Source organism: Sphingomonas sp. R647 (assembly GCF_020177055.1).
Lineage (GTDB): Bacteria > Pseudomonadota > Alphaproteobacteria > Sphingomonadales > Sphingomonadaceae > Sphingomonas.
This window is the reverse complement of the sequence record NZ_JAIQXT010000001.1, coordinates 230,687-288,357: the sequence shown is the minus strand read 5'-3', so window position 1 is coordinate 288,357 and position 57,671 is coordinate 230,687. Positions and strand designations below refer to the sequence as shown.

General features: G+C 65.4%; 48 protein-coding genes and 1 pseudogene (2 of these 49 running past the window's edge). 28 read left to right on the top strand and 21 right to left on the bottom strand.

All coding sequences use genetic code 11. The features are described from left to right. The 4 genes from K9B35_RS01200 to K9B35_RS01185 all read left to right on the top strand — a co-directional run. Positions 1-401, top strand: partial view of a vWA domain-containing protein gene (locus tag K9B35_RS01200; protein ID WP_224919983.1) — the final stretch only. It extends 778 nt beyond the left edge of the window; the window shows 401 of its 1,179 coding nt (coding positions 779-1,179); the start codon falls outside the window, past its left edge; its stop codon occupies positions 399-401. A gap of 251 nt (positions 402-652) precedes the next feature. Next, positions 653-3,151: a TonB-dependent receptor domain-containing protein gene (locus K9B35_RS01195; protein ID WP_224919982.1), complete on the top strand. Its 2,499-nt coding sequence runs from the start codon at positions 653-655 to the stop codon at positions 3,149-3,151. Positions 3,152-3,264: 113 nt separating this feature from the next. Further along, on the top strand, positions 3,265-4,140 hold the full coding sequence (locus tag K9B35_RS01190; RefSeq protein ID WP_224919981.1) for an SMP-30/gluconolactonase/LRE family protein: 876 nt from the start codon (positions 3,265-3,267) through the stop codon (positions 4,138-4,140). A gap of 39 nt (positions 4,141-4,179) precedes the next feature. Then, positions 4,180-5,244 (top strand): glycoside hydrolase family 43 protein, encoded by a 1,065-nt coding sequence (locus tag K9B35_RS01185; protein ID WP_224919980.1) that lies wholly within the window; start codon positions 4,180-4,182, stop codon positions 5,242-5,244. Here the strand turns inward: K9B35_RS01185 and K9B35_RS01180 are convergent. Continuing rightward, on the bottom strand, positions 5,241-6,632 hold the full coding sequence (locus K9B35_RS01180; protein ID WP_224919979.1) for a family 43 glycosylhydrolase: 1,392 nt from the start codon (positions 6,630-6,632) through the stop codon (positions 5,241-5,243). The two genes, K9B35_RS01185 and K9B35_RS01180, sit on opposite strands and share 4 nt — an antisense overlap. A 181-nt stretch (positions 6,633-6,813) precedes the next feature. Between K9B35_RS01180 and K9B35_RS01175 the strand changes: the two genes are divergently transcribed. The 4 genes from K9B35_RS01175 to K9B35_RS01160 are packed head-to-tail and all read left to right on the top strand — an operon-like array spanning position 6,814 to position 10,985. Beyond that, the gene (locus tag K9B35_RS01175) at positions 6,814-7,911 is read left to right on the top strand and encodes an ABC transporter ATP-binding protein (RefSeq protein WP_224919978.1); all 1,098 of its coding nucleotides are present in this window, start codon (positions 6,814-6,816) and stop codon (positions 7,909-7,911) included. Continuing rightward, entirely contained in the window at positions 7,908-8,786 is an 879-nt protein-coding gene (locus K9B35_RS01170) for a carbohydrate ABC transporter permease (protein ID WP_224919977.1), read from the top strand. Before K9B35_RS01175 ends, K9B35_RS01170 begins: the two co-directional genes overlap by 4 nt. Next, positions 8,776-9,630, top strand: coding sequence for a carbohydrate ABC transporter permease (locus tag K9B35_RS01165; protein ID WP_224919976.1), 855 nt, complete (start codon positions 8,776-8,778; stop codon positions 9,628-9,630). Before K9B35_RS01170 ends, K9B35_RS01165 begins: the two co-directional genes overlap by 11 nt. Continuing rightward, the gene (locus K9B35_RS01160) at positions 9,627-10,985 is read left to right on the top strand and encodes an extracellular solute-binding protein (RefSeq protein ID WP_224919975.1); all 1,359 of its coding nucleotides are present in this window, start codon (positions 9,627-9,629) and stop codon (positions 10,983-10,985) included. Before K9B35_RS01165 ends, K9B35_RS01160 begins: the two co-directional genes overlap by 4 nt. On the opposite strand, the gene K9B35_RS01155 is transcribed toward K9B35_RS01160, so the two are convergent. The 4 genes from K9B35_RS01155 to K9B35_RS01140 form a co-directional block, all read right to left on the bottom strand. Next, positions 10,939-11,649 carry a FadR/GntR family transcriptional regulator gene (locus K9B35_RS01155; protein ID WP_224919974.1) on the bottom strand — a complete coding sequence of 237 codons (711 nt, stop codon included), beginning with the start codon at positions 11,647-11,649 and terminating at the stop codon, positions 10,939-10,941. The two genes, K9B35_RS01160 and K9B35_RS01155, sit on opposite strands and share 47 nt — an antisense overlap. Before the next feature lie 103 nt (positions 11,650-11,752). Next, on the bottom strand, positions 11,753-12,670 hold the full coding sequence (locus K9B35_RS01150; protein WP_224919973.1) for a Gfo/Idh/MocA family protein: 918 nt from the start codon (positions 12,668-12,670) through the stop codon (positions 11,753-11,755). 1 nt (position 12,671) lies between these two features. Continuing rightward, positions 12,672-13,307 (bottom strand): 2-dehydro-3-deoxy-6-phosphogalactonate aldolase, encoded by a 636-nt coding sequence (locus K9B35_RS01145; RefSeq protein WP_224919972.1) that lies wholly within the window; start codon positions 13,305-13,307, stop codon positions 12,672-12,674. Further along, positions 13,304-14,224, bottom strand: a complete 921-nt coding sequence (locus K9B35_RS01140; RefSeq protein ID WP_224919971.1) for a 2-dehydro-3-deoxygalactonokinase — start codon at positions 14,222-14,224, stop codon at positions 13,304-13,306. The genes K9B35_RS01145 and K9B35_RS01140 overlap by 4 nt, the downstream gene beginning before the upstream one ends. A gap of 78 nt (positions 14,225-14,302) precedes the next feature. Between K9B35_RS01140 and dgoD the strand changes: the two genes are divergently transcribed. The 4 genes from dgoD to K9B35_RS01120 all read left to right on the top strand — a co-directional run bounded on the left by dgoD (position 14,303) and on the right by K9B35_RS01120 (position 21,299). Beyond that, the gene (gene dgoD, locus K9B35_RS01135; RefSeq protein WP_224919970.1) at positions 14,303-15,439 is read left to right on the top strand and encodes a galactonate dehydratase; all 1,137 of its coding nucleotides are present in this window, start codon (positions 14,303-14,305) and stop codon (positions 15,437-15,439) included. A 137-nt stretch (positions 15,440-15,576) separates the two neighbouring features. Beyond that, positions 15,577-18,327, top strand: coding sequence for a TonB-dependent receptor (locus K9B35_RS01130; protein WP_224919969.1), 2,751 nt, complete (start codon positions 15,577-15,579; stop codon positions 18,325-18,327). A 72-nt stretch (positions 18,328-18,399) separates the two neighbouring features. After that, positions 18,400-19,917 carry a tryptophan halogenase family protein gene (locus tag K9B35_RS01125; RefSeq protein WP_224919968.1) on the top strand — a complete coding sequence of 506 codons (1,518 nt, stop codon included), beginning with the start codon at positions 18,400-18,402 and terminating at the stop codon, positions 19,915-19,917. Beyond that, complete coding sequence (locus K9B35_RS01120; RefSeq protein WP_224919967.1) at positions 19,914-21,299, top strand: tryptophan 7-halogenase; 1,386 nt, start codon at positions 19,914-19,916, stop codon at positions 21,297-21,299. Before K9B35_RS01125 ends, K9B35_RS01120 begins: the two co-directional genes overlap by 4 nt. A 6-nt stretch (positions 21,300-21,305) precedes the next feature. Here K9B35_RS01120 and K9B35_RS01115 read toward each other — a convergent pair whose 3' ends face one another. Continuing rightward, positions 21,306-22,337, bottom strand: coding sequence for a glycoside hydrolase family 43 protein (locus K9B35_RS01115; protein WP_224919966.1), 1,032 nt, complete (start codon positions 22,335-22,337; stop codon positions 21,306-21,308). A 124-nt stretch (positions 22,338-22,461) separates the two neighbouring features. Between K9B35_RS01115 and K9B35_RS01110 the strand changes: the two genes are divergently transcribed. Together K9B35_RS01110 and K9B35_RS01105 are read left to right on the top strand one after the other, a co-directional pair. Then, positions 22,462-23,574, top strand: a complete 1,113-nt coding sequence (locus K9B35_RS01110) for an aldose epimerase family protein (protein WP_224919965.1) — start codon at positions 22,462-22,464, stop codon at positions 23,572-23,574. Further along, positions 23,571-26,219: a glycoside hydrolase family 31 protein gene (locus K9B35_RS01105; RefSeq protein ID WP_224919964.1), complete on the top strand. Its 2,649-nt coding sequence runs from the start codon at positions 23,571-23,573 to the stop codon at positions 26,217-26,219. Before K9B35_RS01110 ends, K9B35_RS01105 begins: the two co-directional genes overlap by 4 nt. A 19-nt stretch (positions 26,220-26,238) precedes the next feature. Here the strand turns inward: K9B35_RS01105 and K9B35_RS01100 are convergent. Beyond that, positions 26,239-26,556 (bottom strand): annotated as a pseudogene (locus K9B35_RS01100) (cytochrome P450); the annotation flags it as partial. Positions 26,557-27,062: 506 nt separating this feature from the next. Between K9B35_RS01100 and K9B35_RS01095 the strand changes: the two are divergent. The 5 genes from K9B35_RS01095 to K9B35_RS01075 all read left to right on the top strand — a co-directional run bounded on the left by K9B35_RS01095 (position 27,063) and on the right by K9B35_RS01075 (position 34,412). After that, positions 27,063-28,421, top strand: a complete 1,359-nt coding sequence (locus K9B35_RS01095) for an AAA family ATPase (RefSeq protein ID WP_224919962.1) — start codon at positions 27,063-27,065, stop codon at positions 28,419-28,421. Continuing rightward, positions 28,421-28,867, top strand: coding sequence for a hypothetical protein (locus K9B35_RS01090; RefSeq protein WP_224919961.1), 447 nt, complete (start codon positions 28,421-28,423; stop codon positions 28,865-28,867). The genes K9B35_RS01095 and K9B35_RS01090 overlap by 1 nt, the downstream gene beginning before the upstream one ends. Next, positions 28,864-30,849 (top strand): hypothetical protein, encoded by a 1,986-nt coding sequence (locus tag K9B35_RS01085; protein WP_224919960.1) that lies wholly within the window; start codon positions 28,864-28,866, stop codon positions 30,847-30,849. Before K9B35_RS01090 ends, K9B35_RS01085 begins: the two co-directional genes overlap by 4 nt. Beyond that, positions 30,842-33,775: a tetratricopeptide repeat protein gene (locus tag K9B35_RS01080; protein ID WP_224919959.1), complete on the top strand. Its 2,934-nt coding sequence runs from the start codon at positions 30,842-30,844 to the stop codon at positions 33,773-33,775. Before K9B35_RS01085 ends, K9B35_RS01080 begins: the two co-directional genes overlap by 8 nt. Positions 33,776-33,863: 88 nt before the next feature. Next, positions 33,864-34,412 carry an RNA 2'-phosphotransferase gene (locus K9B35_RS01075; RefSeq protein ID WP_224919958.1) on the top strand — a complete coding sequence of 183 codons (549 nt, stop codon included), beginning with the start codon at positions 33,864-33,866 and terminating at the stop codon, positions 34,410-34,412. Between the two features lie 247 nt (positions 34,413-34,659). Here K9B35_RS01075 and K9B35_RS01070 read toward each other — a convergent pair whose 3' ends face one another. From K9B35_RS01070 to K9B35_RS20245, 5 genes are all read right to left on the bottom strand, one after another. Next, the gene (locus K9B35_RS01070) at positions 34,660-36,120 is read right to left on the bottom strand and encodes an efflux transporter outer membrane subunit (RefSeq protein ID WP_224919957.1); all 1,461 of its coding nucleotides are present in this window, start codon (positions 36,118-36,120) and stop codon (positions 34,660-34,662) included. Then, positions 36,117-37,094 carry an efflux RND transporter periplasmic adaptor subunit gene (locus K9B35_RS01065; protein WP_224919956.1) on the bottom strand — a complete coding sequence of 326 codons (978 nt, stop codon included), beginning with the start codon at positions 37,092-37,094 and terminating at the stop codon, positions 36,117-36,119. The genes K9B35_RS01070 and K9B35_RS01065 overlap by 4 nt, the downstream gene beginning before the upstream one ends. Further along, positions 37,094-37,813: an ABC transporter ATP-binding protein gene (locus K9B35_RS01060; protein ID WP_224919955.1), complete on the bottom strand. Its 720-nt coding sequence runs from the start codon at positions 37,811-37,813 to the stop codon at positions 37,094-37,096. The genes K9B35_RS01065 and K9B35_RS01060 overlap by 1 nt, the downstream gene beginning before the upstream one ends. Next, positions 37,810-38,946 carry an ABC transporter permease gene (locus tag K9B35_RS01055; RefSeq protein WP_224919954.1) on the bottom strand — a complete coding sequence of 379 codons (1,137 nt, stop codon included), beginning with the start codon at positions 38,944-38,946 and terminating at the stop codon, positions 37,810-37,812. The genes K9B35_RS01060 and K9B35_RS01055 overlap by 4 nt, the downstream gene beginning before the upstream one ends. A gap of 86 nt (positions 38,947-39,032) precedes the next feature. Then, positions 39,033-39,170 carry a hypothetical protein gene (locus tag K9B35_RS20245; RefSeq protein WP_224919953.1) on the bottom strand — a complete coding sequence of 46 codons (138 nt, stop codon included), beginning with the start codon at positions 39,168-39,170 and terminating at the stop codon, positions 39,033-39,035. Between K9B35_RS20245 and K9B35_RS01045 the strand changes: the two genes are divergently transcribed. From K9B35_RS01045 to K9B35_RS01015, 7 genes are all read left to right on the top strand, one after another. Beyond that, positions 39,144-39,665 (top strand): TetR/AcrR family transcriptional regulator, encoded by a 522-nt coding sequence (locus K9B35_RS01045; protein WP_224920486.1) that lies wholly within the window; start codon positions 39,144-39,146, stop codon positions 39,663-39,665. The genes K9B35_RS20245 and K9B35_RS01045 overlap by 27 nt on opposite strands. A gap of 525 nt (positions 39,666-40,190) precedes the next feature. Then, entirely contained in the window at positions 40,191-41,411 is a 1,221-nt protein-coding gene (locus K9B35_RS01040) for a nucleotidyltransferase family protein (protein ID WP_318245944.1), read from the top strand. Positions 41,412-41,427: 16 nt separating this feature from the next. Next, complete coding sequence (locus K9B35_RS01035; protein WP_224919951.1) at positions 41,428-42,390, top strand: hypothetical protein; 963 nt, start codon at positions 41,428-41,430, stop codon at positions 42,388-42,390. A gap of 9 nt (positions 42,391-42,399) precedes the next feature. Next, positions 42,400-43,455, top strand: a complete 1,056-nt coding sequence (locus tag K9B35_RS01030; RefSeq protein WP_224919950.1) for a 50S ribosomal protein L11 methyltransferase — start codon at positions 42,400-42,402, stop codon at positions 43,453-43,455. A 52-nt stretch (positions 43,456-43,507) separates the two neighbouring features. After that, entirely contained in the window at positions 43,508-43,657 is a 150-nt protein-coding gene (locus tag K9B35_RS01025; RefSeq protein WP_224919949.1) for a hypothetical protein, read from the top strand. A gap of 62 nt (positions 43,658-43,719) precedes the next feature. Beyond that, the gene (locus K9B35_RS01020; RefSeq protein WP_224919948.1) at positions 43,720-44,571 is read left to right on the top strand and encodes a Stf0 family sulfotransferase; all 852 of its coding nucleotides are present in this window, start codon (positions 43,720-43,722) and stop codon (positions 44,569-44,571) included. Further along, on the top strand, positions 44,568-45,167 hold the full coding sequence (locus tag K9B35_RS01015; RefSeq protein ID WP_224919947.1) for a 2OG-Fe(II) oxygenase: 600 nt from the start codon (positions 44,568-44,570) through the stop codon (positions 45,165-45,167). Before K9B35_RS01020 ends, K9B35_RS01015 begins: the two co-directional genes overlap by 4 nt. A gap of 9 nt (positions 45,168-45,176) precedes the next feature. Here K9B35_RS01015 and K9B35_RS01010 read toward each other — a convergent pair whose 3' ends face one another. Genes K9B35_RS01010 through K9B35_RS01000 form a run of 3 tightly spaced genes read right to left on the bottom strand, consistent with a single transcriptional unit; the run spans position 45,177 to position 47,645 of the window. Beyond that, the gene (locus K9B35_RS01010; protein ID WP_224919946.1) at positions 45,177-45,467 is read right to left on the bottom strand and encodes a PqqD family protein; all 291 of its coding nucleotides are present in this window, start codon (positions 45,465-45,467) and stop codon (positions 45,177-45,179) included. A gap of 6 nt (positions 45,468-45,473) precedes the next feature. Then, on the bottom strand, positions 45,474-47,378 hold the full coding sequence (locus K9B35_RS01005) for an asparagine synthetase B family protein (protein ID WP_224919945.1): 1,905 nt from the start codon (positions 47,376-47,378) through the stop codon (positions 45,474-45,476). Positions 47,379-47,387: 9 nt separating this feature from the next. Continuing rightward, positions 47,388-47,645, bottom strand: a complete 258-nt coding sequence (locus K9B35_RS01000; RefSeq protein WP_224919944.1) for an HPr-rel-A system PqqD family peptide chaperone — start codon at positions 47,643-47,645, stop codon at positions 47,388-47,390. Between the two features lie 69 nt (positions 47,646-47,714). On the opposite strand from K9B35_RS01000, the gene K9B35_RS00995 reads away from it, so the two are divergent. Next, positions 47,715-48,053, top strand: coding sequence for a hypothetical protein (locus tag K9B35_RS00995; protein WP_224919943.1), 339 nt, complete (start codon positions 47,715-47,717; stop codon positions 48,051-48,053). Positions 48,054-48,509: 456 nt separating this feature from the next. Here K9B35_RS00995 and K9B35_RS00990 read toward each other — a convergent pair whose 3' ends face one another. Genes K9B35_RS00990 through K9B35_RS00970 form a run of 5 tightly spaced genes read right to left on the bottom strand, consistent with a single transcriptional unit; the run spans position 48,510 to position 53,680 of the window. Then, positions 48,510-49,205: a response regulator gene (locus K9B35_RS00990; RefSeq protein ID WP_224919942.1), complete on the bottom strand. Its 696-nt coding sequence runs from the start codon at positions 49,203-49,205 to the stop codon at positions 48,510-48,512. Positions 49,206-49,213: 8 nt separating this feature from the next. Further along, positions 49,214-49,825 carry a potassium-transporting ATPase subunit KdpC gene (kdpC, locus tag K9B35_RS00985; RefSeq protein WP_224919941.1) on the bottom strand — a complete coding sequence of 204 codons (612 nt, stop codon included), beginning with the start codon at positions 49,823-49,825 and terminating at the stop codon, positions 49,214-49,216. A gap of 10 nt (positions 49,826-49,835) precedes the next feature. Beyond that, positions 49,836-51,863 carry a potassium-transporting ATPase subunit KdpB gene (kdpB, locus tag K9B35_RS00980; RefSeq protein WP_224919940.1) on the bottom strand — a complete coding sequence of 676 codons (2,028 nt, stop codon included), beginning with the start codon at positions 51,861-51,863 and terminating at the stop codon, positions 49,836-49,838. Between the two features lie 10 nt (positions 51,864-51,873). Continuing rightward, complete coding sequence (kdpA, locus tag K9B35_RS00975; RefSeq protein WP_224919939.1) at positions 51,874-53,577, bottom strand: potassium-transporting ATPase subunit KdpA; 1,704 nt, start codon at positions 53,575-53,577, stop codon at positions 51,874-51,876. A 13-nt stretch (positions 53,578-53,590) separates the two neighbouring features. Next, on the bottom strand, positions 53,591-53,680 hold the full coding sequence (locus K9B35_RS00970; protein ID WP_224919938.1) for a potassium-transporting ATPase subunit F: 90 nt from the start codon (positions 53,678-53,680) through the stop codon (positions 53,591-53,593). 316 nt (positions 53,681-53,996) lie between these two features. Here K9B35_RS00970 and K9B35_RS00965 point away from each other — a divergent pair, with 316 nt between their 5' ends. Then, complete coding sequence (locus K9B35_RS00965; RefSeq protein ID WP_224919937.1) at positions 53,997-56,663, top strand: sensor histidine kinase; 2,667 nt, start codon at positions 53,997-53,999, stop codon at positions 56,661-56,663. Between the two features lie 349 nt (positions 56,664-57,012). On the opposite strand, the gene K9B35_RS00960 is transcribed toward K9B35_RS00965, so the two are convergent. Continuing rightward, positions 57,013-57,671: the end of an efflux transporter outer membrane subunit gene (locus tag K9B35_RS00960; RefSeq protein ID WP_224919936.1), read on the bottom strand. Its footprint extends 706 nt past the window's final position; only the last 659 of its 1,365 coding nucleotides appear in the window; the start codon falls outside the window, past its right edge — the gene reads right to left on this strand; its stop codon occupies positions 57,013-57,015.

Genomic DNA, 57,671 nt, shown 5'->3' with positions numbered 1-57,671 from the left:
TCAAGAATCTCGAATTCTTCTACTTCCACAATTGCCTCTACGAGGGCGTGTGGAAGGACAATCGCCGGCGCTTTCAGGAACGCACTCCGACCTGGGACGTGCTCCACAAGTTCGGGCACGACTATAAGGTGATCTTCGTCGGCGACGCCTCAATGTCGCCCTATGAAATCAGCCACCCCGGCGGATCGGTCGAGCATTTCAATGAGGAGTCAGGCGCAGCGTGGATGCAGCGGGTGACCAACACCTACCCCGCGACCATCTGGCTCAACCCGATCCCCGAAGAACAATGGGGCTATTCGCAGTCGGTGCGGATCATGCGCGAACTGATGAACGACCGCATGTACCCGCTAACACTCGCAGGGCTGGACGATGCGATGCGCGAGTTGAGCCGAAAGACGTGAAGTGATCGTCCCGGGTCCAACGCGAACGGGGTGGCACCGTATTTCCACAGTAAAACAGTATAATCCGCGACTTCCACTATAAAGAAGTCGCGGCCTATTCGTCGCCGAGAAATCCGGCCGCTGCACATAAATGCGTGTGGCAACCGGCTATGCCACGCCCTTCCTATAGAAGTGCATTGACGGGAGGCCGTGAGAACATCGCTCACGGTAATCCCAAACTTGCAAACTGGGTAGGGTGAGGACAATCGACCATGGCTAAGACGGCATTCCTCTTGTTCGCTTCGTATCTGGCACTGTCCAGCCCGGCCCTAGCCGCGACGGATGCGCCTGTGGCGGATGACAGTTCTATCGAGACGGAAGATCAGGCCAAGGACAAGCCTGCGCCGCAAGCGCAGGAAGTCTTCTCCACCGGCGTCGCCAAGGGGCGTGATCGCCTCGACAGCGCCACCTCGACCAGCGCGTTGCGCGGCAACGACGTCCAGAAACTCGGGCCGCGTCCGCTCGGCGAAGTCCTGCGCACCATGGCGGGCCTGCGCGTTGCCACCGGCATTGGTGAGGGCAACAACAACTACACCGTGCGCGGCCTTCCGCTCGCTGCCGGTGGGTCGAAATACATGCAGATCCAGGAAGACGGCCTGCCGGTGCTGGAGTTTGCCGATCTGTTCAACGTCGGCGCCGATGTTTACTTGCGCAACGATCTGAGCGTAGCAGCGATTGAATCGATCCGCGGCGGCTCAGCCTCTACCTTCGCGTCCAACTCGCCCGGTGGCCTGATCAACATCCTGTCGCGCACCGGCGATGTCGAAGGCGGCGCGATTCAGCTCTCGACTGGCCTCGATTACGGCGAAAAGCGTGTCGATTTCAGCTATGGGGCCAAGCTCGGCGAGAACACCCGGTTCCACATCGGCGGCTTTTATCGTTCCGGCGAAGGCCCGCGCAACATCGGCTTTGACGGGTGGAAGGGTGGCCAGATCAAGGCCAATATTACCCACCAGTTCACTGGCGGCTATGTGCGGATGTACCTGAAGGTCCTCGACGATCGCTCGCCGACCTTCGCGCCGTACTTCGCCAACATCACCGGCACCAACGATAATCCTAACATCCGCAGCTTTCCGGGCTTTGACCTGCGGCGGGATTCAGTGCTCTCCTCGTACCTCGGGCCGGTCGTGACGCTGGATGAGAACAACCAGGCGGCAGCCCTGCCCATCGCCACCGGGCAGAGCGCGGAGTCGCGCTCGATCGGCTTTGAAGGTCAGTTCGAGATTGCCGGTTGGACGATCACCGAGCGCATGCGCTACTCGGTCAATCGCGGTGATTTCAGCCGCGCCTTCCCCAACGTCGCCAATACCGTATCGGCCTTTGCCGCAGGGCAAGGCGGCGTCGGCGCAACCGCGCGGTATGCAAGCGGTCCGCTCGCCGGACAGCCGATCAGCCCGACGGCCAATATCAACGGCAACGGCCTGCTCTCGCTCTACTTCGTCTCGTTCGTCCGCGCACGCTCGCTCGACAACTTCACCAACGACATTCGCGGGTCGAAGGTGTGGGACCTGTCCGGCGGCAAGCTGACCACGACCCTTGGCGCCTATTTCGCGTCGCAGGATCTCAACACCACCTGGCTGCACACTGCGATGAACGTTGACGTCAACGGCGACAACGGCACCGCGATGGTCGACATTTTCAATGCGGGCGGTGCTCCGCAGACGTTGAACGGCTATTATGCTTTCGCCCGCGCCAGCAGCCTGTTCCGCCGCGCGTTCGACGTGAACTACAAGGTGTTCGCGCCCTATGGCTCGGTCAACTTCCATGTCGGCAAACTCGCGATCGGCGGCAGCCTGCGCTATGACAGGGGCAAGGTGCGCGGCACGCTGGTCGGTGCGGACCTCAACAACGGCAGCGTCGGCCTGATCACCCAGGACATCAACCGTGACGGCCTGATCAACCCGGCCGAAAATCGCGTGGCCTTCCTGCCGTTCACCCAGCCCGGGGTGGTCAACTATGATTACGGCTATGTCAGCTATTCGGCGGGTGTGAACTATCGCGTCGCCGAGCCCTTCTCGGTCTTTGCCCGCTACAGCAAGGGCGCGCGTGCCAACGCCGACAAGGTGCTGTTCACCCCACTGATTAACAATGCCACCGGCGACATCCGCAGCGAGCGCGATAAGCAGGATGACGTCAAGCAGCTGGAGGGTGGCTTCAAGTTCCGCAAGGATGGCTTCACGCTCAACGGGACGGCGTTCCGCGTCACCGCGGCGGACCACAATGTCCTCAACGGCGCCGCCAACCGCACCGACCGCACCTATCGCGCCAGCGGCGTCGAGCTGGAAGCCGGGATTCATCGCGGTCCGTTCAACCTGACGGCCGGCGCAACCTATACCAAGGCCAAGATCACGCAGGATCTGCTCGAGCCGACCCTGACCGGCAAGGTACCGCGCCACCAGCCCGACTGGACGCTGACCGCCACGTCCTATGTCGATCTGGGGCGAGCAACCGTGGGTGCCAGTGTCGTGACCATTACCAAGAGCTTTGCGCAGGATTCGAACCTGTTGGTCATGCCCGGTTTCACCACGGTCGACCTGTTCGCGCAGGTGAAGCTGTTCAAGGGCGGGAGCGTGGCTCTGAACGTCAACAATGCGTTCGATCAGCTTGGAATCTTTGAGGTGAACCAGGCCAGCGTGCCGGCCAACGGCATCGGCTTCGCCCGGACCGCCAATGGTCGCACCATCTCGGGATCGCTCCGCTTCGACTTTTAAGAGTGGGTTCGAAAATCCGTCGCTAACGCGAGGGCCTGCGGGCCTTCCGGAGCGATCCAAAGCGCCCTATAGGCCCCATCGCCACGCACTCTCGCGCGGCTATGGGGCCACCGATGAGCCGGAACGATTACCGCATCATTCCACGTGACCGCTGCGACCAGCTTGGCGAAGGGCCGCTCGCGGCGCGCGACGGGTCGGTTTATTGGGTCGATATCATCGAGCAGCGGATCAATCGCCTGTCGCTCACCGATGGCGCGGTGGCGAGTTGGGTGATGCCCGAGATGGTCGGCTGGGTGATCGAGCGGCGCGACGCACCGGGCCTGGTCGCCGGGTTCCGCAGCGGGGTGAAGGCGGTAGTCCTCGACCCCGCATCGCCGGTGCCGGTTTCGATCGAAGCGCTGGTTGACCTTCCCGCCGACGAACCGGCGATCAACCGGATGAACGATGCCAAGGCCGATCGCGACGGGCGGATCTGGGCCGGGACCATGCCGGTCACCTGTGACGTCCCGACCGGGTCCTTCTACCGCATCGAAGCCGATCGATCGATCACGCGGATGGATGACGGCTATCACGTCGCCAACGGCCCAGCGATCAGCCCCGACGGACGCTGGCTGTTCCACACCAACACGGTGCTGGGCCAGATCTACCGCTTCCCACTCGACGGCGCGACGCTCGGCCCGCGCGAATTGTGGCTGCAGTTCGAGCCCGACTGGGGCCATCCCGACGGCATGACCTTCGATGCCGAAGGCGGGCTGTGGATTGCGCATTGGGGCGGGTCGCGGGTCAGCCGGTTCGATCCGCAGGGTAAGATCGAGCGCGCCATCCACGTGCCCGCGAGCCAGATCACCAGCATGACCTTTGCCGGGGACTCGTTCGACCGGATGTTCATCACCTCCGCCGCCGACGGCATTGACGAGCCGAATGGCGGTTGCCTGTTCGAGGTCGATCCTGGCGTCAAAGGCCTGTCCCCTCAACGCTTTGCGGGCTAGCCGCTGTCATCGTTGAAGCCGGTGCGCTACACTGGCGCGATGCGAACCCCATCCCTGCTCGCCGCGCTGCTGGCCCTCTCCGCCTGCGCGACCACCCCGCGCGAGGCGCCGTCGACCTATGCCAATCCGGTGTTAGATCGCGAGTTCGCCGATCCCGCCGCGCTGCTTGCCCCGGACGGCTATTACTATGTCTATGCGACGCAGGGCGGCGAACCCGGGCGGATGCATAATATCCAGGTCGCCCGCTCGCGCGATCTGGTGGGCTGGGAGCATCTCGGCGACGCGCTGCCGCAAAAGCCGGGCTGGGCGAGCGCGACGCAGGATTTTTGGGCGCCACACGTCGCGCAGCACGACGGCCGCTACTACCTCTATTATTCCGCCAAGCCCGACGCCGCGCTGAAGGATACGACGCGCGGCCTGTGCCTCGCGGTGGCGGTCGCCGAGCGGCCGGAGGGCCCATTTGCCGACAGCGGCCGCCCGCTCGAATGTGGCGAGGGCTTCGTCAATATCGACCCGATGTCGTTCGACGATCCGGCAACCGGCAAGCGGCTGCTCTATTGGGGATCGGGGTTCGGCCCGATCAAGGTGCGCGAACTCGCCGCCGACCGCATCTCCTTCGCGCCCGGAAGCGCGGCAGTGCCGCTGGTCGAGGTCGACAAGACCGACGATCCCGCAAACTATCAGCGCCTGATCGAGGGCGCCTGGGTGCTGCGGCGCGAAGGCTGGTATTATCTCTTTTACTCAGGCGACAATTGCTGCGGGCCAAAGGCGCATTATGCGGTGATGGTCGCGCGGTCGCGCAGCGCAACCGGGCCGTTCGAGACGCTGCGCGACGCGACCGGAGCGCCCGCCAGCGTTATCCTCGCCCAGCGCGACCAGTGGGTCGCACCGGGCCATAATGCCGTCGTCGCCGACGCACGCGGCGATCACTGGATGCTTTACCACGCGGTCGACGCAAAGCGCCCGCGCGCCAAGCCCGGCGACGACGTCAATACGCGCCGTATCATGCTGCTCGACCGGATCATCTGGCAGGACGGCTGGCCACGCATCGCGGGCGACGGCCCATCGACCGGCGCGCAAGCAGCCCCCGCAGTCCGACCCTAGCCGGTCGTCACCCCGTCCGGGCCGAAGCCAAGCCGGGTCGTCAGCAGCGCGCGGAATTCGTTATAGCCGCCGGTGCCCGGAAAGAAGGCGTGGAAGAACAGCTGCGGCTCATCATCCAGCCCCGGCGCGACCGAAGCATGGCCCGGCGCCCACCACGTCGTCGTCGACTTGAGCAACGGATCGCCCTGTTTGACGTACGGCCCGAAAATATGGTCGGCGACCGCGACGCCGATGCCATAGGCGGGCGTTCCGAAATCATTGCCGGCATAGAACATCCAGTAGCGGCCCTGCTGCTTGGTGACCCACGGCCCCTCGATCAGATGCCCCTCCCATTCAAGGTCGTTGGTGAGAACCAGATGCTCGTCGCCCACCCGCTCGCCGGTTTCGGTCAGCCGCTGTGCGTAAATCGGCGTGCTCATCGCCTCGAGGATCGCTTCAGCCTCCGGGATGTCCGCCAGCGCGGCCTTCACCTGCTGCCAATTGTCGAGCACCGCCTCGATCAGCGGCTGCATCAGGAAAAAGCGTTCCATCGGCCGCTGTGAGTTGGCCCAGGGCTGGAGTGCGGCGGCGAGCGATGCGGTGCGGCGATCGGCTTCGACCGTGAAGACCTGATCGATCAACTCGGGCCGCTGGCGGAACAGGCCGGCGAGCGGGCGCGGCCACACGCCGTTGGTGTCGCGCTTCCACAACAGATAGCGCTCGCCATCGTCGTCGATGAAGATGTGCGAATCGATCACCCCGCCGCTCATCACCGGCTGGGCCGGATCGCCCGCAATCCCGGTCGTGTTGACCGCATGCGCGGTGACCAGCGGATGACCCAGGTCGCGCCACGGGCCGAACGGGCTGTCGCTCTTGGCCAGCCCGATGGCGAGCGCGTTCGATTTCTGGCGTGCGGTATAGACCAGCCAATATTCATCGCCGACCCGCGCCATTTCCGGGGCCCAGAAATCGCCGACATGCCGGCCATGCGCGGTCCACTCCGGCGCCTCCCCCTCGGCGAAGACGAAGCCTTTGTGCGTCCAGGTCTCAAGATCGTCCGAGTGCAGGATCGGAAACGCGTCCGGAGCATCGTTGGACGTCGCGACGAGGACGTAGCCCTGATCGGTCTTCAGCACCGCGGGATCGCCATAGCCGCAAGTGATTCGCGGGCTGGCGTTGGTGGTAAGCAGCGGCTGCCAGTCCGGCGCGGGCAGGTCGCTGGGTGCGGGACCGCTCAGCACATGCGGGCGGCGCGACCCGAAATCATCGGCGACCCGGTTGAAGAAATCGACATAGGCCGGATGCTCGCCCGACGCGAGTTGGTAGGTGCGTTCGGCGTCGCCGCGGCGGACGGTGATCTGGCTGTGCGGCGCTTGAGCGGCGGCGATGGCTTCGAACTGAATGGTCATGGTCGGTTACGGGTCCCACAGGCGGTTCGCGACCGCTAAACCACAATTATAAGATAAATGCGAGTGTGGTTTCAGCGACCGATTTTGGGCATGCTCTCCACCGCGATCTGCGCAGCGCGGATTGACGTCCGGCCCGCTTTTGTTAACAAGTGCGATAAATAAGATAATATGGGATGCCGCAGTGAGCCTCGAGCTTCGTAACGTCCGTAAGGCCTATGGAGAAACGCCGGTCCTCGACGATGTGTCGTTGAGCATGGCCGACCGTGAGTTCATCGCATTTCTGGGGCCGTCGGGCAGCGGCAAGTCGACGCTGCTCCGCATTATTGCCGGGCTCGAGACCGCCGACGCGGGCGAGGTGGTGCTCGATGGCAAGCGCATCGACCAGCTGCACCCCGGCGCGCGCGACGTGGCAATGGTGTTCCAGGCCTATGCGCTCTACCCGCACATGACGGTGCGGGAGAATATGGCATTCGGCCTGCGGAATGCGCGGGTACCGCAAGCCGAGATCGACGCCCGCATCGCCCAAGCGGCAGCGGTGCTCGAGATCGAGAGCCAGCTCGACAAGAAACCGGCGCAGATGTCGGGCGGCCAGCGCCAGCGCGTTGCGATCGGCCGGGCGATCGTCAAGCATCCTAGGCTGTTCCTGTTCGACGAGCCGCTGTCCAACCTCGACGCCGCGCTGCGCACGCGGACGCGGGTCGAACTCGCCCAGCTGCGCCGGCGCGTCGATGCGGCGATCATCATGGTGACGCATGATCAGGCCGAGGCGATGACGCTGGCGGACCGGATCGTGGTGATGAACGACCGCCGCATCCAGCAGATCGGCGCGCCGATGGACATCTATACCCGCCCGGCGAACAGCTTCGTCGCGCGCTTTGTCGGCTCGCCCGCGATGACCCTGCTCCCCGCATCGCTGGTGCCGGGCGACGGCCCCGCGCGCGTGCGCCTCGGCGACGGGACCGAGGTGACGACCCGGATCGATCGCGCCGCCCTGCCCTCCGGTTCGGTCGAACTCGGCCTGCGCCCCGAACATGTCCGGGTTGCCTCGTCGGGCGAAGGTGCGTGCGACGCTGAAGTGCTGCTGGTCGAACGGCTCGGCGATCGCACGCTCGTCTATGCCAAGCTGAGCGACGGGCAGGAGATTACCGCGGAGGATGCCGGGCTGAGCGTCGTCAAGCTGGGCGACCGGGTTCGCCTGCGCATCGATGGCGCGGCAGCGCATCTGTTCGACTGCAACGGCAACGGTCACCATGCGCAGGTCACGGACTCCGCGGCATGAGGCGCGGTGATCGTCTCGCCAGTTTCGGCTTCGTCGCGCCGTTCCTCGCGATCTATCTGCTCATCCTGATCTATCCGCTGCTGGCGGGCATCGGGCTCAGCATGACCCGCGTCGATCTGTTCGGCGGGGGCAGCTTCGTCGGGTTCGATAACTATGTGCGGCTGGCGGGTGATCCGGTCTTCCACGCTGCGATCTTCCAGACCTTGCTGCTCGCGGCAATGATCGTCCCGATCCTGACGGTGCTGTCGCTGATGCTCGCGCTCGCGCTGAACCGCCCGACCCGCGACGCGGCGGTGTTTCGCGGCATCTTCTTTTCCTCTTCGGTTCTGTCGGTCACGATCGTGACGCTGATCTGGCGCTTCGTGCTCGCCCCCGACGCCGGGCTGCTTGGTGAAGTGGCGCAGGGGCTGGGAACGCCGCCGCTGCCGTTTTTGAGCGATCCGACGCTGGCGCTATGGGCGCTGGCAATCACCACAATCTGGTGGTCGATCGGTCTGCCGATGATGCTGTTCCTTGCCGGGCTGCAGCAAATTCCGGGCGACATCTATGAGGCCGCCGCACTGGACCGGGCGAGCCGCTGGACGATCCTGTGGCGGATCACCCTGCCCTCGCTCCGCCGCACATTGGTGCTGGTCGTGATGCTCCAGACCGCAGCTCAGCTCCAGCTGTTCGGCCAGTCGCAGCTGCTCACCGCCGGCGGCCCCAATGGTGCGACGCGGACGATGGTCCTGTTCATTTTCGAAACCGCCTTCTGGCGCTGGGAGCTCGGCTATGCCGCTGCTGCGGCGGAGATCCTGTTCCTGCTGATCGTGGCGCTGACGCTGGCGCAATATTGGTTCACGATGCGAACGTCGGAGGCTGGCAATGGCCGCTGATCGCACCACACCCGCGTTCCGACCGGGCGAGGGCCGGGTCCGTCCCGCGACGCTGATCGCGCTGCTGCTCGCGGCGGCGGTGATGCTGGCGCCGCTGATCTGGACGATCCTGTTGTCGCTCAAGTCCAACCAGGCGCTGGTCGGTAACAGCGGCGCGGCGCTCGAATTTCCCTACACGCTCGAAAATTACTGGGCGATCCTGTCGGGTGATCAGGTGTTTCGCTGGCTGTTCAACAGCCTGATCGTGTCAGTCGGGACCACGATCGGCGTGCTCGTGCTGTGCAGCCTCGCCGGATACGGCTTTGCGCGGCTCGAATTCCCCTTCCGCCGGACGCTGTTCGTCTTTGTCCTGCTCGGCCTTGCGATCCCCGAACAGGCGGTGATCCTGCCCCAGCATCAGCTGTTCGCCGCGCTCCACCTTCACAACAGCTATCCCGGGCTGATCCTGCCCGGGCTGGCCGGACCCTTTGGCGTGTTTTTCATGACCCAGTATTTTCGTGCGATCCCGCGGGATCTGGATGAGGCGGCGATGCTCGACGGCGCGTCGCGGCTGCGCATCTTCTGGAGCGTGCTCTTGCCGCTCACCCTGCCCGCTCAGGCGACGCTCGGCGTGTTTACCTTCCTCGCCAGCTGGAACAGCTATTGGTGGCCGCTGATCTCGGCGACGCGCAGCGACATGTACACGCTGACCGTCGGCCTCGCCTCGGCCCAGATGAACTATGCGCAGACCAGCGGCCTCGGCTTCCTGATGGCGCAGGCGGTGTTCGCGTCGGTGCCGATCTTCATCGTCTATGTCCTGTTCCAGAAGCACATTGTCCAGTCGATGGCGGGGACGGCGCGATGAGGATCGCCCTAGCACTCGGCCTCGCCCTGCTCGCCACCGGCTGCGGTAGCAGCGGCGGCGCGGACGATGGCAAAATCTATCTGCAGCGCTTCTTCGGCGAATGCGGCGCGGCCTATGGCACCGCGACCGATGTCGCCGCGGCGAAGGGCGAATGCGGGATCATCACGTCGATGATCAACAAGTTCAACGCCGAGAACGCCGGCGCGCCGGTCAGCAGCAACGTCGTCGCCTGGCCCGGCTATCCGCAGCTTAGCGCACAGTTCGCGGCGGGCGATCCGCCTGACATCGTCAGCATGCATGGCGGGGTGATCTCAGACTATGCCGCGCGCGGGTTGCTCGAGCCGGTCGAGCCCTATCTGGAAGCCGCCGGGCTGAAGCCCGACCAGTTCACCGATGCCAGCCGCATGGCTGCGACGGTCGACAACCGGCTCTATGGCCTGCCCTGGGACACGCATGGCGGCCTGTATCACATCAACACCAAGCTGTTTGCGCAGGCGGGATTGATGCGCGACGGCAAGCCGATGCTGCCGCGATCGGCGGAGGAACTCCTCGCCCATGCCCGCCAGTTCAAGGCGCGCACCGGCAAGCCCTACCTCCTCCAAAGCCTGGTCGCCGACACCGCGGCGCAGACGCGGACGCTCTACACCTATCTGATGGCGCAGGACGCGGTGATCTTCCCCGATCCGCTGCACATCAAGCTGCAGACGCCAGAGGCAAGGCGCGTCGTCAATTATTTCAAGGCGCTGACGCAGGAAGGGCTGGGCACGCTCGATCAGGACACCCCCGCGGCGATCGCGGCGTTCCTGAGCGGCGAAGGCGGCATCTATCCGACGGGCACCTGGATGATCGATCAGTTTCAGCAGGATGCGATAACGCCGGGCCGTCCGCTGCACGGAAGTTACGCGGTCTATCCCTATCCGCGCCTGTGGGGGAAGCATGCCGAGTTCGTCAGCGGCCATGTCTGGGTCGTCCCGAAGCGCGAGCGGACCCCGGCGCAACGGGCGATGATCGCGCGCTTCTTCAAGTTCATGACCGCGCATAATCTCGACTGGGCGCGCACCGGGCATCTTCCGGCGGTGCGCAGCGTCATCGAATCGGCCGCGTTCAAGGCGATGCCGCATCGCGCCGAGATCGCGCCGCTGGCGACCATCGGCCATCCGCTGCCCGGCTATGTGCAGCGGCAGTCGGCGATCGAACGGCTGGTCGGCGAAGAGGTCGGTGCCGCAATCACGGGGCAGAAGACCGTCGATCAGGCGCTGGCCGACGGCGAACGTCGCGTCAACGAACTGCTCGCCGAGCTTCCCGTGGTCAGCCCGTCTTCCCCGCCTCGTCGATCAGCGTCATCACGTCCGTAATCAGCGCGATCATCCCGTCGCGCGCCGCGTCGGGATCGCGCGCCTCGATCGCGCTCAGCACTTCGCGGTGCTGCGGCAGGCTGGCGGTGCGTCCCTTGAACCGATTGGTAAAGCGGATCGAGGTGCGCAGCGCGGTTTCGACGACGTCGCGGAACTGCGCGTAAAAGGGGTTGGCCGACGCCGCGAGGATCGCGACGTGAAACGCGATGTCGGCCTCGAGCGGATCGTCCTCGCCAACCTCGGCCGCTTCCATGCGGCGATAGCCGGCCTGGATCAGCGCGAGGCCGGCCGCATCGGCGGCGCGGGCGGCGAGCGCGGCCGCAGCCGGCTCGATCGCAATGCGCAGCTCGGTGAACTGGCGCAGCAGCTCGAGCGAGAAGGTGCGTTCCAACAGCCAGCGCAGCACATCGGCATCGAACAGATTCCAGTGCGCCGGACGCTGCACCGTCGTGCCCTTGCGCGGGCGGGCGGTGAGCAGCCCCTTGGCGGTCAGCATCTTGACCGCTTCGCGCGTCACCGAGCGGCTGACGCCATGCTGCTTGGCCAGATCCGCCTCGGTCGGGAAGACGCGCGCGTCATAATGGCCGGTGACGATCGCGCGGCCGAGCGAATCGAGCAGTCCGTAGGTCAGGTTCCGCCCGCCGGTTGCGGGGGAACTCAGCATCGGCGAGTCAGCCTCCATGCGGTCAGGCTCCGTTCCGGGCGCGGCGCGGGCGCGCCGATCGAACAATGGCAGTCATGAGCATCATTGACGCTAGTAACGCGGGTCAGTCGAATGCTGCAACGCTTTCGCGGCGCGCAACCATGAAAGCGTCGGCGGCAATGCGCAGCGGTTCGCGATCAACTTCGCTCGCCCGTGCGCCGATCAGCGTCGCGAACCGGTCGTAGATCTGCGGATATTCGCTGTCCTCGTCCAGCGCCTCATCGACCCCGTCAACCGTAAGCCGCGCGCCACCATCGCGCAATTCGATCCGCCGCCCGTCGCGCGTGACGATATGGATGATCCATTCCTCGCCCGCATCGAACCGCCAGTCGAACTCCGCCCGCCAGTCACCGCCGATGAAATCGATCGTCGCGGCAATCGGGGCCTGTCGGTTCTCAGGAACCGACAGCGTGGCCTCGCGGACCAGCAGCGGCATTGGCGCGATCCGCGACAGGATCGACAGCGCGTTGATCCCGGTATCGAAGACCCCGAACCCGCCAGCATTCCAGATCCACTCCTGCCCCGGATGCCACTTCCGTACGTCTTCGCGCCACGAAATGTGCAGCGAGTCGATCGCAGCGTCCGCCAGAAGCGCGGCAGCCGGGGCAACCCCCGGCGCGAATTGCGAGTGCCATGCGGTGTAGAGCACCCGGCCCCGCTCCCGCGCCAGCGCTTCGAGCGCGTCGAGTTCGCCCAACGTCGTCGTCGGTGGCTTTTCGAGCAGCACGTCGAACCCGGCAAGCAACGCATCGCGCGCGAAATCATGGCGGGCGCTGGGCGGCGTGCAGATCGCGATCGCGTCCGCCACCCCGTCCATCGCCGCCAGCAGTTCCGCAGCGTCGCTGTACCAGGGCACGCCGATGTCCGGATCGCCCGCTGGCGTGGCAATCGCGACCAGCTCGAAGCGTGGATCGGCGGCGATGGCGGGCAAATGCTGGTCTGCGGCGATCTTGCCGAACCCGATAATGGCGACGCGGATCACCTCACGGTGCTCCGATCGCGGCGACGAACGCGCGCGCCTGCGCTGCGACCTCGGCGCTGGTCTGTCCCGGCCGATACAGCGCGCCGCCCAGCCCGAACCCGTCGGCACCGGCCGCGAAATAGGGCGCCATTGCATCGGGGGTAATCCCGCCCACGACAACGAGCGGCACGTCGAGCGGAAGCACCGCACGGTGCGCCTTCACAACCGCGGGCGATGCCGCCTCGGCGGGAAACAGCTTGAGCGCATGCGCCCCGGCATCGAGCGCCGCGAAGGCTTCGCTGGGGGTGAAATAGCCGGGTGCAGAGACCAGCCCCGCCGCAGCGGTGGCGGCGACTACCTGCGGATTGACGCAGGGCGATACGATGATACGTCCACCCGCATTCGCAACCTGCGTCACTTGCTCGACCGTCAGCACGGTACCCGCGCCGATCAGCGTGGCATCGCCCAGACGGCGCGCCAGCCGTTCGATGCTCACCAGCGGATCGGGGGAATTCAACGGCACCTCGATGATGCGGATGCCGGCCTCGACCAGTGCGTCGCCCACCGCCTCGACCGCGTCAGGCGTGACGCCGCGGATGATCGCGATCAGCGGGCAGGCGGCGAAGTGGGTGGTGAAGGCGTCAAGCGAACCAGTCATAGAAACTCCGTGATGCGACGAATGCCGGCCAGAAACGCCGCCTCGCCATCGATTACTTTGCCAACCGTCCCAGCCTGGCCGAGCGCGGCGGAATAGAGCGCGCACAGCGCGGGCGCGCCGACGAGCGCGACCGTCTCGCCCGGTGCCCGACCCGCGAGCGCGGTCCGCACATCGCTTCCGATCAGCAGGCCGCTGGCATAGCCAGCGTCGCTCCGCCCGCCTCCCAGCAAGTGCCGCGCACGAATTCCGAACAGCGAAGCGAGCAGGTCGGCGCCGCCCAACGCATCGGCAACCCCCGCTGCAAAGGCTTCGTCCGGACCGACATCGCCGCTCAGTTGCGCCGACAGGATCGAATGATCGCGCAGCACGGCAAACAGTTCGCCGGTCATCATCGTGCGAAACGCGTCGATCCGCCCGCCGCGCATCGCGATCCATTTCGCATGGGTGCCCGGATGGCAGATCAGCCCGTCGCCCGGCACCAGCCCGGCGGCAACCGCGCCCAGCGCCTGCACTTCCTCACCGCGCATCACGTCTGCGCCCGGCCCGCGCTGGCACACGCCCGGTACGATGCCGACCCGCCCAGCTTCGATCCAGCAGATCGCCTGTGCGAGCGCCTGCGCATCTGCGGGGCAGTCGACATAAGCCGCCTCGCGCCAGCCGCGGTTCGACCCGGCCATCCCGGCGATCAGCACCGCGCGGTCGCCCAGCGCTTCCCGGATTTCGGCAGCGGCGCGATCGAATCCGCCCGGCCCGACCGCCAGGACGCCCTTGGCATCCTCCAGCTTTGCGACCACCCGGCCCTCAGCATCCACCGAGTAAGCCCGGCGATTGGTCGAGCCCCAATCGACCGCGATATACCCCTCGCGCCAGCTCATCGGCGGCTCGCTTTGCGTCTCTTTCCCATCGCTGCGGATCATACAGGCGCGTCCCGGCCTTGCTAGATATAAATTATCAGATAAATAGGTTTAATGCCCGGGTGGGGTTTTGAGGTGACCATGAAGATTGCGCGTATCGAGACGTTTCACGTTCCGCCCCGTTGGCTGTTCGTCCGCGTTGAGGCGGAGGATGGCTGTTTCGGCTGGGGCGAAGCGAGCCTGGAAGGGCATAGCGAAGCAGTCGATGGCGCGTTCGAATCGCTGCGTGATCGCTTCATCGGCAGCGACCCGCGCCGGATCGAGGATGTCTGGCAGGTCGCCTATCGCGGCGGTTTTTATCGCGGCGGCGCGGTGCTGATGTCGGCGCTTGCCGGGCTCGATCAGGCGCTGTGGGATCTCAAGGGGCGGCATTACGGCCTTCCTGCGTGGGAGATGATGGGCGGGCAGGTCCGCGACAAAGTCCGCGCCTATGCCTGGATCGGCGGCGACCGCCCCGACGATGTCGGCGAAGCTGCTGCGGCGCGCAAGGCGCAGGGCTTCTCCGCGGTCAAGATGAACGCGACCTCCGAACTCGACTATCTCACCGCGCCCCGCTTCGACGATGTGATCGAGCGCGTTCTCGCCGCACAGGCCGTCGGCATGGATGTCGGGCTCGACTTCCACGGCCGCGCCCACCGCGCGATGGCCAAGCAGCTTGCCAAGCAGCTCGAACCGCTGGGGCTGCTGTTCATCGAAGAGCCGATCCTGTCGGAAAACCCGGAAGTCCTCGCCCAGATTTCGAGCCAGATCAGCACCCCGATCGCGCTCGGCGAGCGGCTCTATTCGCGGTGGGATTTCAAGCCGTTCCTTGCGAGTGGCGCAGTCGACATCATCCAGCCCGATCTCAGCCATGCCGGGGGCCTCAGCGAATGCCGCCGGATCGCCGCAATGGCCGAGGCCTATGACGTAGCGGTTGCCCCGCATTGCCCGCTCGGCCCGCTCGCGCTCGCCGCTTGCCTGCAGCTCGCCGGGTGCACGCCAAACGTCGTGCTGCAGGAGATGTCACTCGGCATCCATTACAATGAGGGCCACGACTTGCTGCATTTCTGCACCAATCCTGCCGTGCTCTCGCCGGTCGATGGCTTTCTGCCGATCCCGACCGGGCCGGGCCTTGGCGTCGAGATCGACGAGGCTGCAGTGCGCAAGGCGCACGCCGAGAAGTTCCGCTGGCGCAACCCGATCTGGCGTCAGGAAGACGGCAGCTTCGCGGAGTGGTGACCCAAGACGCGACACCATTATCCGATAAATCTTATAAATACCTTGTCAGCGCCGGGAGCGCGCTTCTATAGCGACCACAAGAAGAGTCGCAGACCAGGCGACCGGCGTGCTGTGAATTATCGAAGGGGAGGACATAAATGCGTTTGAGAGCTTTGATCCGCTGTTCCGGCTCTGCCGCCGCAATCATGCTGGCTGCCGCGCCCGCATGGGCGCAGGACGCCGGGACGCCAGCGCCGGAAGCGCAGCAGACACCGGCCGCAGAAGGCGACGAGATCGTCATCAGCGGGTATCGCCAGTCGCTCGAGTCGCAGCAGAACATCCGCCGCAACTCGACCCAGATCGTCGACGCGATCGTTGCCGAGGATATCGGCAAGCTGCCCGACATCACCGTGTCCGATACCGCCGCCCGCATCCCGGGTGTGCAGGTGGAGCGCAGCGGCGGCGAGGCCGGACGCGTGCTTGTCCGCGGTCTCCCCGATTTTGTCACCACCTATAACGGCCGCGAGATCTTCACTGCGGAAACGCGCTCGGTCGCGCTGCAGGATTTCCCCTCGGGTGCCATCGGCGCGATCGAGGTGTACAAGACCTCCACCGCCAATCTGGTCGAGCCGGGTCTTGCCGGCCTCATCAACGTGCGCTCGCGCCGTCCATTCGACTTCGCTGACTTCCACGTCGCCGGGTCGGCATGGATGACCTACACCTATCAGGCGCGCGACTATAACCCGAACGCCAACATCATGGTTTCGGATCGCTGGGACGTCGGTGGCGGTGAGATCGGCGCGTTGCTCGGCCTGTCGTACACCAGCATGCATTATCGGGATTCAACGCGGTCAAACACCGACTTCGTCGCTGGCGGCGGTCCGGGCGGCACGCAGTTCCCCGACATTCAGCGCGTCACCTATGACGAGGGTGATCGCGAGCGTCCGTCGGTCAACGGCGCGATCCAGTGGCGCCCGACCCCCGGCCTCGAATTCTATGTCGAGGGCCTGTATCAGGGCTTCCGCAACAAGCTGTCGTCGCGTGAGATGGAAGCGGCTTTGTGGGGCGGCTCGGGCTTCTCCAACGCCGTCACCGTGCCCGATCGACCCGATCTGCTCAAGAGCGCGACGGTCACCAATCCGCGCCGCGTGCAAGGCTATCAGGGCGGCACCTACAACACGACCGATACCTATCAGTTCGCGCTCGGCGGTAGCTTCGAGACCGGCGGCCTGAAGATCACTGCGGACGTCGCGCGAACCGACTCAACCTTCACTGGATCGACCGCCAGCGTCGACTATGCCTTCGCCAACCCGCAGACGATCGTGTTCGATACCAATGCCGACAGCGGCGATGGCGGCGCGGTCTTTTCGATCCCCGGGTTCGACGCGAGCAACCCCGCCAACTATGTCTATCGCGGCTTCTATGAGGAAGCGCAGCAGGCGAAGGGCAAGGATTGGCAGGCACGCGTCGACGTCACCTACGAAACCGAAATGCCATGGGTGAAGGCGTTCGAGGCAGGCATCCGCTACACCGACCGCGACGCGCGTCGGGAGTTTGGGAACCGCTATTTTGATCGTGAAGGCGACCGTCGCCCGTTCTCGGCGGTGCCGCTGACCTATGAGTTGTTCGACGCGGGGTTCCGCGGTGCCGACCCACAGCCGGGTATCGTGACCTGGCTCTCGCCGACCTATGATAGCATTCGCGCCAATCTGGCGCAGTTGCGGGAGTTCAATCAGCCCGGTCTGACCGGCGCGCCTCCGGCGGATCCGCAGCAGACCTGGGACGCGAACGAGAAGCACTTCGCCGCCTACGCCCAGTTGCGCTATGAGATTCCGCTGGGCGGTGAAGCCAGCATCGATGGTACGATCGGCTTGCGCTATGCACGAAGCGATCTTGACCTGTCGGGCACACGCCTCTTGCTGCCCGCAGGCGACGCTCCTGGTGTGCAGACGCCAACGGCCGTTGAGCGCAAGTTCGAAGCCTGGTTGCCCAACATCAACGCGCGCATTCGTTTCACGCCGCAGATCCAGGCACGGCTGGCCTTTACCGAGACCCAGACGCGCCCGAATTTCATCGACCTTCGCGCATCGGCCACGCTCGACCGCCCAAATACCAATGGTTGTTTGTCGGAAACCCCGATCCCGGATGGTTGCTACCGCACCGGCAATGGCGGCAACCCGTTCCTGAACCCGCTCACGTCGCGCAACTATGACGCCGCGCTTGAATATTATTTCTCGCGCAACGGCTTCGTTTCGGTCAGCGTCTTCCACCGCGACATGGAGGGCTTCATCGAAGGGAATACCTTTACGGGTACGCTTCCGGACGGCACCCCATTGCGCCTGGGCTCCCCGATCAACGCCGGCAAAGGCCGCATCCGCGGCTTTGAAATCCAGGGCTCGACGTTCCTCGATTTCATTGGCCTGCCGCAGTTCGGTCTTCAGGGCAACGTCACCAACCTCGATGCGCGGTCTGACTTCAACTATGACGATGGCCTGAATCCGGACGGCTCGCCGCTGATCCGCACGGTCAACCGCGAGCTGCTGTTCGTGTCGGACTGGTCGCTCAACGCGGCTGCCTTCTACGAAGCCAATGGCCTATATGCGCGGCTTGCCTACAACTGGCGCAGCGCGTTCCCGCTGACCTACCAGCGGCGCGGCGACCACCTGTACACCGAAGAGGCGGATCCCGTTAAGCGGCTCGATCTCTCGGTCAGCTACGACGTTATGCCCGCGGTCACGGTGTTCGGCGACTGGACGAACATCCTCGGCGATCCGTTCAGCTCGACGCTGACGCGGACCAACACGGTCGGCAATGCCCTGCCCGCCGCCGGGGCATTCACGGCCACCTATCCGCGCGTCGTCCGCTACGAGGAATCGACCCTCACTGTGGGCATCCGCTTCCGCCTCTGACCGGAGCGGTTGGCATCAACATGGGAGCCGGAGAGCCTTGCTCTTCGGCTCCTGTCGTTTGAGGGTCATGGCATGAGCAGCGAAGCCCCTCGCGACGACCGGCCACGCACCCGGGTCGTCATTCTCGGCGGCGGCACCGCGGGGTGGATGGCGGCAGCGGCACTAATCCGCCGCCTTCCTCACGCATGCAGCGTGCGGCTGATCGAATCCGAGGATATCGGCATCGTCGGCGTTGGTGAGGCCACCCTCCCCCATCTGCGCGCCTTCGTTTCAATGCTCGGGATCGATGAGGCCGAGTTCATGGGCGTGACGCAGGCGACCTATAAGCTCGGCATCGAGTTCCGCGATTTCGGCCGCATCGGCGACGCCTATCTCCACCCGTTCGGCAATTTCGGCCGACCGCTGAACGGCGTGCCCTTCCACCACTATTGGCTGCGGATGCGGGCGCAGGGCCGACAGGACTCGCTGTTCGACTATTCGCTGTGCAACCAGATGGCGGCGCAGTGCCGTTTCGCCCCGCCGACCAACGACGCGGCGTCGCTGCGCTCCAGCTATGGCTATGCCTATCAGTTCGACGCCACGTTGTTCGCCCCGTATCTGCGCGCCTATGCCGTCGCGCGTGGCGTCGAACGGACAGAGGGGCGTGTCGTCGATGTGTCGCTCGACCCGCTATCGGGCGATGTGTCCGCGCTGACCCTTGCCAGCGGCGAGCGGGTCGAGGGCGACCTGTTCGTCGATTGCTCGGGCTTTCGCGCGCTGCTGATCGGCGGGGCGATCGGGTCGGCGTGGGAGGATTGGTCGCGCTGGCTCCCGTGCGATCGCGCGGTCGCCGCGCCCTGCCCGTCGCCCGAGGGGCCGATCGAGCCATACACCCGCGCCACCGCCATGCCGGCGGGCTGGCGCTGGCGTATTCCGCTGCGGCACCGGGTCGGCAATGGCTATGTCTTCTCGTCCGCGCATCTTGATGAAGATGCGGCGAGCGCCGCCCTCGTTTCCGCGCTTGAGAACCCGCCGCTGGCCGACCCGCGCATCCTGCGCTTCCGCGCGGGGCGCCGCGCGCGCAGCTGGGACCGCAACGTCGTGTCGGTCGGCCTCGCCTCTGGCTTTCTCGAGCCGCTCGAATCCACCAGCATCTATCTGGCGCAGGGCGCGGTCGAGCAGCTGATCGCGCTGTTCCCGATCGACGGGCGCATCGCCGATGCCGATCGCGACGAGTTCAATCGCATGGTCGACCTTGAATATGACCGGATCCGCGACTTCCTGATCCTCCACTACCACGCCACAATGCGCGATGACTCGCCGTTCTGGAACGACATGCGAACGATGCACATCCCCGACAGCCTGGCGGAGAAGATGGAGCTGTTCCGCGAATCCGGCCGCGTCGCGCACTCTACGCAGGGGCTGTTCTTCGAACCCAGCTGGCTCGCCGTCTATCTTGGTCAGGGGATCACGCCGCGCCAGTGGGACCAGCGCGTCGATCCGGTCGACCCGACGCAACTCGGCGGTGCACTGGACCAGCTGCACGCGCAGGTCGCTGCAGCAGTGCGCGACATGCCCAGCCATGACGCAGCGTTGGGCCGGGTCGCATGAGCGCGCGCGCGATCCGCTCGGTCTGCGTGGTCGGCGACGGGATCGTCGGTCTGTCCGCGGCGGCGGCCTTCGCCCGCGCCCTGCCGCAGGTCGAGGTATCGATCGTGCCCGCCGCCCCCGACCCGGCGGCGGTTGCCGAAATACAGTGCGCGACCTGGCCGAGCATCCACCGCTTTCACGCCGCGATCGGCCTCGACGAGCGGGAGCTGATATGCGATGGGATCGCGACGCATCTGCTCGGCGCCCGCTTCGTCAACTGGCCGCAAGAGCAGCAGGATTGGGTCCACGGCTTCGGCGAACACGGCCTGAAGGCCGGCGACATCCCGTTCCATACGCTGTGGCATCGCGCGTTTCAGGCGGGAGCTGCGGCACCCTATTGGCGCTACGGCGCGGCGGCATTGCTCGGCGCGGCGGGGAGGTTCGTCCACCCCAGCCCCGACCCCGCCTCGCCGCTCGGCGGATTTCTCTACGCGCTGCGCATCGATCCTCCCCGCTATCGCGCGCGGCTCGACACGCTGACCGCCCTGCTGCCACGCCACGCGCCGTTCGCCTCCGTGGAGCGCGGCGAGGATGGTGCGATCGCTGCCGTAGGGACAGCCGATGGCGGTCGTGTCACCGCCGACCTGTACCTCGACTGCTCGGGTCCTCACGCGTTGCTGCGCTCCCGCGATGAAGCGGAGTTCGAGCCGTGGGATTCGTGGCTTCCGGGCCGCTCAATGGCGGTGCGCGACGTGCCGGGCGATGCCGTCGATCCGCTCGACCGCGCCGAAACAACCGCAACCGGCTGGCGCTGGCAATCTCCGCTCGCGGAGCGGACACGGTCGATCGAACTCAGCGACGACACCGGCGGCGTCGCGGTGCGCTTCGGCCGCCGCACGCCTTGGATCGGCAACATGCTGGCGATCGGCGACGCTGCGACCGCGATCGACCCGCTGTTCGGTAGCGCGCTCCATCTTGCTCAGGATGCGATCCTGCTGGCGCTGGACCTGTTGCCGGGCCGAGACTTCGGACACGCCGAGATCGCCGAATATAACCGTCGCAGCCGGGCGGTTTCGACGCGGATGCGCGACTTCCACGCGCTCCACCATCGGCGCGCCGGGAAACTGACCGCCCCGCTTCCCGAAGGTCTCGCCCGCACGCTTGAACAATTCAAACGCCGCGGCCGTCTTCCCCCGTTCGAGGGCGAGCCGTTCGAGACCGACGCGTGGCTCGCGTCGCTGATTGGTCTCAGCCTAACACCGGATGCAATCGACCCGCTCAGCGCCTCGGTCGATCCCGCACGCGCCGCGCACGCAATGGACGCACTCGCCACCCGTCTCGCACAAGCGACGGAGCACGTGCCGCCCTACCCGCAACTGCTCACGCGGTTGCGGGCGGGCTGAGCGCGATCACTTCTTCGCGCTAGGCCGAATGCTGACGCCGACCGCCGGCTCGCCATCCTTCCACAGCAACGGCGCGACATAGAGGTAGCGCTTGTTGTCGAGCTTGCGGCACCCGGGGGTCGCGGCCCAGGCGTGGAACGACACGAACTGCCGCGCCCCGACGTTGAAGATGCTCTGATGCCCCGGCCCGCTCAGGCAGCCGGCCTCACGGTTGTTGTAGCTGTAGAGGATCGGGTTCTTCGGCGCATCGGTGCACGGCCCCATCGGCCCGTCGCACTTCGCCCAGCCCATCGCATAGGGCGACAGGCGCTGATGCGTCTCCCAGCCATAATGGTTGGACGAATAGAACATCGCATAGCCGGTCGGCGTCTTCACCATCGTCGGCGCCTCGATCACATGCGCCTCCCACGGCTTGTCATTGCGCAGCAGCGCGACGGCGGGACCTTCCAGCTTCAGCCCATCGGCGCTCATCTTCTGCGCATAGATGTCGGTCGGCTTGCCGAACTTCGGGTTGTTGCCGTCATTCTTGTAATAGAGGTACAGCGTGCCATCGGTGTCGCGGAACGGGGCCGCGTCGATCGTGCCGCCCAGATCGCGCTGGCACACCATCGGCTCGGTTTCCTTCGACACGAACGGCCCGCGCGGATCGCTCGCAAACGCCGCGCCAATGCACTGCAGCCCGGTCTCCTTCTCGCGCGCCGTGATGTAGATCACGAAGCCATTGGCGACCCGCTGCACCTCCGGCGCCCAGGTGAAGCCCTCGCGGGCCCACACCGGCAGCGTCGGCATCGCATCGTGGATCTTGCCGCCGGTCTTGACCAGCGCCCAGTCCGCCAGATTGGTCGACGTCGCCATCTGCACATTCGCGACATTGCCCGGAGGGTTGGTCGCATAGGCATAGAAGGTGCGGTCGTGCAGCATCACGAACGGATCGGCGAAATCCTCCTCCAGCACCGGTGCGAACGGCGCGTCGTCCTTCGCCGGTGCGAACGCGGTGCAGGTCAGCGCCAACACTGCCAGAAACCCGTATTTTGCCATGCCTAACTCCCTTGGCTCCATCATCCTGGCCGGTCGGGTCAAATCGCCCACTCGACCTTTCCTGTCTTTTATCATATAAATCAGTCCAACAGGAAAGACCGTTTATCGCGGTCGGGAGCCGCATATGAATTTCACTGTGGACCGCGCCGATTTCGGCATGCTGAACGGCGCGCGAGTCGAACTGATACGGTTGAGCAACGGCGTGGTTGAGGCGTCGATCCTCACCTATGGCGCGGCGATCCATTCGGTGCGCGTCCCCGATCGTGAGGGGCAGCTCGGCGACGTGGCGCTCGGCCATGCGACGCTCGCCGAATATGTCGATCAGCCGCAGTTCATGGGCTCGACGGTCGGTCGCCTTGCCAACCGTGTCGCGGGCGGGCGCTTCATGCTGGATGGTACCGAATATCGCGTGCCGACCAACAACGGCCCCAACTCGCTGCACGGTGGCGATCAGGGGTTCGACAAGGCGAACTGGCAAGTCCTCGCGCTGGACACCGAAGGCGCGGCCTCGGTTACGCTGGGCCATGTCAGCCCGGACGGCGATCAGGGCTATCCCGGCACGCTGAATGTCACCGCACGCTACGCGCTCGACGCCGCCAACACCCTGCATGTCGATTATCGCGCGGTCAGCGATGCGGTCACGGTCGTCGCGCTGTCGAACCACGCCTACTGGAACCTCGCCGGCGAAGACAGCGGCAGGAGCGCGCTCGACCATATCCTGACCATCCCCGCCGACCATTACCTGCCCACCGATGCAACCGCGATCCCGACCGGCGAGCTGCGCCCGGTGGAGTGCACCGCGTTCGACTTCCGCGCGCCCATGCCGATCGCTGCACGCGTCCGCGATGCAGGCGAAGCGCAGCTGCGCATCGGGCGCGGCTATGATCACAATTGGGTCGTCGCGCACGACATCGCCGATCATCTGCGGCTGATGGCGCACGTCCTCGACCCAGTCTCGGGCCGGGTGATGGAGGTCCATTCCACCCAGCCGGGCCTGCAATTCTATTCGGGCAATTTCCTCGACGGCAGCTCGGTCAACAAAAGCGGGCGAATGCTTCGCATGGGCGACGCCATCGCGCTCGAGCCCCAGCAATTCCCCGACACCGTCAATCGCCCCGAGTTCGGATCGGTGCGGCTGGAGCCGGGGCAGGTCTATCGCAACCAGATTGCATGGCGCTTCGGCGTCCAGCCGGCCGGAAACCAACATCACAGCAGGATCGAAGGAGAGGCCGTTTGAGCACAGGGAAAGCGTGGGTCGCGTTCGGCTTGAGCGCAGTGGCACTGGCGCTGGCGACGCCGGTCGCGGCCAAGTCGCTCGAGATGGAGGGCCGCGCCGCCGCTGCCGCCACCGTGACTCGCGGGCAGGCACGGTTCACCGTGCTGACATCGGGGCTGATCCGCATGGAATGGTCGCCCACCGCCCGTTTCGTCGATACGCCGTCACAGGTGTTCATCGACCGCGAGCAGCCCGTGCCGCGCTTCACCACGACGGTCGAGAACGGCAGGCTGGTGATCCGCACCGATGCGCTCGAACTGTCCTACACGCTCGACAGCGGGCGCTTCACCGCCACCAATCTCAGCGTCCGGTCGCGCACGCTGAAGCCCGCGTTCAGCTGGAGTCCCGGCACTGCCGCGACAGGCAATCTCCACGGCACCGCGCGCACGCTCGACCGCTATTCGGGCGACCGACAGATCGACAATGGCACCCGGCTCGACCTCGGCCAGGGCCTGATCTCGCGCGATGGCTGGCATGTCGTTGATGACAGCAGTTCGTTCGTGTTCGACGGTGACCGCCAAGCCCCTTGGGTACAGAAGCGCGCCTGTGGCGACTGCCAGGATCTGTATTTCTTCGGCTACGGCCATGACTACACCGCCGCACTCGGCGATTACGCCAAAGTCGCCGGCCGCCAGCCGATGCCGCCGCGCTTTGCGTTCGGTTACTGGTGGTCGCGCTATTGGAATTACTCCGACCGCGAGCTGCGCGATCTGGTCGGCGATCTCGACCGCACCGGCTTCCCGCTCGACGTGCTGGTCATCGACATGGACTGGCACCGCACCGACGATTTGAGCTGGGACCCCCGCTATGTCGTGAAGGACGAGGTCGGCGAAGGCGTCGGTTGGACCGGCTATAGCTGGAACCGCAGCCTGTTCCCCGATCCCAAGCGCTTCCTGAGCTGGCTTGAGCAGCGCAAGGTCAAGGCGACGCTCAACCTTCACCCCGCCTCGGGCATCCCCCCGCGCGAGGAGACCTATGCGGCGTTCGCCAAGGCGATGGGCGTCACCGATGGCAAGGCGGTCCCGTTCGAAGGCGCAGACCGCCGCTTCGTCGACAACTGGTTCAAGCTGACGCTCGACCCGCTGACCGCGCAGGGCGTCGATTTCTGGTGGCTCGACTGGCAGCAATGGCCGGATTCGAAACTGATGCCCGGCCTGTCGAACACCTGGTGGCTCAACCACCTGTTCTACACCCGGATGCAGCAGGCGGATGCCAATCGCGCGTTGATCTATCACCGCTGGGGCGGCCTCGGAAACCACCGCTATCAGATCGGCTTTTCGGGCGACGCGGTGATCACCTGGGACTCGCTCGCCTATCAGCCCTATTTCACAGCGACCGCGTCGAATGTCCTGTACGGCTATTGGAGCCACGACATTGGCGGCCACATGTTCGCCGACGGCCTGGCCCCCGAGCAGCGCAAGATCGACCCCGAACTCTATGTCCGCTGGATGCAGTTCGGCGCGTTCAGCCCGATCCTGCGCACCCATTCGGCGAAGGACGGCAATCTGCGCAAGGAGCCGTGGCGCTTCTCGCCCGAGGTACTTTCGACGCTGCGCGACACCGTGGCGCTGCGCTATCAGCTCGCCCCCTATATCTACACCGCCTCGCGCCAGGCCTATGACACCGGCGTCTCGATCCTGCGCCCGCTATACTATGCATGGCCCGATCAGGCGCAGGCCTATGCCGAACGCGGGCAGTATATGTTCGGCGACGACATGCTGCTGGCTCCCGTGACCAAGGCCGGGAAAGACGGCGTCACCCAGACCTCGATCTGGCTGCCGCCGGGTCAATGGTATGACAGCAATCGCGGTGAGATCCTGTCGGGCGACCGCGCCATCGTGCGCGATTATCTGCTCAACGAAATCCCGCTGTTCGTACGCGCCGGCGCGGTCATCCCGATGAACCCGCCATCGATGCAGAACCTGCAACAGGTCGACGGCAGCAAGCTCGTCCTGCGCGTCCTGCCGGGCGGCACCGCCCGCACCCGCCTCTATGAAGATGCCGGCGATAGCGAAGGCTATCGCGGCGATGCCTACAGCTTCACCCCGATCACCAGCGCGCGCGACACCGGGCAGGCACAGCTCACCGTCCATCCGCGCGAGGGGCGCTATCCCGGCATGGCAGCGGCGCGCCAGATCACGATCGAGTTCCCCGCGGCGACGCTGCCCACGCGTGTCACGGTGAACGGCGCCACCTATTCGCGATCCGACGGTCCGAGCGAGGGGAGCTGGCACTATGACGGCAGCGCGCTCACCGCCCGCATTGTCGTTCCTGCGATCGCCGCCGACGCGCCGTTGACCGTACAGGTCGCATTTGCCCCGAACACCCGCATCGAGGGCCTGACATATCGCATGAAGCGCACCGCCGCCGCAGTTGCGTGGCTCAAGGACCATTGGCCGGCCCCCGAACCGCTGCCGGACGATGTGTCGCTCGCAGGGCAGTTCGGCCAGCTGGTCGACTATGACCCGGAGCGTCTCACCACCCTGATCGCCGAATTCGACCAGCGATCGACCCGACTGGTGCCGCTGGTTCAGGCGTCGCGCGCATCCCCGGAAGTGAAAGCCGAGTTCGCACGCCGCATCGCAATGATCCGTGCCGAGCGCTGACCGGATCAACCGCGCAGTATCAGAAGGCGATCCTCAGGCTGTTGCGCTGGCGCAACAGCCGTACCGGGCTCCAGTCATCGGACGGAGCCCGGGTGGCGCCGACGAGCAGCGGGCGCAGCCGGTCGAGTACGATGCGCGCCTCCAGCCGAGCCAGATGCGCGCCGAGGCAGTGCGTCATCCCCGATCCGAACGCCAGATGCCCGCCCGCCATACGCGCGGGATCGAAGCGCTCGGGGTCGTCGAACCGATCCGGATCGCGATTGGCATCGGCAAGCATGCGGTAGACGAGATCGCCCGACGCAATCCGATGATCGCCGTTCACCACATCCGCGGTAGCAACGCGCCCGACGCCCCCGCACCGGGCCCTCCAGCCGCAGCACTTCGTCGATCACAGCATCGACTAATACGGTTCCGTCGGCCAGTTCAGGCCCATGGACGGATGGGAACCCATCGCGCGGCTGGCCGACCAGATTCAGCGGGTTCAGCAAGAGGCCGGTTCCTCGACTCCGTCGGCGACGCTGGAGCTCCCAAATCGACAGGGAGACATCGTGCAGGCGATCGACAATCGCCGGTGCTTCACTGCACGCGCCTGCCGAGCGTCTCGTCACCCGGTTCTGGGGCGGCTATCTGAGCTGACCCTAAGCCTAGGAACGGCTTTCAGGCCAGGGGCAAGCGATAGCGGACATCGCTGATGAGCACCGCCGATCTGCTCTCCTCTTGCTCCACCCGCGCACTCGCGCAACAAAAGCCCCGGTCTCTGGTCCTGACTGGATGAAAGCTGGGGGTCACGTCACAGCGGATCATGTAAGCAGACGGCCAGCGATGGGATTGCCTGAGACTGCAATGTCGGCAAAAGGCAGAGGGTTAGGGGGCGTAATAGGCATGATGATCAGCTCGGAACCTCGCGATGCTGCAAGCGTGGAAGCGGCTGCCACGCTGAGGCTGCATATTGATCGCCTGAGCGCGCGGTTCGTCGCGCGGCGTGCCTTGCTTGAACTCGTCATGCTTGGGCTTGTGGCGCGCGAGCATGTCCTGCTGATCGGCCCTCCCGGCACTGGCAAGTCCGCCGCGGTGCAAGCGGTCGCCGGGGCAATCGAAGCGAACACGTTTGAGTACCTGCTCGGGCGCTTTACCGAACCATCGGAGCTGTTTGGGGCACTCGACCTCAATGCGCTTAAGGAAGGGCGCGTCGAACCGGTGACGAGCGGCATGCTGCCTCAGGCCGAGGTGGCGTTTCTCGACGAGATCTTTCTTGGCTCCACCGCGATCCTCAACACACTGCTGAAGATACTCAACGAACGCACCTATCGGCGCGGGCAGTTCAGCGTCACGACGCCGTTGATTTCGTGCATCGCTGCCTCCAACGCATTACCGGAGGATACGACGCTCGCAGCATTTGCCGACCGTTTCCTGCTGACCATGTTTGTCGATCCGGTCGGCGACGGCGACCTGCCCGCTTTGCTCAGGACAGGCTGGCGGATGAACATCGAGGAAACTGATCCGCCGCCACCGCTCAATACCTCGGTGATCGCAGACCTGCACCGGGCGTCACTCGACATCGACATGAGCGAGGTGACCGACTTGTTTGCCCATGTCGTCCGCAAGATGCGGCTCATCGGCGTACCACTGTCCGACCGCAAGATCGTGAAGGCACAAAAGCTGGTTGCGGCGGCCGCGCTTCTAAGGGGCGCGAAATCGGCCGGGCCTCAGGATCTCTGGCCGGTCACCTATCTGGTGCAGGACAAGGCACAGCAGGCTGAGGCAAGCGAGTTGCTCCATGCCGAGCTGAAGGAGAGTTTCAATCCAGTGCTGGTCGATAGCGTCGCCCAGGCAACCTACGGCCCCACCGCACACGCCGCAAAGCTGACCGAGCAAGCGACATTGCTGCTTGAGGAACGCCCCGCGTTGGCGACGGATCGGTTACACGAAATCTGGCTTGTGCGGCTGGAAACGATGTTGACGCGGATCGACGCGGCATTCGCGGGCGATACGCTGCCCCAATCCCTTCGCGTCTTGCGCGCCAGCATCCAGAGCGTGCTGGACGCCCCCACTGCCCCAGCCGCCTCGCCCGAAACGATGAGCGCGGCATCCATGTCGCCGCATCGCGACTCCGTCCCCCCAGCGGCCAATCCAGTCGTCGCCAAAGTAGCACCTCCATCGGCGCGCCCATGGGAAGGCAACCTTCCCGGCAGGATCGACTGATGCACTGGCGCCGCATCGCGCCGGTTCAGGAGGTCGGAGCGCAGATCATTTGTGGCAGTGGTGCCGTGGCAAGGGTCATCGAGCGCCTGGCAAGCAAGTCTCGGCTGTTCGATGATCTGCGGGTCGCTCATGGCGAGGACTGGATCGCGATATTTGCTGCCTCGCTGATCGCAGAGCGTAATCCTCCTGAACTGTTTCTACCGAATCTGGGCGGCGTCGCTTTGTACCCGGAGGCCCCCGGCTGGTGGCTGCCGGTGGGAGTGGAATCCGCAGCGCCGGCTATCGCGCGCGCGGCCATGCGGGACGCGTTGCTATCGGCCCATTCTGCGCGCGCGCCGCTCATTCTCGTACCGCGCTTCGATGACGCGGCGACAATCTCTAATCACGCCGACCTGTACGCAATTGGCGAACTGAAGCCGTATCGCGCGTGGCGCATCGCTGCATGACCTCGGGCGCCGCCATATCGGGTCGGCCGCTGCCAGCTGCCTATGCGATCTTTCTGCCAGTGTTCGAGCAGTTATCGACGCCATTGCGCCAGTTAATGCACGGGCAGCTCGCGCAATTTGAGCGCTTGCTGGCTGGATTCGACGAGACCGAACTGCGTCCGCAGGGAAATTTCGAAGGGCTGGGCAGCATCACGACGCGCGGCGACATCGCGCATATCGTGCAGAGCGAGTTGCTCCTGCGCAGCGAAGCCCCGCTCGAGTTTCTGCGCCGAATAGCGGAATCGGAAGCGCTCTACTTGGAGCGGGAATATTCAGACCCCGGCGTAAAGCCGGTTTATCGGCTGATGATTTCGGTTGGTCCCGGCCTTCTGGGGCACGGCCGCATCCTCGCTTTGGCCACGATCTTCTTCATGGCGCGCATTGCGGCGACCCGTGGCGCCGCGTTCCACTGGTGTTTTCTGCCACGCACAGAAGGTGCCATCTGGTTCGACAGCCTGTCGGTGAACACGATCAAGCGGTTTCTGCGCGCCGCAAGCTATGTCGAGGCAAGCATCGACGATGTAATCGCCGCGGAACAATGCTGGGAACGCCTGACCTCGGATACGATTGCTGCGCCGAGCGCGCGGCACATCGATTGGGTGGTCGGCGCAAGCGACAGGCGGTCAACGGAGCGATCACCCCGTGCCGTACACCATTCGGGCCGGGCGCTGGCTTTTTCGCTGCTCCCCCAAAGTGACGCGGCGCCCCGAACGGCGGAGATCACAATTCGACGTGGCGGCCGGGATGTTCAGCGGGCACTCATTGAATTTCCCTCCGACACGGTGTGCTTGTCAGCGCTCAATCAGCCTTTCGCACCCATCAAACCGGTCGCGCGACCGTCCGGCCAGCTCCCGAAGACGGCGCAGCCAGTCGGTTGGGAACCGCGCTATCTCCTCATGCCGCACACAGCAGCGAGGATTGTGCGCCTCAAACATGGCGTACTGATCCTGATTTTCGGGGGCGCGTCGAAAGTTAAAGAAAGCTACTTCCTGCGGATCGAAGCCGATACGAAGCTCGCGGGCATCAGCCTCCGCGCGAAAAATTACCTTGCGGTGCTACTGCAGACAGCACGATCGGGCAGCGACATGCTGATCCTGACCTCAGTCGATTTGTCGCTCAGGATGAACCCGATCACGGCGCGGCAAGTGCAGTCGCATCCAGCTACCGTGCAGCACCTGTTCAAGCGTCAGCCCGCTTATGCGCTACCGCCGTTATTCGATGGCCCAGGACTGCGATTCTACTCCACCCATCACCGCGAGTTCGGCGTCGCATTTGGAGCGCAGGATCACGAACGCGTTTTTCAGGTCCTGCATAACCGCCCGCAGATCCTGCACGCCAATGGTGTGCATCGCGTCATCCGGGACCAGGGTGAATTGACCGCGTCGCTCAAAGTTATGCGGAGGAACAACACGATGGTTGCGTCCTATCCGGAGCACGGCGATCCGCTCGTTCCCAAAGAGTTGTTCGGAATGGCCTATTCGGGTTCGCACAGCAGCCTCGCCTACAGCGTTCGACCGAATGTGTGGACGGTGGCGGGGCGTGAAGCCAACCGCACCTTCGACGTGGCACCGCATGACACGCCGCTGATGGCAAAGGTGATGGACGGGGACTTGACCGCGACCATCTGGTCGGACGCCCGGTCGGGCGGCGAAGGCGTCATGAAGAGCGTTACATTCAACGACGATGGTACGCAGACACGAGGTGCTACGCCCAAAGCGCATCGCTCGTTGCTCAGACTGGGTGACGACGCGGCCGATATCGCGCAGGTCCAGATAGCCGATGACGGAATCTGGGCAGTTACGGTCGATGCCGATGGCGCGCCGGCGGAGTTGCTCTGGTACAACAAGCATCGTGATGGCCCGCACCGCTGCTCGCGCTTCGATCTCGCCGGACTTGCCTCCGCGGCAATCGACATCGACCCGGATCTCGCGAGCCATGGCTGACCGCAGTTTCGCCGCTGTCCGCAGCCGGGCGGCACTCGGCCCGGCATTCCCACTGCAGCCCACGATTCCTCTGGGCACCGCACTCGACGGCATCGTCGTGATCGGAGATCGAGAGTGGGACCCCGCCCCGCTGCGCCGCGTGCGCGATCACGTATCGGGTATCTGGCAAGGCAGGTTGAGCGACGATCCGCACGTCTCGATTTTCGTCGTGACTTTCGATCGGCCGGTTCAGATCGACCCGTGCACGATAGCTGCGGCACTGCCGCTGACCCGGAATGGCGAGTGGCTGGCAAGCTATCTGGGCGGTGCCGATGGCCCCCGCTTCGCGCCCTCGCACGCATCCCCCAGACGGCTGAGGCTGTGGTGGAATGGTCAGGCACACAGCATCATACTCGACGCCTTGGAAGCCGTCTCGGTGCTGATGCTGTGGGACCTGCCAAGGATCACCGTGCACCGCTCAACCATGTCGCGAGCTGACGGCGAAATGCACACCGTTTCGAGCCGCGCCACCGAAGGCGTTACTGAGGCGCCGGTCCCAATCCGGCAGCAAAGCGTCGCGGCGTTTGAGGAAACCGACCGCGCACTCCAAGCCTTGCACGAGCGGACCAAACTTGGAGCGATCTTTCGTCAGGCGTTGGGTTCGCTTCTGCCCGCCAGACTGATCGGTGATGCGGGCATTGGCGGAAAAGGTGACGGCGCAACGGGCGGCAGCAAGAACGAACCGGGCGTGCTCGAGAATTTGGCAGGCTGGGTGCGCTGGCACACCCCCCTCGGCAAAGGGTTGATCGCAGCGTTCGGCAATCGGATGCAGCTGGTCGAGAAGTTGATGCAATCCGGCGATATCGACGGCGCACTCAAGCTGGCGCTCAAGCTGGGCAATCCGGACGGAAAGTCAGGACGAAAGCTCTTCCCAAATCGCCTTCCGGGCATGCGCGTATCTCTCGATTTCAATATCGGTTTTGGCGGCGTCGCCATGCCGATCCTCGGCGATGCGAGTTTCCATGCCCTGCGGTCGCGCTACCTCCAGCTGGCTGACACGCTGGAACGCCAGGGGGATTACCGGCGTGCCGCCTATATTCGCGCTCAACTCCTGGGCGATCATCAGAATGCCGTGCTGACACTCGAGCGTGGCGGCCTGTTCGCCGATGGGGCCAGGCTTGCGCTCGACGCCAAGCTGAATCCGACGCTGTACATTCGCCTGTTCTACAAGGCTGGAGAGCATGACACGGCTTTGGCATTGGCGCGCCGGAATGGTTGCTTCGATGCACTGGCAGAGGACAGTCGAACCAGCCATCCCGAGTTCCACGCCTATGTCTTGAAGGCCTGGACCGATATGCTCGTCGCGACAGGCCAACAGCTACGCGCGCTCCAGGTGACTGACGATGTGGCAAGCCGCCACGACGCGAATGCAGCATTGATCGATGCGCGCAGGATGTGGTTGCGCGACGCGTTTGAAGCGTCAGACGAGGATGCGCGCGCCAGCGAACTGATCGTTCGTGCGCTGCTGACCGGTCCGTGGGCGGGCCGAGACTTTGCTGCGTTCCCGCAGCTACCTCGTACCGGAAACACGGCGGCCGACGTCGCGCTCGCCAGCACTCAGGCGCTGATCCTGCATGAAGGAAAAAGACCGGGCGAGGATGCGATTGATTTCCTGAGCGCAATGATGCGACTGATCAATCGCGAGGCTCCCGAGCAGAACGCATTCTGGGCTGGTCCCGCGCCCATCGTCATTGAGAATTTCGTACGCGCGAGTTTGGAACTTGCCCCTAACGGCCCCATCCAGCGCGAACTGGGCACATTGACGCACCTTCTCAAGCAGGCGTCACTCGAGGTGCTGGCGGCGGATCTCGGCAAGCTGCGCAAGATCCATGCGGCGCCCCCAACTCCAACTACCGATTGGACCTTGCCGCCCCCTTCGGCGACCGCGTCGCCAGTCGTCCATGCCTGCCTGCTGCATAACGGCACCATGCTCCTGTCCCGCCAGAATGATCTGATGCAGCTGCTCGACCGCCATGGCACGCTGCTGTGGCAGGCCAATGTCAGCGAGGTCGAGGCACTGGTCGCGGTCGGCAGCGGGCCGAATGTCATCCTCGTTCAAGGAATGAGCAGCCAGCCGAACGGCGTGAAGCGGCTTACGCGCTTCTCGACACACTCGCGACGCTTCCACCCGATCGGCACCCTCGACCTGGTTGCGTACCACGATGTCACCTCGGAGGGGCAGTGGCTCGTCCAGATCGGCGGCCAGATCGGCGCGATCGATCTGGTCAAGCTCTGCGCCGACATGCCTGTGATCGAGTTTCTCTGGTCCTGCGCCCTAACCCCATCCGTACGCGTCGTGAGCTTCTTTCAGGATGCGCACGCACCCGCCTGGATCACACGAACATTACAGCCTGGCCGCGAAGGATTGCTCGAGAAATGGACGCTGAGCCAGGGCAAGGATCTTACCGCACAGATCCTGCGGCCACTTGCATCAGGCAGAGATCAAAAGATCGTGCCGCCATCGTCGTGGTGGTGGGGCCAACTTTATCTGCCGCTCGATGATCTGCGAAGCGATGCCAAGCTGCCATTTGTTGCTTGGTCCGACCGGGATGAGCGCGAAATCGCAAAAATCATGGCTGTCCGTTGCGAAAATGACCCCACTCCCGACGCGTTTCAAAGCGGCGATTTCAATCGTGCCCGAGCGACCATTGGCTCCGCTGTGAATGGCGACGGAAATGTCAGAACGCGATTGGCAACTGCAGGGCAGAAACCGGCGCACATGACGATATCGCATCGTGAGGACTCATCCCTGATCTGCGTCGCACGCGGGACCAGGATCGCGCCTGTTGCGCGCGCAGGCGATCAATCGGGCGTCGTCTTGTTGGCCGACCAGAGCGGAAGAGTTCTGCGTATCGATATCGCAGCTGGAGTGGTGGCGGCTTTTTGATCATGACCCGGGGCACTACGCGCTCGACCGACGCGGTGGCGGAAGAGAAATTGAGTCTTGCTCCCGCGCAGGTGCTGGAGGTTACGTAATGCCGGACAAGGTTCAATTGTCGAAGATGCTGTCACTCTGGCTACGGCACAAGCCGGAGGCGGCAGGGCTGACGCTTGATCCGCAGGGCTGGACCGATGTCGATGACGTCTTGCGGGCGATCGCAGGGGCGGGAGTCGCATGTGACTGGCAGAACCTGCTGCGCGTCGTCGAGGAGAGCGACAAGCAGCGTTTTGAACTTTCCGGCGATGCGGCGCGTATCCGGGCACGCCAGGGCCATTCGGTCGCGGTCGAACTCGATTGGCCACAAGTCCCTCCGCCCGAGTTTCTCTATCATGGGACGGTCGAGCGATTCCTGCCTGCCATTCTGATTGAAGGCTTGCGCCCGATGCGCCGCCACCATGTGCACCTGTCGCCGGATCTCGAAACTGCAACCCGTGTCGGGCAGCGGCGGGGCACTCCGGTGATCCTGACCGTCTCCGCTTCATCGCTCGCAGAAACGGGCCAGCCCTTCTTTCTGACAAGCAACCAAGTGTGGCTCACAGAGCGAGTGCCGCCAGCCTTCATTCAGCGCCAAGGGCAGGGCTGACGAGAGCCAAAGCAAAGTCGCTCAGGCGAAGCCGTCAAAGTGTGAGCCGGTGTGGCGAGCGGCCGCTCGCTGACACGCGGCTGATGCCCGAACGAGCCCAGGCGCTTGTGGGCCGTAGCCAGATTCGAAAATTCTCAAGAGACATGGCTCGCTGCCGTGAAAATGGCGCTCTTCGCTACGTGTTCTGCAATTGGGACGTCGCGGTCTCCCGGATGACAGGAACATCCGCGCTATCCCCGCAAATGGCTCACCCGGCACTATCGAGCGCGTCGGTGGGGGCGCCGCCCAGCGCTTGCCACAGCGCGACGCGCGCGCGGGCGGCGCGGCCCTCGGCTGCCACCGCCCGCTCGCGGCTGGCGAGCGCTTGCCGGCGCGCCTCGGTGAGCGCCGTCATATCGGCAAGCCCGGCGCGCTGGCGGTCGGCGATCAGCCGGACGGCGCGGTCGAGCGCGATCAGCTCGCGCCGCGCCGCCAGTTCCTCGCGGTCGGCTGCGGCAATCACGCCATAGGCTGCCTCGGCCTCGCCCAGCGCCGTGTAGACCGCGCCGCGATAGGCCTGAAACGCCGCGCGCTTGCCCGCAGCCGCCGCGTCGATATCCGCCGCGATCCGCCCGAAATCGAGCAGCGGCGCGGCAAGTGAGGCGCCGAGCGAGCCCACCAGCGAGTCGCTGTCGAACAGATTGCCCAGGCCGAATGCGAGCAGGCCGAGCGACGCGTCGAGCCGCAGGGTGGGAAACCGCCGCCGCGCCGCCGCCGCCAATTCGCCATCCTGCGCCTCCAGCATCGCCCCCGCCGCGAGAATGTCGGGCCGGTTCTGCAACAAGGTCGCGGGCAGTGTGGGCGGGGCGGGATAGGTGACCGCTGCTGGGGCCAGCTCCGCCGCGTCGACCAGCACCGGCTGCGGCGGCATCCGCAGCGCCGCGCGCACGCGGTCCGCATCCTGTGCCGTCAGCGTCGTCAGCCGCCCGATCAGCCGCGCCTCTTCGCCCGCCAGCGCCGCCAGCCGCGTCCGTGCGGTCTCCGCCAGCGCGCGTGCCTGAACCGGATCGAGGCCGGAGACGAGCCCCGCGCGCGCCCGGCTCCCGGCCAGCGCGCCCAGCCGCTCGGCCGCCGCCAGATTCTCCGTCAGTGCGTCGCGGCGGGCAGACACGGTGCGCCAGTCGATCACGGTCGCGGCGATCTCACCCACCAGCGCGATCCGCACCGCCTGCGCCGATGCGGTGGCGACGTCGAGCCGCGCCTGTGCCGCGCGCTGCTGCGCCCGCACGCGCCCGAACAGGTCGACGTCCCATTGCGCGGTCAGGTTGGCGGCATAGCTTGCCCGCTCGGCAGCGATCTCGACGCCGGGGGGCAGGCTCGCGCCGAACTGGTCGGGGTTGCTGCGCGTGCCGGTCACCGCGCCATTGGCACCGATGGTCGGCAGCGCCTCCGCCCGCGCCCGCCCGAGCCGCGCCCGCGCCTCGTCGATCCGCGCCAGCGCTTCGCCGAGTGTCGGCGCGCTCGCCAGTGCCTCTCGCGACAGCCGCAGGAACCCCGGATCGGTGTTCGGCAACAGGTCGGCGACGGCACCGCCGGTATCCGGCGGGATCATCGCAAAGCGCGCGGGCAGCTCCGGCGTCGGCGTCGCGATTTCGGGCGCAGGCCCCGCCACGCACCCCGCAAGCGCCGCAGACAGGGCCAGCGCGGCAAGGCGCTTACCCCGGCTCATTTGCCGTCCTTGCGCGCCGGGATGAACGCATCGACCTGCTGCCCGACGCGGAACGCGCCGTTGGTTTCGGGCAGGGCGTAGATCAGCTGAAGCACGCGGACATCGACCCGCTCCTGCGCGCTGTTGGTCAGCGAGCGTTTGGGCACGATCAGCGGCTCGGCGCGCACGAAGCGGGCTTCGACTTGCCGTCCTGCAGCACCGCGCGGCGAGACGATCGCGGCCGCGCCCAGCGCGACGCGCGGGGCCTGTTCCTCATCGATGTCGATGCGGACATGCAGCGGATCGGTCGCGCCCATCTGGATGAACGGCTGGCTGGTACCGCCCATGGTCGAGACAAACTCGCCCGGCCGGATGTTCACGGTCAGGATTTCCCCCGCAATCGGCGCGCGCACCGTCAGCCGGCCAATCTCGGTCCGCGCCGTCCCCGCCCGCGCCTGCGCCGCGGCAAGGCGTGCGCGGGCGAGCGCGACGCGCTGGGCGGCGGCGGCGGCTTCACCCTCGACCCGCACGATTTCCGCGCGTGCAACTGCAGCGGGGTCATCGACTGCGCGATACAAGGCAAGCTGACGCTCCGCCGTCGCCCGCGCGCTCTGCGCCTCGGCAATCGCGGCGCGTGCCTCGCCGATCGCCGCCAGCGCCTCGGCCAGTTGCGCGCGCACCGCGCGGTCGTCGATCGAGAACAACGGCTGGCCCGGCACCACCCGCACGCCCGGACTGACCGCGACGTCCATCACCAGCCCCGACAGCGGCGCACCGATGTCGATCGTCTCGCTCGACGGTTCGACCACACCCGCCCCGGCCACCCGGTCGGCATTGGCGAGTGCAGGCGGGGCCTTGGCCGGTTCGCGTTGCGGTGCGCTCGGGCTGCGGTCGGGCAGGCCGCCCCAGATGAACAGGGCGGCCAGCACCAGGCTCGCCACCGCGATCAGCGGCAGGATGGTCCGGGCAAAGCTCAGCCGTTTCCAGTCGGGCATCAATGGTCCTCCGGCATATGCGCGCCGTCATGGGTGATCGAACCGTCCTCCAGCCGGAGGATGCGGTCGGCGAGATCGAAGATTCGGTTGTCGTGGGTCACGATGATGCACGCGCGGTCGGGGGCGACCGCCACCGCGCGCAACAGGTCCATCACGCGCCGGCCCGAGCGGGCATCGAGCGCGGCGGTTGGCTCGTCGCACACCACCAGCCGGGGACGGTGGACCAACGCGCGCGCGATCGCCACGCGCTGCTGCTGTCCGCCCGACAGCTGGCTGGGCAGCTTGTCCGCCTGATCGGCGATGTTGAGCGCGGCGAGCATTTCGACGGCGCGCGCCCGCGCTTCGGCCCGCGTCATCCCCTGCGCGATCAGCGGCACCGCGGCATTGCTCGCGGCATCGATCGACGGGATCAGATTATACTGCTGGAAGATGAAGCCGATATTGCGCAGCCGGAACGCGACCAGCTCGGCATCGGACAGACGGTAAATGTCGGTGCCGAACACCTCGACCTCACCGTTCGTCGGATAGAGGATGCCGCACATGATCGAGATCAGCGTGGTCTTCCCCGACCCGCTCTCCCCGACCAGATAGGTCAGCTCCCCGGCACGAATGTCGACATCGATGCCGTGCAGCACCGTGATCGCCTGGCTCCCCGCCATGAAGTCGCGGGTCACCCCGCGCGTGCGGATCGCGGGCTGGGAGGGGGCGGCGTCGCTCACCGGAACACCGCCGCCGGTTCGGTCTTGAGCACGCGGCGCAGCGCGATCCAGCCGGTGAGCGCAAGGATCAGCACGACTGCGGCGAGGCTAATCAACGGGATCTGCCAGGGGATGTAGAAGCCCTTGAAGGTCGGGACGGCGGAGAAGCTCCAGATGAACGCGATCGTGCCCAGAACGCCAAGGCCATAGCCGATCAGGCCGACCAGTGCCGCCTGCGCCGCGACCATCCGCCGGATCGTGCCATTGGCAACGCCGATCGCCTTCAGCGCCCCGAACTGCTTGATATTGTCGCGGATGAACAGGCTGAAGGTTAGCCCGACGATCGCCACGCCAACGACGAAGCCCAACGCGACGGTAATCCCGAAATTGAGCGGAATGCCGGTATTCTCGACGATGAAGTCGATGCCGTCCTGCGCAAACTGGTCGCGAGTGCGCGCGCGCAGGCCGGTTTCGGCCTCGATCCGCGCGACCAGTTGCTGATGATCCACCCCCGGCGCGGCCCCCACCAGCACGAACGACAGCCGGTTGCGCGTGCCCGGCACGTAGCGCAGCGCCTGGCTGTACTTGCTGTAGAGCGTGACCTGGCTGGTAAAGCTCGGCACGGCGTCGGCGATGCCTCGGATCACCGCGCGCTGGTCGTTCAGCTCCAGCCGCTCGCCGATTGGGCTGCGGCCATCCTCGAACATGTTGGTCGTGCCGACATCGTCGATGATCACCGTATCGGGGCGCGACAGCACATCGATGCTCCCTTCCGCCATCCGGCGCGGCAGGCCGATCAGCGTCGCATCATCGACCCCGACGATCGCCACCCCCTCAAGGTCGCCGTCGCCGGTGCGCACCGACGCGGTCGCGCGCAGATGCGGCGCCGCCCATTCGACCCCGGGGACCGAGCGGACCTTGTCGAGCGCGGTGCTGGGCATCGGATAGGCGACGTCGGTGGTGCGGCTGACGCGGTCCATCACCCAGATATCGGCAGCCGGCACGTTGAACACCGCGCTCGCCCCGCGTTCGAGCAAGTTGACGAAGATCGTCAGCTGCTGCGTGATCAGCAGGGTCGAAAAGGCGATGCCGAACACCAGCCCATAGAATTTCTGCGCGTCGCCGGTGAGCATGCGGATGGCAATCCAGATCATGCGACGCGGCCCCCATGCTTGCGCTCTGGCGCGGAAACGGGTTACGTTGAACGTTGGCGTTCAAATGAACGGGACCGTTCACTCTGTCAAGCAAAACCCTTACGCGTGCGCAACGCTCGATCGATCCCGTCAAGCGACAGGCAATCCTCGACGCCGCCACCCGATCCTTTTTCGCGCACGGCTTTGCTGCGACTGCGATCGAGCAGATCGCGGTCGCGGCGCATGTGTCGAAGGTCACGATCTACAATCAGTTCGGGGACAAACGCGGCCTGTTTGCGGCCGCAGTGGAGCGCGAATGCGCCCGGATGGGGGAGCATTTCAGCATAGCGCCAATGCCGGGCCTGGCGCTGCGCGACCGCCTCGAAGCGATCGGCAAGGCGATGATGGACTTCATGTCGCGTCCCGAGATGGTCCAGTTTGATCGCCGCATCGCCGCCGAAACGGAGCTGAACCCCGCGATCGGAGCGGCGTTTTTAGAGGCAGGGCCGCGCCAGATGCTGCGTGCCTTCACTGCCCTTTTGTGTGCGCTACGCGATGCTGGCGAAATTACCGTGGAAGACCCGGAGATGGCTGCGGAACAGTTCGTCGCAATGTGCAAGGGGCTGGGCGACCTCGAGCGCCACTTTGGCTGCGAGAATGATACGGTCCGCAATCAGAGTCGGATCGCGGCGGCAGTCGATACGTTCTGCCGCGCTTATGGCACTGCGCGGGGGGGCTAACGCACCAGCGGCACTACCGTTGTTCCAAGTTAGCACTGCGCACGCCGCGGATCATCGAAGCCTTCATCATGAGGGAAATCCACTCCTGGGTCGCCGATCCTCCGGCCGGATGACTGGCTTTAGGGCGCGAAGATCGAGACCGGGGTTCGCGCCCTCGACCTCGGGCCAGTCGAAGTCTGGGATTCTGATGGCAAAAGGCGGCGCTGAACCGGTGATCCATCACGGGCATTCAACGCCAGTTGGTTGACGGTCCGCAGATAAGAAGATGTGGAAAAACGAATTTCAATGGCCGATTTGAGGATGCTCTGATCGGCAGCTGATACCCAACCCAGCTCGACAGATTTTGGGCCGACTATCGGACGGGCCGCTTTTCAAGTTCAAAAGCACAAATGCGGTCGCACCGCGGCGTTAGGACGTCGGTCGGGGCTGTCATGACTTGCCCGCGGTGAGCCACTGAGTGGCGCCGAGCTCACACGCGCGCTAGGCTGCAAAAGGACGGGTAGTTAGCGGCCGTCACAGGGGCAAATGATGTTTGTGTTCGCGGCTCGGCCTCGAGAAGCTGAAGAAGCTCCCCTACCGAAATTCTCGCCAGAGTTGCGCTTCGTCTTCGCAGCGGCGCGGATCGTGGGAATGGGCGACATTGCGAGGACGCAGTTGCAACGTGCTGGGGCACAAGTTCGTCACTGGGACATCGTGCATCGCGGCATCGCACATCACGGTCTGATCGGCCTGGCCGTTCCCGCGCTGCTGCGAACCGGGGCCCTTCCCTCCCCCGTCCTCGCAACCCTCCATACGGAGCATGCTGCGCATGTGGTGGGGGTAATGCAAAGGCTACGCGAGTTGGTGCGGATCAATCAGGCGCTGGATGTCGCGGGCATCCGGCACCTTTTCATCAAGGGCATTGCGCTGTCGGTTCAGCTCCATGGCGACCCGCTCGCGCGCGGCGGGCGGGACATCGACGTGCTGATCGAGCGGGCGCGGACGAGAGATGCCGAAGGGATTTTGCGCGAGCTGGGCTATGAACTGCCGATCCATGCGTCGCCCGCCGATCCGAACGCGACCGAGCCCCCGAAGGAAAGCGGCTGGGTGCATCGCGAGAGCCGCATCCTGGTTGAGCTGCATGATCGGCTGTGCGACAATCACACGCTCCTGCCGTGGGACTTCGAGATGCTCTGGGCGGAGCGTGAGACGGTGATGATCGCCGGGATAGCGGTGCCGACAATGGCCCGGCGACGGCTGCCGGTCTATCTCGCGGTCCACGGTATCCGACATGGGTGGCAGCGACTGTTGTGGCTGGTAGATCTGGCGGCGGTGCTCGACCACCACGCAGCGTGGGACGACGTCCTCGATGATGCGGCCCCGCTCGGGCTGGATGGGACGATGCTCCATGTCGCCTGGGCACTGCACCATTGGCTGGCGCGACCGGTGCCCCCCGAGGTGCTGGCGCGCGCACGGCGACGCATCGACGTGCGGCTGCTTAACCGGCTCGTCGCGCGCTTCCATGACGGACCGCAATGGTATGAGGCACAACCACGCAATTCTGTGCGCCGCTTCATCGCCGGAAGCGTGTGGAGCCGGGCGATCACTTATGTGATGAAGCCAACGCGCGCCTTCTGGGGCCGTCAGCTTGCCTTCGACCTCAGTTCACCGCAGGATCGTGCCGCATTCGCGCTACCCGCTCGGCTCGACTGGATGTATCCGCTGATCCGCCCGTTCGGCTGGGCGATCCGCCGCCTGCGATCGTGAGCCCAGACAGAGAAACGTGACCCATTTCTACAGCTTTGGTGGCCTTCTGGTCCGATCCTCGATCGTGTTGCCCAGCCTGGTTCCCGCCGAGGCAGCGGATGGCGGCTGGGCCGGTGACCTCGACCTGCGCGTCGAGGTCGGCATGCCCGTGGAACATGACGTCGTCAGCTACGAATGGCGCAACGGCTATCGCATGCGGATCGGCGAGAAAGACGGCCGCTGGCTGATCCGCTCGCGCTTCGACGGCAGCTTCCTGATCGACCGCGACGGGCGCGTGATGACCCTAGTCGTGGACGCGATGCCGCCCGATCCGGCGGCAATCGAAGTACTGCTCCGGCGCGTCCTTACGCGCGTGCCGATGCTGCAAGGCGCGATCGCGGTCCATGCCGCATCACTGATGCAGGACGGCGGCGGGATGCTGCTGGTGGGGCAGTCGGGTGCGGGCAAGTCGACGCTTTGCGCCGCGCTGACGGTTCAGAGCGGCTGGCAGATCCTGGGCGACGATACGGCCTTGCTGTGGACCCCGGCCAAACCGATGCTGGGCGCGGGGGCCAAAACCGTGTGCCTGTGGCCGGAATCACGCGATGGACTGGCGCTATCGTCCGACGATAGCGTCCCGCTCGCCAGCGCCACCGGCAAGGGGCGCTCGCCGGTCGCAGCAAGCGATCCGCCGCCATTGGTGCCGCTGCGCGCACTTGTGTTCCTTGACCGGCGTGCGGAGGTGTCCGAACCACGCCTCGAACGTCTGGATGTTGCAGAGGCGATGACGCTGATTGTTCCGCAGATTATCCACTTCAATCCGAGCGGCACGAGCGTTCAGGAACGTATTCACGCAGTATTGGGGCTACGCGACGTGATACAGAACCGTCCCGCCTGGCGGCTGGTCTATCCCAGCGACTATGCCGCATTGCCAAACGTCGAGGCGCTGCTCCGCCCGCTGCTGACAGACGATGGTTGCGCGACGGCCGTAGTCAGCTAACCGTGGACGATGACTGATCGCATAGCCGCGCTTTCTGCCCTGTTGCCCAAGGCATCGGACAACCCCCGAGCACTCATCGCGATCGCCCGTCATATGATCGCGGCAGGCGACCGGGTCCGCGCAATCGCACTGGCGGAACAGGTTCATGCGATGACCGGCGGTCGTGGAGAGGCGGGCATCACCGCCGCCGAGATCCTTAGCGATGGCGTGTTCAGCTGGCACTTCCTGATCCCGCGCGATCGCCAACGCAACGACGCCTATGAACAGGCGCTGCTTCGCGCGATCAGACCCGGTTGCCGGGTGCTGGAAATCGGCACCGGCACTGGCCTGCTCGCGATGATGGCGGCGCGTGCGGGCGCGACGGTGGTGACCTGCGAGGCCGATCCGACCATCGCCTCGGCGGCGCGCGACGTGGTTGCGGCGAACGGCTACGCCGACCGTATAACAGTGGTGAACAAGCATTCGACCGACCTCGATCCGACCCGCGACATGGGCGGGCTGGCCGACATTCTGGTGTCGGAGATCGTCAGCAACGACCTGTTGAGCGAAGGCGTACTCGCTGCCCATGAGCATGCGGTCGCACGGTTGCTTGCCCCCAATGGCGTGGTCATTCCCCTGCGCGGCACGATCCGCGTTGCACTCGCCCGCGACCTGCGCGACCGCGCGCCGCGCCTCGGCGAAGTGAGCGGGTTCGATCTCGGCGCGTTCAACCGCCTCGCCGCGCCCTATGAGATGATCCGCGTCGGCATGGATCAGGTGGCGCTGTGCAGCGACCCGGTCGATTTGTTCAGCTTCGACTTCGCCACTGCCGTTCCACGCAAGCCCGAGCGACGCGAATTCGACATCGCGTCGCAGGGTGGGCAGGTCGATGGGCTCGTCCAATGGATCGCGCTCGAGATGGATCGGGTCGGGCGGTACGAGAATCGCCCGGAATCGGGAACTGCGTCTTGTTGGGGCGCGCTACTGTGGCGGTTCCCTGAGCCGCTGGAGACGCAGGCGGGTGAACTGGTCAAGGTCGGCGGCGCGCATGAGCGAGACCGCGTACGCTTATGGGCAGCGAATTGAACCGATCATGGTTCGGTGGTAAACGAATAGCTTCATCAAAAGGTGGGTATTCATGGAACAGCTTCCGCAGAACGAGCAGACCGTCGCTCCGGCAGAGGCCGAAGAGTGGGTGAAGCCCGAGATTGCCAGCTTCCTCCCTGCCAAGGCGGCGGAGGGTGTTTCCTATCGCCCGACCGACGGCATGAGCAATCTGACGCCCTGATTGATGCCGCCCCGCGCGGATATAACGCGGCGTAAAGGGAAGTTGACTGGCTGCACCGCGGGATGACGCAAATCTCCGATCGCGCTTCCGCCGTTGCGCCCTATGATCTGGCATCGGCAGCCCATGATTATCCCGATTGGGACGGGCCGCCCCTGCGCACCGTCCTGCTGTGCACCCATCCGCGATCGGGCAGCACCCTCCTCGGCGAAGCTCTCTATTTTGCCGGCGGGCTGGGCTGCCCGCTCGAATATTTCCATGCCGGGTTTCGCCCGTCGTTCGCACGGCGGTGGGATGCTCCCGACTTCGACAGCTTGAGCGCAGCAATCCGCCGCCATCGCACCGCGCCCGACGGGACGCTGGGGGTGAAGCTGTTCTGGCGCGACATCGAGGAGATCGCGCGCGACGCGGACCCCGAGCTTGAGCGCTTCGCCAATGTGCCGCCATCTGATGTTCCAGCAGATTATTATGGCGTGCTGGCGGGCCATGTCGCGCGGCTGTTTCCGAACCCCGCGTTCGTCCATCTGTGGCGGGAAGACAAGTTGCGCCAGGCGGTGTCAGCGGTGCTCGCGATTGAGACCGGGCGCTGGCGATCGATCCCCGGTGCGACGCAGGATGACGCGCCCGCCGCTGCGCCGTTCGATATCGAACGGATCGAACGCATCATGAGCTATTCGGATTTCTGTCACGGCCATTTCCGCAACCTGTTCGCGGCGATGGCTGTGCGCCCGCTCAGCCTGACCTATGAGGCGCTGACCGCCGATTATGCCGCCACGGTCTGCGCGGTGTTGCGCCATCTGGGCAGCGATGCGGAGCCGCAGACGCCTCGGATGCGACGCCAGGCGGATGGCGCGAGTGAGGCGATGGTGCTACGCTATTTGCGCGAGCGCGCGATGCCGGTGCGGTCGACGGGATGACCGCGCCGACCCTGCCGCACCTACGCATCGTCGACTTTCTTGACGTCCTCACGCATGCCGCGCTGCTCGACTGGGCGCTCGCAAATGAAGCACGGTTTACGCCCGCCCGCCTGAACGGCGGCACAGTCAATCCCGAACTCCGGCGCGCGCTGACGCTACGCGACCTTGGCCCGCTTGCGGCGGCGCTCGACGCCCGGCTGCGCGAACAAGCACCGCGCTGGATCGCCGCGCTCCGCTCCACCGCGTTCGCCATCAGCGAAGTCGAGCTGGAGTTGGCAGCGCACAACGACGGCGCTCACTTCACGCTCCATACCGATACCTATGCCAGCAGCGAAATCGCGCGGGGTGACCGGATGTTGAGCGCAGTCTATTATTTCCACCGCCAGCCGAAGGGGTTTGAGGGCGGCGCCCTGCGGCTCCATCGCCTCGGCGCGGCACCCGGCGATGCCGGGCTCGACCTCGCGCCAGACGACAACAGCCTGGTGGTTTTCCCGTCATGGGGTCCGCATGAGGTGATGCCAGTCAAGTGCGCGTCCGGCGCGTTCGCGGATTCCCGTTTCGCGGTGAATTGCTGGATCTACCGCGCGAGAAGCTGAAGCTCGATCCTATTCGGCTTCGAGCACACCGCGCTCGATCAGATCGGCAACAAACTCGGTCACGTCGCTGCGGCAGGTGTCGACATCAACCTTGTAGCTGGCCGCCATGCGATCGGTCAGCGCGCCCAGCGTCTGCGGCTCCTCAACGAATGCCCAGATCTTCGCACCGGTGCGGTTGAGCTGGAAGAAATAGCCCGAATCGATGTCGAGCAGGATCGCGTCGTCGGCCACGTCGGCGCCGACTACCGCAGCCTTGCGACGCAGCATCGTCGTCTCGTTGATCGCTACCGGCTGCACCATTATCGCTTACCCTTTGAGCCCGAAGGCATGCTCCAGCCACATGTCGGTGGCAAGCGTGAACCAGACGGGGCCCCATGCGGTTTCGGGGATCGGCCCCTGCCCACCGGCTTGCCGCCACGCCTCGAACGGCGCGTGCATCGCCGCGATCTTTTCCGGCACCACCCAGCCGAGCTTGACCGCCGTCAACTCATGTACCGGCTTCTGCCGCAACAACGCGCCGATCGCGTCGACCTGATGCGACACGAAATAGGATTTGGTTCGGCGCTGGCGAATCTTCTCGGGCAGCGTGCCCTTCATTGCCTCGCGCAGCAGGAATTTGCGCGTATTGAACTTGCGCAAATGCTCGCCGCCTGCGCCCATGAAAAAGCTGGTGAGCCGCCGGTCGTGCAGCGGGTGGCGCACCTCGACCCCGTGATTTTCGGCAAAGGCGAGGACACTGTCGACCATCGTGTAGCGCCGTCCAAGCGAGAAGACGCTGTAGCGCGACTGCTGGTCCATACCGCGCAAGCCGGTGCGTTCGATCTTCTGCTGCCAGCGATCGACCAGCCCGATCCGCTCCATCCATTCGGGCCGGACCCAGTCGGGCCGGTCGAGGCGGAAGTCGAGATGCGGGGTCAGCAACGCCTCGCGATGCTTGCGGCTGGCGAGTGGCAGCACCGTGCTGTGCAGCGTGCGTCGCGCCTGCACATGCCAGGGCGAGTTGGGCCACAGCTCCGCACCATGGCGGAACAGCTTTCCCCAGCGCCCGGCCATGAAGCGATCAGGCCAGTGCGCCAGCGAACCGTTGAGCCAGTCGTCGCCGCCCTCGCCGGTCCACAGCACGCGCCGCCCATCGGCCTTGAGCGCCTTGAGCACCCCGCCCATCGAGTCGAGCACATTGGGCCGCACCGGCAGCTGGTAGGAGTCGGCGCACCATTGCCGTGCAACGTCGGGATCAAAGCGCCGCGCGCCGACCACCTCGGCGGCGATGCCAAGATGCGCCTCGACCGCGCTGCTCCATTCGGTCTCGTCATGCGGCTCGCCGGGAAAGCGCGCGGAGATCGCGCCGACAGGATGATCGAGCTTGCCCGCGCGGAATAACTCGGTCGAGCGGCAGACGATTGATGAGGAATCAAGCCCGCCGGATAGCTGGGCCGTTACCGGCCCGACGCTGCGGCTGGTCGCGACAAGCGATTGGTCGAGCAGGTGATTGAGCCGCTCGACATGCTCCTCGAGCGACCGGTTCGAGAGATCCTCGAATGGCCCGCCATGCCAGTTCCAGCGCGACACGCGGCCATTCTCAAAGGCGATCGCGCCCCCCTGCGGCACGCGCTCGATCCCGGCCCACAAGGTATCGGTTTCCGATACAAAGCGCGCAGACAGATACTCGCCGATCGCGCCCTCGTTGAGTTTGCGCTCGAACCCCAGCCCCAGGATCAGCGCGCGCGGCTCGGTCGCGAAGCCAAAGGTAATGCCGTCATACGCCCACAAAAACGGCCGCCACCCCATCGGCGAGCGGAACAGATCGAGCCGGCGCTTGCGCGGCTGCCACGCGGCAATCGCATAGTCGCCGACCAGCCGATGAACGAACTCACGCCCCTCCAGCTCGAACAGCTTGAGCGCGATCAACCCGTCGGGTGCGTCGGCCAGCCGAGCGCCGTCCGTACCCAGCAGCGCGAGCAACGCGCTGCGATTGTCGAGCCGCCCGTCGAGCAGCAGTGCGATCTGTGACTCCGCGCCGGTAAAGGGCTGGGTCTCACCGCGCGCTTGCGGGGTCGTCGCATGCGCAAATCGGACAAAGCCCGCGCGGTCGTCATGCCAGGTCTGGACCCCGTCAAAGCCGCGGCTGAAGGTCGATCCGGCGACGCGGTCGAGCAGTTCCGGCCCGATCGGCCGCGCGTCGGTAAAGATCGCACCTGCAATCCCGCTCATGCCGCAAGCTTACGCATCGACCAGCAGCCCGAGCTGGAGCGCGTTGGCGACGAATGCATCGACATCAGCCTGCATCACATCCACCGCGATGCCGAACCGCGCGGCGAGGTCTGCCGCTATCCGGGCGACCGGCGTTTCTGCAGCGATCGCCGACCAGATCACAGCCGCCGAAGGGTTCAAGACATGATATCGCCCATCCCGCGTGTCATAAATGGCCAGTTCGCCGGGAACGGGCGGCCAGTAGAGTTCCAGGGCGGGGCGGATCATGGCGCGTGGTCGCACGAGTTCGCCTCCACCTTCAAGTGCGACCGGCAATGGGCAGGCTGTGTCACAGCTATGATCGACTGGAAAAATGAACGTGGCGAGAGGCGAAGGCGACCGGACCGCTCTGTCCTTGCTCGTGCCGCCCTTCGCGGCGGTCGCTTTTTCGTAGCCAGGGCGGCTGTGCTCACGACGGAATGCGAGCGGCGCGAGCTTGCGACCCGGATTCTCTATGCCAATCTCGCGCTCGCCGGGCGGATCGGCCTCGATGCCCGCAATTCCGAACGCTTCCGGCGCGCTGTGGTAGCGGCCGAACCGGTCGACGATCAGCGCGCTGAAATCACTGGGCGGCTCAAGATGCTCAACCGCCGGGATGAGCGGCGCAACGGCGGCTTAAATGCACCGGGCATCTGACCGCTTGCCGGTCTTTCGCTCGGGTTTGGGGATTCTTGGCGCGATATCGGACAGCATTTTGCCAAACTCCCGCACTGACCAGATGTCGTGGGTCAGTGCTGGCTTCTTGTTGGTTCAGTCGTTTTTGAACCAACAAATTGGCAGTAATCGCGGTGCACTGCAGGCCAGCCCTGGGATCCGGGACGGCCGTCAAGTGGTTGTAAATTTTCCTTGTTTTGGCAGACAAAGGCGTTTTGAGGGGCCTTGGAACACCCTCGGGAATGGCAATCGTCGGAGAGACAGGATTCGAACCCGAAATACCTGCCTCCTCAACCCACGGATTTCTGCGGGTTTCGCGGGATCACATGGCTCTTGAGAATCGGTTTTGTGTAAGTGTCCAGTGCGATCTGGAAGCGACCGATTCGCGCCCCAATTGCAGTCATTGGGCCGGCTACTTGATCAGCTCGAAAGCGGTCACTAGCGAAAGGTTGTCTTGAGCCTGTATCCAATTCCCGGTTCGTTCTGAATTAGCACGGGTCTTGCCGGGTCGGCCTCCAGCTTCTGCCGGAGGTTGCGGACGACAATCCGCAGATAATCGACCCGCGTCGCATGTGCCGGACCCCAAACTGTTTGCAACAACTGTGTGTGGCTAATCACGCGGTCGGGACGACGCGCAAGTTCGGCGAGAAGTTCATATTCCTTGGGCGACAGATGCACTTCCTCGCCGGCGCGTCGAACGCGGCGGTGCGCCAGATCGATCTCGATCTCGCCGATGGCTACCAGCTCACGGTCGGCGCTGCTTGCAAGGCGATGGCGCAGCGCGGTGCGGATACGCGCGAGCAGCTCCTCTGTGTCGAATGGCTTGGTCAGGTAATCGTCGGCACCCAGGTCGAGCGCGGCGACCTTTTCAGTTACATCTTCGCGCGCGGAGACAACCAGCAGCGTGGCGGTCGAGCGCGCCTTGATCGGCTGGATGAGTTCGATCCCGTCGCGGTCGGGCAGCCCGAGGTCGAGCAACACCGCGTCGGGCTTTTCGATGTCGAGAAGAGACAGCCCCTCTCGCGCGGTGCTCGCCTCTACCGCCACATGCCCCGCGCGCTGGAGGGCGGCGCGGAGCAGGCGGCGGATATGGACGTCATCCTCGATGACGAGAACCTTGGTCGATAGCGACATGGTTCCTGTTACGGCCGAGGCGCGGTCCGGTCGAGAGCCGTTACCCGGGGAACCGCGTCGAGCGCGCGATTGAGCGCGAGGACATTGATCCGGTTCTCCCCGAGCAAGCCGAACATCGGCGCTTCGATGTGACGGCGGACCAGCGCCTCGACCGTCGCGCGCTTGATGCTGCGCGCGGCGGCGACGCGAACGACTTGGGACAATGCCGCTTCGGGGCTGATATGGGGGTCGAGCCCCGAAGCGGAGGTCGTCACCAGATCGGCAGGGACCGATTGTCCTGGTGAAGTCCGGTGGGCGTCGGCATCGGCCTTCACGCGATCGACCAAAGCCTGCGACGTGGGGCCAAGGTTCGAGCCGGCCGAGGCGGCGGCGTCATAGCCATCGGCACCGGCGGCAGAGGGGCGGCCGTGGAAATAGCCGTCGCCGGTGAACTTCTGGCCGAGCAGTTCGGAGCCAATCACCCGATCGCCTTCGCGGATCAGGCTGCCATTGGCCTGGTGTGGGAAGGCCATCTGAGCAATTCCGGTGATCAGCGCGGGATAGGCGAGGCCGAGCAGGAGCGCGAACAGTGCGGTAAGCACGAATGCGGGGCGCAGAGCGGTTTTGAGGTCGGTGAGCATAGGGAGATCCTCAGGCGAGGTTGAGGCCGGTGACGGCCATGTCGATGAGCTTGATGCCGATGAACGGCGCGACGAGACCGCCCAGGCCGTAAATGGCGAGATTGCGCCCGAGCAGTGGACCCGCGGCCATCGGCGTGTAGGTGACGCCCTTGAGCGCCAGTGGAACGAGGCAGGGGATGATCAGCGCGTTGAAGATGATCGCCGACAGAATCGCGCTTTCGGGCGAGCCGAGCCCCATCACGTTGAGCACGCCAAGTCCCGGATAGAGCGCGACGAACATCGCCGGAATGATCGCGAAATATTTCGCGACATCGTTGGCGACCGAAAACGTCGTCAGCGCACCGCGGGTCATCAGCAGCTGTTTGCCCAAGCCGACAATCTCAATCAGCTTGGTCGGATCGCTGTCGAGATCGACCATATTGCCCGCCTCGCGCGCGGCCTGTGTCCCGGTATTCATCGCCACGCCGACATCGCTCTGCGCGAGCGCGGGCGCGTCGTTGGTCCCATCGCCACACATCGCGACCAGCTTGCCTCCCGCCTGTTCCTTGCGGATCAGCGCCAGCTTGTCCTCCGGCGTCGCCTCGGCGAGGAAGTCGTCGACCCCGGCTTCGGCGGCGATTGCTGCGGCGGTGAGCGGGTTGTCGCCGGTGATCATCACCGTGCGGATGCCCATGCGGCGCAGTTCGGCGAAGCGTTCTCGCACCCCGGCCTTGATCACGTCCTTGAGCGCGACCGCACCAAGTAGCCTGCCATTCCTTGCGACCGCGAGCGGGGTCATGCCGGCGCGGGCGATCTCGTCGGTCGCCTTGCGCAGCTCTGCCGCAGCAGGCGTGTCGCCAAGGCCGGGATTGGCGCGCAGCACCGAATCCACCGCCCCCTTCTGGATCAGGCCTTCGGCGATCTTCACGCCCGAAATGCGGGTCTGCGCGGTGAACGGGATGACCTCGGCTTCGGCGGGCAGGCTGGGCACCGACACGCCGAACTTCTCGCGCGCCAGGACCACGACCGATCGGCCCTCGGGCGTCTCGTCGGCGAGGCTGGCGAGCAGAGCAGCGTGAGCGAGATCCTCGACCGCAACGCCGCTCAGTGGACGGAACTCGCTCGCCTGACGATCGCCGATGGTGATCGTCCCGGTCTTGTCGAGCAGCAGCACGTCGATATCGCCCGCCGCCTCGACCGCACGCCCCGATTTGGCGAGCACATTGAACCGCACCAGCCGGTCCATGCCGGCAATGCCGATCGCCGACAGCAGCGCCGCGATGGTCGTCGGGATCAGGGTAATCAGCAGCGCCGCGAGGATCGCGACCGGGATGCTCCCGCCGGCATAGCTGGCAAAGCCCGGAATCGTCGCAACCGCGATCAGGAAGATGATGGTCAGTCCGACCAGCAGGATCGTCAACGCGATCTCGTTCGGCGTCTTCTGCCGCTCCGCGCCCTCGACCAGCGCGATCATGCGATCGAGAAAGCCCTGACCAGGCTCCTGAGTGACCCGCACCTTGATGCGGTCAGAGATGACGCGCGTGCCCGCCGTCACCGCCGAACGATCGCCGCCCGCCTCGCGGATCACCGGCGCGCTCTCGCCGGTGATCGCACTTTCGTTGACCGACGCGACGCCCTCCACCACTTCGCCATCGGCGGGGATCAGGTCGCCCATCTCGACCAGCACCAGATCGCCCTTGGCGAGCAGCGACGCGCCGACCAGCCCCCAGGCGTCACCGACACCGATCAGGCGCTTGGCCTGAAGCTCGGCCTTGGTCGCGCGCAGCGAGGCTGCCTGCGCACGGCCACGCCCCTCAGCCAGTGCCTCGGCAAAGGTGCCGAACAACACGGTCAGCCACAGCCACACGATCAGCTGGATCTGGAAAGGGATGGCGAGGTTTTCGCCACCGATCCCGAGCAGCACGGTCAGGAGCAGCGCCACGACTGCGGTGACGAACATCACCGGGTTGCGGATCAGCTCGCGCGGATCGAGCTTCTTGAATGCATCGCCGATCGCAGGGAGGATCAGGTCAGCGGTGAACATGGATTTGGTAGTCATCGTTCGGCACTCAGAACAGCTGGCCGTGGACCATCGCGATATGATCGGCGATGGGTCCAAGCGCGAGCGAGGGGAGGAAGGTCAAGCCGCCCAGGATCAGGATGATCCCGACAAGCAGGCCAACCCACAGCGCACCGGTGGTCGGGAACGAGCCCGCGGTTTCCGGCGTGTATTTCTTGGAAGCGAGGCTGCCCGCGATGGCGAGCACCGGCACGATCACGAAGAACCGGCCAAGCCACATCGCGACCCCGAGCAGCGCGTTATAGAAGGGCGTGCCCGAGGTGATCCCGGCAAAGGCGGAGCCGTTGTTTCCGGTCGCGGAGGTGAAGGCGTAGACGATCTCCGTAAAGCCATGCGGTCCCTTGTTGAGCGGCCCGGCCAGCCCGTCGGGCAGCACGGCGGCGAGGGCGGAGAAGCCAAGGATCGACAGCGGCAGGATCGCGATGGCGAGCACCGCGAGCTTGACCTCCCGGCTTTCGATCTTCTTGCCGACATATTCCGGCGTGCGCCCGACCATCAGCCCCGCAACGAACACGGCGAGGATCGCGAAGAGCAGGAAGCCATAGATACCCGCGCCGACGCCGCCGATTACGACTTCACCCAGCTGCATGTTGAACAACGGGATCATGCCGCCGAGCGGGGTGAAGCTGTCGTGCATCGCATTGACCGCGCCGCACGAAGCCGCAGTCGTGACGACCGAGAACAGCGCGCTCGCGGCGATGCCGAAGCGGACTTCCTTGCCCTCCATATTGCCGCCGGGAACGCCAAGCGCGTGGAAATGGGGGTTACCGGCGGCTTCGGCCCAATAGGTGACGCCTGCGCCAACCGTGAACAGGATCAGCATCGCGGTGAGGATCGCCCAGCCCTGACGCGTGTTGCCGACCGCCTTGCCAAAGGTCCAGGTCAGCCCCGCGCCGATCGCGAAGATCGACAGCATCTGGACGAGATTGGTCAGCGCATTGGGGTTCTCGAACGGATGCGCGCTGTTGGCGTTGAAGAATCCGCCGCCATTGGTGCCGAGCATCTTGATCGCCTCCTGCGAGGCAACCGGGCCGAGCGCGATCGACTGTTTGACGCCCTCAAGGCCGGTCGCATCGACCAGGCTGGCAAAGGTCTGCGGCACGCCATTGGCAACGAGGAACAGCGCATAGACGATGCACAGCGGCAGCAGCAGGTAGAGCGTCACGCGGGTGAGATCGGCCCAGAAATTGCCGAGCCCGCTCACTTGCCGCCGCGCAAAGCCGCGGAACAGCGCAAAGGCGATGGCGATGCCGGTCGCCGCCGACAGGAAGTTATGGATCGTCAGCCCCAGCATCTGGCTGAGGTTCGACAGCGCGACCTCGCCCGAATACCATTGCCAGTTGGTGTTGGTGGTGAAGCTGATCGCGGTGTTCATCGCGCCATCGGCGGTGAGCCCGGCCAACCCGCGCGGGTTCATCGGCAGCACGCCCTGAAGCCGCAGCACCGCATAGGTGAACAGCAGCAGCGCGAGGTTGAAGATCAGCAGGTGCAGCGCGTAGCGGCGCCAGCTCTGCTCGACGGTCGGATCGATCCCTGCGAGCTTGTAGAAGCCGCGCTCGATCGGACCCAGCACCGCGTGCAGCGGCGTGCGGCGGCCTTCATACAATGCGAACAGCCACAGCCCCATCGGCTTGGCGAGCGCCGCGACCAGCGCGACGAAAAGGAGGATCAACCCCCATCCCTGGACGGTCATAGGATCTGGACTTTCAGAACTTCTCGGGCCGGACGAGCACGGCGGCGAGGTAGATGAGCAAGGCGAGCGCGGTGATGCCGGCGAGCGTCAGGTGAAGGCTCATCTCAGGCCTCGTCACACAGGCGCAAATAGGCGAGCGTCGCAAGGAACAGGCCGCCGAGCACGGCGAGCCAGATGACATCAGGCATGGGGGGCGGACTCCGAATGGTTTCGGAGGGTCAATTAGGCGCTGAACGCATTAAGGTTCGCCGGTGAATGCAGGCGCGGGGCATTAAGAATGCATATAGATCGCGATGGTCGCTGGACTTTCGGTCCGGCTTCCCCAACCCGTTTGCCCTGAGCCTATCGAAGGGCTGTTCCACGCGCTGTGTGGGACGGGGCTTCGACAGGATCAGCCCAAACGGACGATCTGGTTGACGATGACGGACTCGACACGCCCCTCCCCCGACGCCCTGTTGCGTGCCGCAAAGCGCGAGCAACGCGGGCGCCTCAAAATCTTCCTCGGCGCTGCCCCCGGCGTCGGCAAGACGTTCGAAATGCTGCGCGAGGGCGCAGAGCGGCTGCGCGCCGGCACCGATGTCGTCGTCGCGGTGGTCGAAACCCATGGCCGTGCGGAAACGCAGGCGCTGGCCGCGCCGTTCGAGGTAATCGCCCGCCGCGCCCTGCCCTATCGCGGGCATGAGCTGGAAGAGATGGACCTCGACGCGGTGCTGGCGCGTCGCCCGCAGCTCGCTTTGGTGGACGAATTTGCGCACACCAATGTCGAGGGCAGCCGCCATCCCAAGCGCTGGCAGGACGTGATGGAACTGCTCGACGCGGGCATCCATGTCTACACGACGCTCAACGTCCAGCATGTCGAAAGCCTCAACGACGTCGTCGCGAGCTTCACGAAGGTGCGCGTGCGCGAGACGGTGCCCGACAGCGTGTTCGACGGTGCCGAGATTGAGGTCGTTGATCTGCCCCCCGACGAGCTGATCGAGCGGCTTAAGGACGGCAAGGTCTATGTCCCCGCCGAAGCCTCCCGCGCGCTCGGCCATTTCTTCTCCAAGCCTAACCTGTCGGCGCTGCGCGAGATGGCGCTGCGCCGCGCCGCGCTGAGCGTCGATCAGGCGCTGCTCGAACATCTCGACGCCAGCGCTTTGCCCGGCACCTTTGCCGGGGGTGAGCGCGTGCTGGTCGCGATCAGCGAGCTGGCCGGGTCGGACGCGCTGGTGCGGGCGGCCAAGCGGCTCGCCGATGCGCTGCGCGCGCCGTGGCAGGCAGTCTATATCGAGACCCCGCGCGCCGAACGCTTCGGCGAAGAGGAACGTCGCCGCATCGCCAATACGCTCAGCCTTGCCGCGAGCCTTGGGGCGACCATCGCGACCGTCCCCGCTGCCAATGTCATCGAGGGGCTGACCACCCACGTTACCGGGATGCGTGCGACCCAGCTCGTGATCGGCAAGTCGGTGCGCAGCTGGTGGTTCGAACTACGTCATGGATCGGTCGTGAACGCGATGCTGCGCGCCGGAAACGGGCTGGCGGTGCATGTCATCCCAGCGACCGGAGAAACCGGATCAATGCGCTCTGCCAAGGCGGCTGGGCACGATTTATGGGGAGATCCGGGCGTCTACACGGTGATCGCAACAATGATTGGTGCGACGATCGGTGCCGGAAAGCTGGCGGAGCCGTGGATCGGGCTGGGCGGCGTCGATCTGATCTTTCTGCTGCCGGTAATTCTCGCTTCCGGGCGCTTTGGATTGCGACCGGGGCTGGCCACCGGACTGCTTGCCGGGCTGGCCTATAACTTCTTTTTCCTGCCTCCGATCCACACGTTCACCATTGCCGACCCGCAGAGCCTGCTGACGATGTTCGTGCTGATCGGGATCGCCGCGTTCACCGCCAACCTTGCGGGCAAGCTTAAGGCGCGCGCGACTTTGGGTGCACGCGGTGCGCAGGAGAATGCCGCGATCGCCGCGTTCGGTCAGGCGCTCGCGCGCGCATCGGATTGGGAAACGACCAGCACGATCATCTGTGACGAGGTATCGCGATTGCTCGACCTCAACGTCATCCTGCTCAATCGGCGCGTCGATGAGCTTTCGATCGTCGCAAGCTGCCCGGCGGCACGCGGCGAGCTGGGGCCGGTGAACCGCGCGGCCGCCGACTGGGCCTGGGACCGCGCCGAAGCGTCGGGTGTGGGAACCGCCACCCTCAATGCAGCCGACTGGCAGTTTCACCCGCTCAAGACCGCGCTCGGCGTGCTCGCCGTCATCGGCATCGCACGGCCGGACGGTCGCGATCCGGTGCGCGCCGACCGCGCGGTGCTGCTCCAGACCCTGCTTGGTCAGGCGGCGCTGGCGCACGAACGGTTGAAGCTGGAAGACGAGGTGCGCGAGGTCAGCCTCCTCAAAGAGCGCGACCGGCTCCGCGCGGCGCTGCTGTCATCGATCGGTCACGACCTGCGCACGCCATTAACGTCGGTCGCGACCGCGATCGAGGCGATCGCCATCGACCATCCTGGCACGCCGAGCCTACCGATCGCACGCATGGAGGTCGCTCGGCTGCGGCGCTTCCTCGACAATCTGATCGAGATGGTCCGCATCGATTCCGGCACGCTCGCGCTGCGCCCCGAGCCGATCGACCTGACCGACGCGATCGGCGGTGCGGTCCATGCCCTCAAGGATCTGTTCCGCGGTCGGCATATCGATCTCAAGGTGCCCGCAAATCTACCCTTCGTCAGCGCCGACCCGACGTTGCTTCACCACATATTGATCAACCTGCTGGCCAACGCGGCGCAGCATGGCAGCGAGCGCGGAACGATCACGATCCTTGGGCGCCGGACCCCTGATGCCGTCGAACTATCGATTCGGGATGAGGGACCCGGCCTTCCGATTGGTCAGGAAGCGCGGATATTCGAAACCTTTGCGCAGGGCCGTGGCAGCGACCGCCATGGCGGCAGCGGTCTTGGGCTTGCCATCGTGAAGGGCTTTGCCGACGCGATGGGCATCCGGGCATCGGCCGCGAACCATGAGCAGGGAGGTGCTGCATTCACGCTGCACTTTCCGAATCATCTTCTTGAGAGCGCTTCGCCCGTCAGCAACGTATAAGCTGGTCCAAGGCGCAGAGTGGTCCGCTTTCATGCGACCACCGACAAAACCTGCCATTCCTTTCTCGGCCCATTATCAGCCGTGCGCGCGATGAAATCGTTTATGTCCGCTTAGGCACGCCAGCCGCCCAAAATCTGCCAGTCCGCATGCGGCCGACAAGCAGTCAGGCTGCTGTGCCACAAGCCGCGGGACAGCAAAGCGGCCCATGACCGGTCATTCAATCATGATAATGACGATCCCGAAAGCGGTCATGGGCCAACCGTCCCCTCGGGCGATGTTAGAGGCCCGTCTGACGAAAGCCTGCCTCCCGTAACTTAAGCCGGGTCGTCCTGCGCGGGCGACCCGAACCCTATTCGGGCGCGCCCCCCACTGCCTGAAACAGCCCAACCATTGCCGTCAGTTTGTCCGCACGCGCCTGAACGAGCGAAAGTTCCACCCCGAGCAGTGCGCGCTGCGCATCGATCTGTTCGATGTGAGGCGTGTAGCCGGCACGGTACCGGTTCTGCGCGTGGCGCAAGGCGTCCGCGACCGCCTTTTGCTGCGCCATAAGCGCCACCTCCTGTTCGCGCAGATTTGTCATTACAGCCATCCGATCTTCGACCTCGCGAAAGGCGTTGAGCACCGCCGAGCGATAGTTCCAAGCGGCCTGATCGCGCTGCGCCGTCAGCCCGTCGAGCTGCGCCTGCAACCTGCCGCCCTGAAAGATTGGGGCAAGCACACTGCCGCCCAGCGACCAGACGCCGATCGGATTGGCGAGCAGGTCGGATAGCGCCACCCCGGAGCTCACCCCGAGGTTGATCGACGGCATGAACTCGGCGCGCGCCACGCGCATGCGAGCGTCGGCGGCGGCGATGGCATATTCCGCAGCGGCGATGTCGGGGCGACGCCGCAGCAGCTGCGACGGCAGCGTCGCCGGCGGCGCCGGCTGGCGCAGCTGGTCCAGCGTCCCGCCGCGCTCAATCGCGCCGGGCACCGCGCCGGTCAGAACGGATAGCGCATTTTCCTGTC

Bases quoted from the DNA above. Each gene is read 5' to 3' on its own strand.
- K9B35_RS01145 (WP_224919972.1), bottom strand. From the start codon at position 13,307: ATGACTGGTTCGCTTGACGCCTTCACCACCCACTTCGCCGCCTGCCCG.
- K9B35_RS01170 (WP_224919977.1), top strand. From the start codon at position 7,908: ATGAGGCGCGGTGATCGTCTCGCCAGTTTCGGCTTCGTCGCGCCGTTC.
- K9B35_RS01125 (WP_224919968.1), top strand. From the start codon at position 18,400: ATGAGCAGCGAAGCCCCTCGCGACGACCGGCCACGCACCCGGGTCGTC.
- K9B35_RS01080 (WP_224919959.1), top strand. From the start codon at position 30,842: ATGGCTGACCGCAGTTTCGCCGCTGTCCGCAGCCGGGCGGCACTCGGC.
- K9B35_RS01020 (WP_224919948.1), top strand. From the start codon at position 43,720: ATGACGCAAATCTCCGATCGCGCTTCCGCCGTTGCGCCCTATGATCTG.
- K9B35_RS01165 (WP_224919976.1), top strand. From the start codon at position 8,776: ATGGCCGCTGATCGCACCACACCCGCGTTCCGACCGGGCGAGGGCCGG.
- K9B35_RS01130 (WP_224919969.1), top strand. From the start codon at position 15,577: ATGCGTTTGAGAGCTTTGATCCGCTGTTCCGGCTCTGCCGCCGCAATC.
- K9B35_RS01160 (WP_224919975.1), top strand. From the start codon at position 9,627: ATGAGGATCGCCCTAGCACTCGGCCTCGCCCTGCTCGCCACCGGCTGC.
- kdpB (WP_224919940.1), bottom strand. From the start codon at position 51,863: ATGACTACCAAATCCATGTTCACCGCTGACCTGATCCTCCCTGCGATC.
- dgoD (WP_224919970.1), top strand. From the start codon at position 14,303: ATGAAGATTGCGCGTATCGAGACGTTTCACGTTCCGCCCCGTTGGCTG.
- kdpA (WP_224919939.1), bottom strand. From the start codon at position 53,577: ATGACCGTCCAGGGATGGGGGTTGATCCTCCTTTTCGTCGCGCTGGTC.
- K9B35_RS01115 (WP_224919966.1), bottom strand. From the start codon at position 22,337: ATGGCAAAATACGGGTTTCTGGCAGTGTTGGCGCTGACCTGCACCGCG.
- K9B35_RS01055 (WP_224919954.1), bottom strand. From the start codon at position 38,946: ATGATCTGGATTGCCATCCGCATGCTCACCGGCGACGCGCAGAAATTC.
- K9B35_RS01065 (WP_224919956.1), bottom strand. From the start codon at position 37,094: ATGCCCGACTGGAAACGGCTGAGCTTTGCCCGGACCATCCTGCCGCTG.
- K9B35_RS01120 (WP_224919967.1), top strand. From the start codon at position 19,914: ATGAGCGCGCGCGCGATCCGCTCGGTCTGCGTGGTCGGCGACGGGATC.
- K9B35_RS01030 (WP_224919950.1), top strand. From the start codon at position 42,400: ATGACTGATCGCATAGCCGCGCTTTCTGCCCTGTTGCCCAAGGCATCG.
- K9B35_RS01010 (WP_224919946.1), bottom strand. From the start codon at position 45,467: ATGGTGCAGCCGGTAGCGATCAACGAGACGACGATGCTGCGTCGCAAG.
- K9B35_RS01075 (WP_224919958.1), top strand. From the start codon at position 33,864: ATGCCGGACAAGGTTCAATTGTCGAAGATGCTGTCACTCTGGCTACGG.
- K9B35_RS01195 (WP_224919982.1), top strand. From the start codon at position 653: ATGGCTAAGACGGCATTCCTCTTGTTCGCTTCGTATCTGGCACTGTCC.
- K9B35_RS01180 (WP_224919979.1), bottom strand. From the start codon at position 6,632: ATGACCATTCAGTTCGAAGCCATCGCCGCCGCTCAAGCGCCGCACAGC.
- K9B35_RS01085 (WP_224919960.1), top strand. From the start codon at position 28,864: ATGACCTCGGGCGCCGCCATATCGGGTCGGCCGCTGCCAGCTGCCTAT.
- K9B35_RS01070 (WP_224919957.1), bottom strand. From the start codon at position 36,120: ATGAGCCGGGGTAAGCGCCTTGCCGCGCTGGCCCTGTCTGCGGCGCTT.
- K9B35_RS01185 (WP_224919980.1), top strand. From the start codon at position 4,180: ATGCGAACCCCATCCCTGCTCGCCGCGCTGCTGGCCCTCTCCGCCTGC.
- K9B35_RS20245 (WP_224919953.1), bottom strand. From the start codon at position 39,170: ATGCGCCGCGACCGCGATCTGCTCGATCGCAGTCGCAGCAAAGCCGTG.
- K9B35_RS01015 (WP_224919947.1), top strand. From the start codon at position 44,568: ATGACCGCGCCGACCCTGCCGCACCTACGCATCGTCGACTTTCTTGAC.
- K9B35_RS01190 (WP_224919981.1), top strand. From the start codon at position 3,265: ATGAGCCGGAACGATTACCGCATCATTCCACGTGACCGCTGCGACCAG.
- K9B35_RS01090 (WP_224919961.1), top strand. From the start codon at position 28,421: ATGCACTGGCGCCGCATCGCGCCGGTTCAGGAGGTCGGAGCGCAGATC.
- K9B35_RS01025 (WP_224919949.1), top strand. From the start codon at position 43,508: ATGGAACAGCTTCCGCAGAACGAGCAGACCGTCGCTCCGGCAGAGGCC.
- K9B35_RS00965 (WP_224919937.1), top strand. From the start codon at position 53,997: ATGACGGACTCGACACGCCCCTCCCCCGACGCCCTGTTGCGTGCCGCA.
- K9B35_RS01000 (WP_224919944.1), bottom strand. From the start codon at position 47,645: ATGATCCGCCCCGCCCTGGAACTCTACTGGCCGCCCGTTCCCGGCGAA.
- kdpC (WP_224919941.1), bottom strand. From the start codon at position 49,825: ATGCTCACCGACCTCAAAACCGCTCTGCGCCCCGCATTCGTGCTTACC.
- K9B35_RS00990 (WP_224919942.1), bottom strand. From the start codon at position 49,205: ATGTCGCTATCGACCAAGGTTCTCGTCATCGAGGATGACGTCCATATC.
- K9B35_RS01140 (WP_224919971.1), bottom strand. From the start codon at position 14,224: ATGATCCGCAGCGATGGGAAAGAGACGCAAAGCGAGCCGCCGATGAGC.
- K9B35_RS01155 (WP_224919974.1), bottom strand. From the start codon at position 11,649: ATGCTGAGTTCCCCCGCAACCGGCGGGCGGAACCTGACCTACGGACTG.
- K9B35_RS00995 (WP_224919943.1), top strand. From the start codon at position 47,715: ATGATCGACTGGAAAAATGAACGTGGCGAGAGGCGAAGGCGACCGGAC.
- K9B35_RS01040 (WP_318245944.1), top strand. From the start codon at position 40,191: ATGATGTTTGTGTTCGCGGCTCGGCCTCGAGAAGCTGAAGAAGCTCCC.
- K9B35_RS01095 (WP_224919962.1), top strand. From the start codon at position 27,063: ATGTCGGCAAAAGGCAGAGGGTTAGGGGGCGTAATAGGCATGATGATC.
- K9B35_RS01005 (WP_224919945.1), bottom strand. From the start codon at position 47,378: ATGAGCGGGATTGCAGGTGCGATCTTTACCGACGCGCGGCCGATCGGG.
- K9B35_RS00970 (WP_224919938.1), bottom strand. From the start codon at position 53,680: ATGAGCCTTCACCTGACGCTCGCCGGCATCACCGCGCTCGCCTTGCTC.
- K9B35_RS01110 (WP_224919965.1), top strand. From the start codon at position 22,462: ATGAATTTCACTGTGGACCGCGCCGATTTCGGCATGCTGAACGGCGCG.